This window comes from Sanguibacter sp. A247 (genome assembly GCF_052324925.1).
GTDB lineage: Bacteria > Actinomycetota > Actinomycetes > Actinomycetales > Cellulomonadaceae > Flavimobilis.
Genome location: NZ_JBQPRE010000001.1, coordinates 57,672 through 113,542 on the forward strand (window position 1 = coordinate 57,672; position 55,871 = coordinate 113,542).

The following is a 55,871-nucleotide window of genomic DNA, read 5'->3' on the forward strand; positions in this document are numbered from 1 at the left end:
GGCGTGAGCGCCAGGAGACGCGCGGCGTCGCTAGAGGAGCGGGACGACGTGGTCGCGCAGGAGCGGCGCCAGATCGGTGCGACCCGACGCAGATGCGGGGTCGAGCCACGCGAGCTCGGCGATCTCCCCCGCTGCGGCAGGGGCGCGGCCCGAGGGCAGAGGTGCCGTGTAGACGGTCGACGCGATCCGCGTATTCGTCTCGTTCGCGGCTTCGGAGTCAAAGACACCGAGCAAGGTGAGGTCGCCCGTCGTCAGCGAGAGGCCGACCTCTTCGGCAACCTCGCGCACAGCAGCCGCATCGGGCGCTTCGCCCGGCTCAAGCTTGCCCCCGACGAGCATGAACTTGCTCGTCCCCTGCTTGCGCACGGTGAGGATCCGGCCGTCCGGGTCGCGGAAGCAGACGGCGGCAATCGTGAGGACGGTGGTGTGGGGCACGGGTCCAGGCTACGTCGCCGCACTCAGGCGCAACGTCGCCCCCAGGCAACATCGCCTCGACGCACTGTGCAGCGTCGCGTTCCGACAGCGCAGCGACGCGTTCCCGCTCCGTGGCGACGCGTTCCGGCTGCGACGACCCGTTCCGATTACCTCGTCACGTTCCGGCCGGACACGCAGACGCCCGGCCGGGCGCTGACCGGCCGGGCTGGTCACTGCGTCGGCACAGGTCAGCCAGCGTCGAAGCGCTCGCCGTCGTCGCCGTCGTCGGCCTGACCCGTGTTGTGGAGGTCCGACTCGTCGGGGCCAGCGCCTGTCGTCCCGGGCGGCGCTGCGATGTCGCTGTCCGTCTGAGCGGGATCCTTGGTCGGCCGCGCGCCCTGCCCGGGCGTGGCGTCCTCGGTGTTGCGGTGCATGTGCGCTCCTGTCGACGTGACCCGCGTGGGGTCGAGCTGCGGGGTGGCACGGCCCCGCCGGTGGACGGCGGGGCCGTGCCGAGGGTCAGTCGCGGCGGAACGCGTCCTTGACCTTCTCGCCGGCCTGCTTGAGGTCGGAGACGATCTGGTCCTTCTTGCCCTCGGCCTCAAGGCCTTCGTCGTCCGTGGCGCGGCCTGCGGCGACCTTGAAGTCACCTTCGATTCCCTGCGCAGCGTTCTTGATCTTGTCGTCGGCTCCCATGGTTCCTCCTTGATCGGTGGTGCGTCTGGGCCCCGCCACCGTAAGCACGTGTGCCGGGCTGCCGCATCCGGGCCACGAGGCGGTGGGCGCCGTCGTGGCGGGGTTGCAAACTCCCGGAACATGACCCGATCACGACGTGACGTGACTCACTCCGCGCCAGGGCTTGACCTTTTCTTTACATGGGAGCACTCTTGTTCCCATGCTCACCACGACGGCCTCAGCAGCGCGCACGACGGACCGGGTCCGCACGACCGCCCAGGCTCGTCGTCCCGCGCCCAGCCCGCTCCGCGTCGCCCTCGCGACGGTGCACGTCCTCGACGGCGGCGCGCCCCACGGGGCGCTCACCGGCCTGGCACGCCACGCACTCGAGCAGCACGCGGGCCTCACGTCTGCGCAGCGCCTCGACCTCTGCTTCCCGACGGCGCTCCCACGCATCTACACGCAGGCTCACGCCCGTCGTCTCGCCGCCGCGCTCACTGAGGCCGGCGCGACGGTCGCCCTCGTCGACACGACGTCGGCCGTCTGACCGGCTGCTGCCCAGCCGCCGGCCACGTCAGCGCACGAGGCGGACATCGAGGATGTCGTCCCACCGTTCGATGCGCTTGCTCACTCCATCCCGCCGGAACCCGTGGCGCGCATAGAACGCAAGCGCACGGTGGTTGAGGTCGGCCGTCCACAGGAACGCCGGACGGTCTCCCAGCGCCGCTTCAAGGAGCAGGTCCGCGAGACCACTGCCCTTGACCTCGTCGAGCAGGTAGAGCATGCCGAGCTCGACGTCCCGCGGCGCGTCGTCCTCGTGCGGCGTGCACGCCAGCGCAAACCCGACGATCGTGCCGTCGGCGCGCTCAGCGACGTGCGCACCCGGCGCGTCAGCCCCGCCGAGGATCGCCGTCCACAGGCGCTCGTGCGCCGGCACGGACAGGCTCGCGAGGAGCTCGTCGGACAGCAGGCCCGGGTACGTCTCACGCCACGCGCGGACGTGGACGTCCGCGATCGCGTCCGCGTCCTGAGGACGCGCGCGCCGCACCGTCCCAGGGACGTCGCTCACGCGTCGGGCGTCGCGCCGGACACGTCGTCGACCGACGCCCCCGCACCGCTCGAGCCCGACACCCCCGCGCCGCCCGAGCCCGGCGCACCCGCAGGCCCGGCGGCCCCGGCAACCCCGGCATCCCCCGCGGCCCCAGCAGCCCCGGCAGCCCCGGCAGCCCCCGCATCTCCGGCGGACGCGTCCTCCTCACGCAGGAGCGGCTCCGTGCGCAGCTCGGGGCGTACCCCGTGCTTGTCCGCGTAGAACCCGCGCACGACGTCCATGTCCGCGCGCACGTCGCCCGTCGGCCGGAACGTCAGACCCAGACCGACCGTCCGCGTCGGACCGTCCACGTACCCGAGCGTCACCGGGACGCCCGTCGACGTCGCGATCCGCAAGAACCCCGACTTCCAGTAGCGACCCTTGCTCCGCGTGCCCTCGGGCGTCACCACGAGGTAGAACTTCTCGCCCGCAGCGATCCGCTCGACGACCGCGTCGACGAGACCCGCCGGGTTCGACCGGTCGACGGGGATCCCGCCGAGCGCCCGCATGACCCACCCGAACGGGCCCGTGAACAGCGACTTCTTGCCGAAGTACTTGACGGGGATGCCCAGGTCCCACGCGAGCGCGAGCATGAAGATGAAGTCCCAGTTGGACGTGTGGGGCGCGCCGACGAGCACGCCGATCCCGTCGGTGGGACGGGCCGTCGAGCGGTGCTCATAGCGGCTGATCGTGAAGATGGCGCGGGCCAGCGCTCGACGGAACCTCATGGTCGCCGATGCTAACGCGTCGCGATCGCTCACCGGCAACCGGTCACGGGCCCTTGAGCGAGACGTCGGCGAGCTGCAGGTTGTGGTCAGAGCCGCGGAACCGCTCGTCGAAGCGGCCGTCGGCCGTGAGCACGACCTGGTTGACGTAGCGCGCGATCCCCCCGCCGTTGCGGACGAGGATGTGGTCGATGCGCATCCCGGCGTGGGGGCTCACGGTCGGGCGTGCCGGGTAGCCGGAGGCGGCCGACGTCGCCGAGGGGATGCCGATGTTGGTGCGATGCGCTGCCGCTGCGCCCGAGACGTAGCCGGCAGCGACGAGCCGCTCCTGAGGTCCGTGCGGGTGCCGGCCGTTGTCGGAGTTGAGGTCCGCGAGGATGATGAGCGGCGCGCTCGGACGCCCCTGGGACCGGGCGAGGTTGCGCAGGAACAGGTCGAGCCCGCCGGCCGCCGACGTGCGCTGCACGTAGACCGCGGCCGTCTCGCCGCTCTTGAGGTGGGCGGAGGCCGCGTAGAAGACCCGGCCCGAGTCGATGTCGCGGAAAAGTGCCCAGGTCGCGTAGCGGTCGCCGTCGGGCGCGCCTGCGTCATCAACCCACCGCGCCTTCGCGTCGTAGCGGGCTGCGGCGGCCTTGAGCGAGACGAGACCGGAGTCGAGCAGCTCCGTCGTCGCGGTGCGGTAGATGAGGTGGGCGCCGAGCGAACGGTTCTTCACCGTCCGGTGGATCGCGTCGATCTCCGCGGAGGTCGTCGCCCACGCGTAGCCGTGGGGTGCGACGAGCTGCTCGACGTCCTTGTACTGCCGCACCCCGGGCGCGACGTACGGGATGTCAGCCTCTTGGAGGCCGACGACGTCGGGGCGGTTCTTGACGATCGTGCGGACGACGGCCTCGCGGCGGTCCTCCCAGCGTCGGCCACGGAGGTTCTCGGTGATCGCGGGCAGCTGCACGTTGTACGTGGCAACCCTTGTGAGGTCCTTGGCGGATCCGCGCACGACCGGCGACCCGGCGAACCCGGAGACCGTCGGGGACGTCGCACGGGCGCTGCCGTTGTGGACGACGACGCGCGCGAAGACGGGATGACCGCTCGTCGAGCCGATGCGTGAGCGGAGGGAGGCGGGGACCTTGACGACGGTCGTCGTCGTCCACGGGGACAGGCCGCTCTTCGTGCTCCGGGCTGACCCGGCGCTGAGCTCGGCGGAGGTTGGCGCGATCGTCACGCTCACGGCCGTCGCCCGGACGGGCTTGTTCCACGTGATGCGGACTGCGTCCTGCCCTGCGGGCGTCACCTTGGCGGTGACGCGGGCCGGTGCGGCCGAGGAGGTCTTCGTCGTGATCGTGCGTGAGGGCCGGGTACGGGTGCCGCGGTCGGCTGTGACGCGCACCTTGTAGGCGGTGGACTTGCGCAGCCCCGTCACGCGGATCGTCGTGCTCCGGGTCGTGAGCTTGCGCGTCGTCTTCTTGGTGAACGTCCGGCCCGACGTCAGCTCGATGAGGTAGCGCTTGGCTCCCTTGGTCGCCTTCCATCGGAGCGTCGTCGTCGTCCGGCCCGGGATTGCCTTGACGACGGGTCCGGCGGGCTTCTTCTTCGCGGCGCCCACGAGCGTGCCCGACGCGGCGCTGCCGTGCGTGCCCGACGCGGCGCTGCCGTGCGTGCCCGACGCGGCGCTGCCGACGGGCGTGGCGGTCGCCGCGACCGGGAGGGAAAGTGTGAGCGTGACCGCGAGCGCGAGCGCTGCGGTGAGTCGCCGCGACTGCGACGAACGGGATGCGAGACGACCGATCACGGCGTTCTCGCAGGTGTCGCGACGCATGTGCGTGCGGGTGAATCGCATCCGGTGCCCCCTGGTGTCTCGGTACGCCGGATCATTGTGCGATGGTCGCGCGCGGCGGGTCCAGATCGAGGGGTAGGTGGTTGGTCACAGTGGGCTCGGGTGTCGACACGCGTGCGCCGATGTGCCCGCGCATTCCCTATTCTTACAACGCTGTAAGCATGTGCACTAGCCTGGGCGAGACGATCAAGCCCGCCCTCCGACGACGAAGGACACGCCGTGACCGAGCACCTCCCCTACCAGGACCCGACGCTCCCCACAGCCTCGCGAGTCACCGACCTCATCGCGCGCATGACGCTCGACGAGAAGGTCGGACAGATGCTCCAGCTCACGGCCCAGTCCGGCGTCCAGCACCTCATCGAGGACTTCCACGTCGGCTCGATCCTCCACACCTCCCCCGAGCGCGTCCTCGAGGCTCACGACCACACCGAACGCACCCGCCTGCGCATCCCCCTGCTCATCGCCGAGGACTGCATCCACGGCCACTCGTTCTGGGAAGGCGCGACAATCTTCCCCACCCAGCTCGGCATGGCCGCCTCCTGGGACCCCGAGCTCGTCGAGCAGACCGCCCGCGTCACCGCGATCGAGGCCGCCGCAACCGGCATCCACTGGACCTTCTCCCCCGTCCTCTGCATCGCCCGCGACCTGCGCTGGGGCCGCGTGAGCGAGACCTTCGGCGAGGACCCCTTCCTCATCGGCGAGCTCGCCTCGGCGATGGTCCGCGGCTACCAGGGTGAGGGCCTCGCCGACGACACCGCGATCCTTGCGACCGCCAAGCACTTCGCTGCCTACTCCGAGACGCAAGGTGGACGCGACGCGACCGAGGCCGACGTCTCCCGCCGCAAGATGCGCTCGTGGTTCCTGCCACCCTTCGAGCGCGTCGCGCGCGAGGGCTGCCGCACCTTCATGCTCGGCTACCAGTCGACCGACGGCGTCCCCATCACGATCAACAACTGGCTCCTCACCGAGGTCCTGCGCGGCGAGTGGGGCTACACCGGAACCCTCGTCACCGACTGGGACAACGTCGGCCGCATGGTGTGGGAGCAGCACATCATGCCCGACTACACCGCGGCCGCCGCGGCCGCCGTTAAGGCTGGCAACGACATGATCATGACGACGCCCAAGTTCTACGAGGGCGCGCTCGAGGCCGTGGCGAACGGCACGCTCGACGAAGCCGACATCGACGCGGCCGTCGCCCGCATCCTCACCCTGAAGTTCGACCTGGGACTCTTCGAGAACCCGCGTCGGCCTTCCGTCGAGCGGCAGCAGGCCGTCATCGGGACCGACGCGCACACCGCGCTCAACCTCGACATGGCCCGCCGCTCCATCGTGCTCCTCGAGAACGACGGCACGCTCCCGCTCGCGGGCGGGCACGGCGCTGGCCTCGACGGACGCGTCGACGGGACCGACGGCAGCGTGCGACGCGTCGCCGTCGTCGGCCCCCTCGCGGACGACGCCCAGACGCAGCTCGGCGACTGGGCCGGGTCGTCCGGGCAGGCCGAGTGGCTGCCCGACGGTCACCCGCGCCACCTCATCACGACCGTCCTCGACGGCCTGCGCAACCACGCACCCGCCGACTGGGAGATCACGCACGCGCGCGGCGCCGACATCCTCACCCTCGGCGCCGACCCCGCCGGCGAGTACTTCCCCGACGGGCAGCCACGCCCCCAGATCGTCGTCCCCTGCGACCCCGACGAAGCACTCCTCGACGAGGCCACCGCAGTCGCCACGGCGGCCGACCACGTCGTCGTCGTCGTGGGTGACCGCATCGAGCTCATCGGCGAAGGACGCTCGACCGCGACGCTCGAGCTCATCGGCGCGCAGAACGCGCTGCTCGACGCGCTCGCCGACGCGGGCACGCCGTTCACGATCGTGCTCATGGCGTCGAAGCCGCTCGTCCTGCCGTCGTCGGCCGCGATGGCCTCCGCGATCCTCTGGGTGGCCAACCCGGGCATGCAGGGCGGCCGCGCCATCGCCGAGGTTCTGCTCGGCATCACCGAGCCCGCGGGGCGTCTGCCGATCTCGTTCGCACGGCACGTCGGCCAGCAGCCGACGTTCTACAACCAGCTGCCTGGCCAGCACGGAACCCGGTATGCCGACCTCACCCAGGACCCGGCGTGGGCCTTCGGCGACGGGCTCTCGTACACGACCGTCGAGTACTCCGACCTGCGGCTCGATCGTGCGGAGGCAACGCGCGACGACTTCGTGCGCGCAACCATCACCCTGACGAACACGGGGACGCGCCCCGCGCACGAGGTCGTCCAGCTCTACGTCAACGACGTCGTCACCTCAGTCTCGTGGGCGATCGCCGAGCTCAAGGCGTACCGCCGCGTCGAGGTCGCCCCCGGTGAGAGCCGCGAGGTGACGATCGACCTGCCCGTCGCGGACTGCACGCTCGTCACGGCCGACGGCAAGCGCGTCGTCGAGGACGGCGAGTTCGAGGTGCGCGTCGGTCCGTCCTCGCGTCAGGAGACGCACGAGACGGCGCGGTTCACGGTTGCCTCACCGCTCTCCACGGTGGGCTGACGGCTTCACGGTGGGCTGACGGCTTCCCTCGTGTGAAGGGGGAAGCCGTCAGCTCGTCGGCGACGGGAGTCCCACCGCGGTCTCGCGGGCGAGGCGGCGGGCAAGGATCGCGCACACCGTGAGCTGCAGCTGGTGGTAGGCGATGACGGGCAGCGCGAGGCTCGCCGCCATCGCGGGGGCGAACAGCACCGCCGCCATCGGCAGGCCGGTCGCCGCAGACTTCTTCGACCCGCACATGAGCAGCGCGATCCGCTCACCGCGACCGAGGCCGAGCCTCCCGCCGCCCCACCACGTGAGTGCGAGCATGAGCGTGAGGACGACCCCGCACACGGCCAGCAGCGCGGCGAGGACGAGCGGAGTGACGGCGTCCCACGCGCCCGACGTCGAGGCCTCGCTCACCGACGTGTAGACGACGAGGAGGATCGTCGCGCGATCCGTCACGCGCGTGAGGCGCGGATGCAACCGCAGCCAGCGGCCGACGAGCGGCTGCAGCAGCTGCCCGACGATGAACGGCGCGAGCAGCATCGCCAGAGCGGGCAGGAGGACGGACCCGGCGCCACCGGTGCCGCCGGCGCCGAGGAGCGCGATCGCGAGCAGAGGCGTGACGATGACGCCGACGACGTTCGACACGGTCGCGCCCGTGAGTGCCGTCGGCACGTCACCCCGGGCCTCGCCCGTGAGGACGACGGACGACTGCACGGTCGACGGCAAGATCGACAGGTAGAGGAGCCCGCGACGCACGTCGTGCGGCAGGACCGCGTCGGGCACGAACTGGATCGCGAGGCCGAGCAGCGGGAAGACGAGGAACGTCGCGGCAAGCATCGAGCCCTGCACCCGGACGCGCCGGGCGGCGCGGAGCAGCTCGCGGGACGGCATGCGCGCGCCGTAGAGCAGGAAGAGCAGGACGACAGCACCGTCGCGGACGCCGTCGAGCGCTGCTGCGACGCCACCACGCGCGGGCAGCAGCAGGCCGAGGGCGAGCAGGGAGAGGATCGATGCGGTGAGCGGGTCGATCCACCGCGGCCACGCGCGGGGTCGGGGGGTGGCACTCACACGCCGACCCTATCGCCGCGAGACCTTGCCGCTCCTCGCGTCGGCGTACCGAGAGCATCGAGGTGACCGCGACGTGCCACGGGGGGTCGACGCTGACCACCGGGGTGGGCTCGGGGTGAGAAGCCTCCCGACGGGTGACGCCCCCACCCGGCCCATCCCTACGCTCGAGATCACGCACGAAACAGCCGGGGGAAGGCACCACCATGAGCAAGGTCGTCATTGTCGGGCAGGGCTACGTCGGCCTGCCTGTCGCTATGCGCGCAGTCACACAGGGGTACGACGTCGTGGGCCTCGACGTCGACGCGCTGCGCATCGAACGGCTCGCCGCGGGCCTGTCGTACGTCGACGACGTCACCGACGACGACCTCGCGGCGGCGCTCGCCTCCGGTCGCTATCTTCCGACCCGTCGCTACGAGGACGCTGCAGGGTTCGACGTCGCCGTCATCACGGTGCCCACCCCCCTGCGCGAGACCCTGCCCGACCTCACCTTCATCGAGCAGGCCGGCGCGGCGCTCGCGCCCTACGTGACGCGCGGCGCGACCGTCGTCCTCGAGTCGACGACGTACCCGGGCACGACCGAAGAGCTTCTCGTCGGGATCCTCGAGGCCGGGTCGGGGCTCACGGCCGGCCCGGACTTTCACGTCGGCTACTCGCCCGAGCGCATCGACCCGGGCAACGCCACGTACACGTTCGTCTCGACCCCCAAGGTCGTCTCCGGGATCGACGCTGCGTCGCTCGCCCGCGTCGAGGAGTTCTACGGTTCGCTCGTCGACCGGACGGTCCCCGTCTCAGGGACCCGTGAGGCCGAGCTCGCCAAGCTGCTCGAGAACACGTTCCGGCACGTCAACATCGCACTCGTCAACGAGCTCGCGGTCTTTGCGCACGACCTCGGGATCGACGTGTGGGAGTCGATCGACGCCGCATCCTCGAAGCCGTTCGGCTTCATGCGGTTCACGCCCGGGCCTGGCGTCGGAGGCCACTGCCTTCCCGTCGACCCGAGCTACCTGTCATGGCAGGTGCGTCGCACGCTCGGGCGCTCGTTCCGCTTCGTCGAGCTCGCGAACGACGTCAACGACCACATGCCCGACCACGTCGTCACGCGCACGATCACGATGCTCAACGATCTGGGCCGCGCGGTGCGCGGTTCGCGCATCCTCCTGCTCGGCCTGGCGTACAAGCGTGACTCGCGCGATGCCCGGGAGTCTCCCGCCCTGCGCGTCGTCCACCTTCTTGCGGGGCTGGGGGCACAGCTGTCAGCGGTCGACGGACTCGTCGACCCGCGCTGGTGGCCGGTCGGCGTCGAACGCGTCGAGCTGGACGACGCGACCGTCGCCGCCTCGGACATGGCACTCCTGCTCACGCCGCACACGGGGCCCGACTACGACCTGCTCATCCGGGCGGGCCTGCCCGTCCTCGACACGCAGCACGTGCTCAAGGGCCCCGAGGTCCGAGCTCTCTAACCCGCACGGCGACCCGTCCGGCGGCGGTCGCCGGGCCGCGCACCCGCAAGTTTGTGCGCTACCCGCACGTCCAGACCCGCGGGTAGCGCACAAACCTGCGGGTAGCCGGCCCGCGCCAGGCCGCTCGGGCCGGGCCGCTCGGGCCTGGCTGCCCGTGTCACGCCTCCGGGGCGAGGACGTCGCGCAGCTCCGCCCGTGTCGGCGGGTTGGCGCCCGCACGCGAGACGGTGACGGACGCGGCAGCCGCCGCGGCTCGTGCCGCGGTGAGCACCGCCTCGTCGGAGAGTCCGCGCAGGCGTCGACCTCCTGCGGCGCCGACGACACCGCCCGTCGCGAGCGCGTCGAGGAGCGCCCCCATGAATGTGTCGCCGGCACCGACCGTGTCGACGACGTCGACGCGTCGGCCAGGCACCTCGAGCAGGCGTCCGTCGTGGCGCAGGAGCCACGCGCCGTCGCCGCCGCGCGTGACGACGACGAGCCCCGCACCCCACGCCGACCAGCGCCGCGCAACGTTGAGCGGGTCGACGCCGGGCGCGAACCAGGCGAGATCCTCGTCGGACACCTTGACGACGTCCGCGAGCGCGACGATCTCCTCGACGCGGGCGCGCACGGAGTCGGCGTCCGCGATGAGCGCGGGCCGGATGTTGGGGTCGACCCCGACGACCGCGCGCCCTCGGGCGCGCCGCACGGCATCGCGGACCGCGGTTCCGCCGGGCTCGAGGAACGTCGCGATCGAGCCGACGTGCACGACGTCCGCCGAACTCACGTCGACATCACCGAGCTCCCAGGCGATGTCGAATTCGTACGACGCAACGCCGTCGGCGTCGAGCGTCACCGCGGCCGACGACGTCCGGCCCGTCGAGGGCACGTGCGCGGCGACGGTGACGGATGACGCCTCGAGCCACTCGCGCACGAGCCGCCCTCGCTCGTCGTCGGCGAGAGCCGTCACGAGCGTGACGTCGCGCCCGAGCCGACCCAGCGTGAGGGCAACGTTCGCGAGCGAGCCGCCCGGCAGGTCGCGCGGACCGTCGGGCCCGGGAACGACGTCGACGAGCGCCTCGCCGACGACGAGGAACCGGGTCACGACGCCACCTGCCCGTCGGCGACGGCCCGCGCGATCGAGGGGCCGAGCGGGAGGCGCGGCAGGAGCGCCGACTGGACCGCGTGGTAAAGGTCGGGCTTGCCCGGCCACACGGTGCCAGCGGGCTCGAGCGTCGGCGAGAGCTCGTGGTGCCACGAGCCGCGCTCGTGGTCGATGACGTGCGTGACGATGTGGTCCCACCAGCGCGCGTAGAGCTCGGCGTAGCGGCCCTCCCCCGTGCGGCGATGGAGCGCGTCGGCGGCTGCGGCCGCCTCGGCAGCGACCCAGTGCATGCGGTCGCGCACGACGGGCGCGCCATCCCAGCCGGTCGTGTAGACGAAGCCTTCGGCGCCGTCCGCGTCCCAGCCGTCGGCAGCAGCACGCTCGAAGAGCGTGACGGCCGCGGGCAGGAGCGTGCTCGGAGCGTCCGCACCGAGCGCTCCCTCGACGTGGACAAGGAGCCGCGCCCACTCGAACCCATGCCCGACGGTCGCGCCGTACGGCTTGAACTGGTCGCCCGGGCGGTCAGCGTTGAGCTCGAGGTCTGCGACCCATGAGGCGTCGAAGTGCTCGGGAAGACGCCCGTCGTGCGCGCGTGACAGGTCGACGACGAACGACGCGATCCGTGCTGCACGCTCGCGCCACGCTGGGTCCCCCGTCGCGTCGGCGACCGCGAGGAGCGCCTCGACGGAGTGCATGTTCGCGTTGATGCCGCGGTAGTTGTCGAGCTCCGTGAACATCACGTCCCACGTGTCGACGGCCCGGCCGGCTTCGTCGTCCCAGAACCGCTCGAGGTAGACCGCACACGCCTCGTCGAGCAGCTCGCTCGCTCCCGGAAGGCCGGCGAGCGTCGCGGTGGAGGCCGCGAGCAGCACGAACGCGTGGTCGTAGCAGGACTTGCCCGAGGCGACGTCGGGGGCGCCCGACGCGTCGAGCGCGTGGAACCAGCCGCCGTGCTCGGCGTCTCGCAGCGGGCCGGTGAGGCCCGCGAGCGCGCCCGCAGCGACGGGTGCCGAGCCCGGGATCCCCAGCATGGCGCCGAGCGCATACACGTGGACGGTGCGGCACGTGATCCACGTCTGCACGCCGCGGTCAGCCCACGGCAGGCCGTCGTCACCGAGGTAGGCGGCGCCGCCGCCGGGAGCGACGACGTGCGCGCGGCCGAACCCGAGCAGGTCGCGAACGTGCTGGTCGAGCCACGTGCGGTGGCTGGGCAGTGCGGTCCAGGGAAGCATGGCGATCCTCTTCGTCTCGGGCTGCGGGCGGGCGTCGGCCCAGGGCTGCGGTGTCGTGCGGGCGGTGGCGGCACTCGCGGGTGCCGCCACCGCCCCGGGTCAGGAGCGGACGAGCTGGCCCGCGTGCTTGAGCACGCGTGGGTCCGTGAGCTCCTCGACACCGACGGCGTGCGGTCCGGTCACCCGGAACGTCGCGGTCTCCCCCGGCAGGAGCGTGACGAGCATGTCGTCGACGCGCGCGTCCGGGTGGATCTTGTCGACGAGCAGGGCGAGGTCGTGCACGACCGTGTCGGGCGTGATCGTCACGGTCGTGACGACGCCGCCGCCGTCGGCATCGGCTGACGACGCCTCGACCGTGAGTCCGGGCCGGGCGCTCAGACGCGAGTCGCGCGGCTCAGCGAAGAACCGCACACCGCGTGCGTCGCCGAGTGTCGCTGTGACGAGCTCGACGGCAGCGTCGGCGGGCGTCGCGACGTCAGCCGGAACAGGCACGACGACGATGCCGCGCGCCTCGACGTCGACGGCCACCGCCGACTCCGCGAGCACCTCTCCCGCCAACGACACGCGACGCAGCACGAGGTCGCCCGACCACGCCACCGCGTGATCGTTGTGCACCGCGGCGACGAGGCCGTCCTCGCGGGGCTGCACCGTGACGAGACGGTCGGCGTGCTGGTGGGTGAGCTCGTAGGCGAGCGGCTTGGGCCGCCCGTCGCCGTCGACCGCAGCCCACGACGTCACAGGCCAGCAGTCATTGATCTGCCACACGACCGACCCCATGCACACCGGGGCGTGCGAGCGCAGGTGGCCGATCCCCGTGCGCAGCGCACGCGCCTGGTTGAGCTGCATCGCCCAGTGCCACGCGTCCATGTCGCCCGGGAGCTCGAAGTGCGGCAGCAATCCGTACCAGAGCTTGTTGTTGCCGTCGGCTGCCTTCTGGTGCGTCACCATGCCGGGCGACTCGGGCGTCATCGGCTCGTCGTGGATCGAGCGGGTGAGCGTCGCCCACGTCGGCGGCGCCTGCCACCCGTACTCCGCCATGAAACGCGGCACGTCCGCGAGATAGGCGGTCATGGGTTGGCGGTTCCACGCCTCCCACGAGTGCATCGAGCCGTGGCTCACCTCGTTGGGGTGGCGGTCGAGGGTCCCCGACCACGGCGAGGACGGCGTGTAGTCCGTGCCGGGCGAGAGCTCGGCGACGATCGCGGGCAGGAGCTCGGTGTAGTAGCCCAGGCCCCAGCTCGCGCCAGCGAGGCGCGGCTGCCACGCCCAGTCGTGGAAGCCCCAGATGTTCTCGTTCGAGCCGTTCCACAGGGCGAGGCTCGCGCGGTGCGCGAGCCGGGCGACGTTCTCACGTGCCTCAGCCTCGACCTCGGAGCGCAGCGGCTCCTCCTCGGGGTAGGCCGCGCACGCGAAGGGGAAGTCCTGCCAGACGAGCAGACCCTGCGCGTCGCACGCGTCGTAGAAGTCCTCGGTCTCGTAGAGCCCGCCGCCCCAGATGCGCAGCAGGTTCATGTTCATCCCGGCGGCCTGGGCGACGCGGGCCGCGTAGCGTTCGCGCGTCACGCGGTGCGGGAAGGCGTCGTCGGGGATCCAGTTGGCTCCGCGGATCCACACGGGTTCACCGTTGACGACGAACGTGAAGCTCGTGCCGTGCTCGTCCGGGTCCATCGCGAGGCGGATCGTGCGGAAGCCGACGCGGCGCGTCGCGATGTCGCAGGCCGGGGGCACGTCGTCGGGCTCGTCGGCGCCATTCGCGGCGGGGCCGTTCGCGGCGGCGAGCGTCACCGTGACGTCGTAGAGCGGCTGCGCACCGTGCGTCCGGGGCCACCACAGGTCGACGGACGCCAGCTCGACATCAGCGGTCACGCTCGTCACGCCGGCCGCGACCTCGACGGTCGTCCCTGCGCCGCCCACGCCGACGGTGAGGGCGAGCGGTTCGTCGCTCACGCGCTCGACGTCGACACTCACACGCACGACGCCGCGCGCGCCCTCGGTCGCGCCGTCGGGCAGGAGCGCCTCGGTGCGGACGTGCGCGAGGCGTGCCGCCGACCAGGACTCGAGGCGCACAGGCTTCCACAGGCCGCTCGTCGCGGTCGCGATCCCCCAGTCCCAGCCGAAGCTGCACGCCATCTTCCGCATCGCGTAGAACGGGTGCGCATTGCCCGCCTGCGGACGGATGCCGAGGGCGAGCGACTGCTGGTTCGCGTACGTGACGGGCGAGGTGAAGGCGACGACGAGCTCGTTGTCACCCTCGCGCAGCGCGGCCGCGACGTCGAAGCGATAGGAGCGGTGCATGTTGGCGGTCCGGCCGACCTCGACGCCGTTGACCGTCACGGTGGCGACCGTGTCGACGCCGTCGAGCACGAGGTCGTGGCGGTCGTGACCGCCCGGGCTCCACGCGAACGTCGTGCGGTACTCCCAGTCGCACGCCCCGATCCACGCGAGCACGCCCTCGTTCGAGTCGAGGTAGGGGTCGCAGATGAGGTCCGCCGCCAGGAGGTCGGTGTGCACGGAGCCGGGCACGGTCGCCGGCACAGCGTCGAGGATGAGGCCGGAGGGCACGGGGCCGCGCGTCGGTCGGACGCTCCAGCCCTCATTGAGGTCCCGCGTCGTGGTGAGGACCAGGGGGTTGTTCACTTCGTGGCTCCAGAGGTCAGACCTGAATAGATGTGTCGCTGGAGAGCGAGGAACGCCACCAACGTCGGCACGATCACGATGATCGTACAAGCCGCGATGAGCTCCCAGTCGGATCCCTGAGGCCCCTTGAAGCGGTACAGCGCGGTCGAAAGAACACCGAGATTCTCACCTGGCATATAGAGGAAAGGCATGTAGAACTCGTTGTAGATCGCAATGCCCTTGATGATGACGACGGTCGCGATCGCGGGCTTGAGAAGTGGCAGGATCACTGACCTGTAGATGCGGAAGCGGTTGGCGCCGTCGAGCATCGCGGCCTCGTCGAGCGAGCGCGAGATCGAGCTCATGAACTGGATGAAAATCTGGATCGCGATGATGTCAGTTCCGAGAAAAAGCAGGATGACCGACCATCGAGTGTTAAACACGCCAAGCACGTTGATGATCTTGAATGTCGCAACCTGGGTCGTCACCGCAGGGACGAGCGCGGCCGCAAGAAAGAGCGACATGACGACCCCGCGACCGCGGAAGCCGAAACGGTCGATCGCATACGCGGTCATGGTGCCGAGGAAGATCGTCCCGACAAGCGCCACACCAAGGATGACGGCGGTGTTGAAGAACGCCATGAGCAGCTCGCCCTTGACGATGACCGTCGCGTAGTTCGAGAAATTCAGCCAGTTGGCGGGCGGGTCGAGCGGACCCGTCGCGGCGAACTCAGCCTTCGTCTTGAGCGAGGCGAAGAACAGGGTGACGAGCGGGACGACCGCGATAACCGACGCGGCCACGAGCGTCACGTACTTGAGCATCGCGGCGACCGGCCCCGTCACGTGGCCGGTCCGCGCGCGGTGCGCGGCGACAGCGCCACGCCACCTGTCCGCGAACGTCAGGCGCCTGCGCCCGCGTTCGTCGGACGCCACTGCGGTCGGAGCTGAGACGCTCATGCGAGGTCTCCCTTCTCGGCGGGGAAGAGCTTCTTCTGAGCGATCGTGATGATGATGACGAGCCCGAGCAGGACGATCCCCATCGCTGAGCCGAGCCCGAGCTTGCGGTACTCGAAAGCGAGCTCCATGGTCCGGATGACAAAGGTCTGCGTTCCGTTCGCGCCGCCGGTCATGATGTACGGGATCTCGAAGACGGAGAGCGCACCCGAGATCGCAAGGATCGCGGTGAGGCCGATGATCTGGCTGATGCCCGGCACGATGATGAACCGCACCTTGTGCCATGTCGTCGCGCCGTCGAGATCCGCCGCCTCGTAGATCTCCTCCGGGATCGACTGGATCGCGCCGAGGAACAGGACGAAGTTCAGGCCCATGTAGCGCCACACCGACGTGAACGCGAGCGAGACGTTGGCGATGGATGGATCACCGAGCCACGTCGGCGGCTCCGTCACGCCGACGACCGCAAGGAGCGCGTCCAGCGTCCCGCCGGGGCGGAAGAAGAAGAGGAACGCGATGCCGATCGCCACACCGTTGACGAGATAGGGGAAGAAGATGATGCCCTTGAAGAGGTTCTTCAGGCGCGTCGTGAAGCTGAGGATCACCGCGAAGTACAGCGCGAGAAGGAGCTGGAGCGACGCCCCCACGAGGTAGTAGGCGCTCACGAAGAAGATTCGCAGGATGTCGGGGTCGGTGAAGATCCGCTCGTAGTTCTTCCACCCGACCAGAGCCTTCTCGGGCTTCAGCCCGTCCCAGCTCGTGAAGCTCCACCAGACCATGTTCGCGACCGGCAGGTACGTGAACGTCAGCAGGAGCGCGAGGGGGACGAGGAGGAAGAGCCACGGCGTGATGCGCCAGCCGCGGCGGGTCCGCGGCGGCGCGGCGGCCGTGCGCGTGCGGTTCGTTGCCAGGAGGGCCATTGCCAGACGCTCTTCTCGTACGAGGGCCGAAGGGGTGGTGACGCCGGGTGCGGGGCCGTCGCGGCCCCGCACCCGGGCGCGGTCAGTCGATGATGTTCGCGCGAGCCTTGGCCCACTTCTCGTTGAGGCCCGCGAAGTACGACGCCTTGTCGCCCTTCTGCGCGCCCCGCGCGATGTCGACGAGCGTGCGGCGGTAGCTGTCGCCCCACAGGTCGATCTCGGCCTCGTTGTAGAGGTCGGAGTCGAGGGACTCCTCACCGGCCGGGCTCGGGTTGAGGTCGACGAGCTTCGTCCCGACGTCGCCGAACGCCTTGAGCGTGTCCGGGGTCTTGCCGTCGAGGCGCGGCGAGACGCCACCCTCGTCGAAGGAGTAGCCAGACTTGTCGACGAACCAGTAGAGCCAGGCGCGCGCAGCGTCCTTGTTCTTCGAGTGCTTGTTGATCGCGATCTTGTAGTCGCCCGAGACGACGGAGTGGAGCGCACCGTCGGTCGTGAACGGCATGGGCCAGTAGGCGATGTCGTCCGCGGAGCCGCCGTTCTGCTCAGCGGCTTCCTTCATCTGGGTCACGGCCCAGCTGCCGAGCACCATCGCTGAGATCTCGCCCTTGGCGAGCTTGACCTTCGACTCCTCCCAGTTGGTCGTGGTGGGGTCGCTCTCGGAGAGGCCCTGGTTGACGATGTCGAACAGGAGCGAGTCGAGCGCGTACTGCTCGTTGCCTTCGGTCCACGGAGCGTCCTGAGAGTCACGGATCGTCACGGTGTCGGGGCCGGCGATGATGCCCTGGTTGCCCTGCCACTGCGAGAGCGGCCAGCCATCCTTGTAGTTCGTGTAGTAGCCGGCTCCGGTCGCGTCCTTGACGGCCTTGAGCGCGGCAAGGAACTCCTCGGGGGTCGTGGGGGGCGACGTCACTCCGCCTTCCGCCATGACCTTGGTGTTGACGACGTAGCCGGAGGCGTTACCCGTGATCGCGATCCCGTAGAGGGTGTCGTCGAGCGACGCTTCGGTCTTGACGAAGCGGTAGGTCGAGGCGGCCTCCTCGACCGAGCCGAGGGGCTCGAAGAAGTTCGAGAGCTGGTCCTTGGTGATCTTGTTGGGGATGAGGAGCACGTCGCCGTACTGCTCGGTTCCCATGCGGATCGTCACTTCACCCTCGTAGTCGGTGTGCGACTCGAACGTCACGTCGACGCCCGGGTACTCCTCCTTGAACTCCTCGACGTATCCGGGGAAGACCGTCTTGGCGAGGTCGGTGCGGTTGGTGAGGACGGTGATCGAGCCTGTGACGTCACCCGTCGGGGCTCCGGTTGCTGTCGGCGCGGTGGCGGCGTCTTCGCCGCCGCCGCAGGCGCTGAGGGAGAGTGCGGCGATCGCCGCGAGCGCAGCGATTGTGTGCATCTTTGCCATCGTGCTTCCCATCTGTCGTCATTGACGTGCGCGGGTGCGATCCGTGCACGATCAGAAGTGAAGCGCTTAAGTTGTGTTAAGTCAAAGGTTCCGTGTCACGGCTTCATCTCCGCCCCCACAGCCTCGCGGCGATGACTGATTCGCTTAAGCGGGCAGACGGCCGACGTGGGCCGGTCCGGCCCGCCTTATGGACGCACGCCCTGGCGGGCCGGAGCGTCGGCCACCCCGCCAGCGGGCACGGTGAGACCTCGCTCGCGCGGGCTCAGTCCCGCGGGCGCCGCGCCGTCGTGCCTCGCGGGCGCAACGTGGGCGTCGAGTCGAGGAACGCGCCCGGCTCAGCCCCCTCCATGCGCGCGAACAGCCGCCGCGCGGTGTGTGCGCCATAGCGCGTCACGTCATGGCTCAACGCGGTGAGGCGCGGGAATGTCGCCTCGCACAACGGCGAGTCGTCCCACGCGATGAGGGAGACGTCGTCCGGCACGACGACGCCCATCTCACGTGCGACACCCATGCCAGCGAGCGCCATCACGTCGTTGTCATAGACGATCGCGGTGGGTCTCTCGTGCGTGAGCAGGAGCGCCCGCGACGCGGTCGCGCCCTGCGCGGGCGTGTAGTCGGTCTCGGCGGTCAGGCCGTCCACCCCGAGCAGCGCGCACTCCTCCTGGAAGGAGGCGTCGCGGATCGTCGTGTGACCGAAGTGCGGCAGCCCGCCCACACGCGCGATCCTGCGGTGTCCCATCGCATGGAGATACCGCACGCACTCGCGCATCGCAGCGCCGTCGTCCGTCCAGATGCTCGTGAGCGGACCCGCGAGCGAGGGGTCACCGACGACGACCGCGGGAAGCTGCTCAGGCTCCGAGAGCAGGGCGACGCGGGGGTCGTCGGGCCGCGGGTCCACCATGATGACGCCGTCGACCCGACGCGCGGCACGCCAGCTGCGATACGTGCGCATCTCCGTCTCGGCGTCAGGGACGACCTGGAGCATGAGCGCGTAGCCGCGCTGCGAGAGGACCGACTCGATCCCGGCGATGAACTGCATGTAGAAGGACTCGACGCCGAGGGTCGAGGGATCGCGCGCGAGGACCAGCCCGATCGTTTCGGTGCGCGCCCCCGACAGGGAGCGCGCCGCGGCGCTCGGCGCCCAGCCCATGTCGCTCGCGACCCGCAGGATCCGGGCGCGCGTCTCGTCCGAGACGCCGGGCCGGTTGTTGAGCGCGTATGACACCGCTCCGGTCGACACCCCGGCCGTTCGTGCGATGTCGGCGATCGTCACCCGAGCCACGGCGGGCCCCCTCTCTGCTGCCCTGAGACATTACCGCCCCGTACGCCGAGGCTGAGACGCGCCCGGGCTGTGGCCCGTCGGCCGGGTGACGCGTCAGACGCAGGTCAGGTCGGAGGACGGTGGCAGATGAGGCCGCGGTGCCGTGGACGGCGACTCCGCGAGCTCATCTGCCACCACTCCCCCGGGCGGCGACGGCCGCCCCGATGATCGGGGCTTCCGTGCCGAGTGCGGCCGCGACGACAGGGGTGTCGCGGACCGCCGGCATGAGGTCCTCGCGCAGCGCCGTGGCGACGCGCCCGAGGTAGGGAGGGCCGATCTGGGCGACCCCGCCGCCGACGATGACGACGTCGGGATCGAGGACGCTCACGGCTGTGGCGAGGGCGCGTCCCAGGGCGCGGGCGCCGTCGGCGAGCACGGTCTGGGCGTGCGCGTCGCCGTTCGTCGCGCGCACGGCGACCTGCTGCAGGCTGACGCGTTCCCCGCTGCGGGCGGCGTAGCGGCGCTCGAGCGCAGGCCCGCTGGCGATGGCTTCGGCGTGGCCGTCGACGCCGCACGAGCACACGTGTCCGACGGCTTCGGGGATGACGACGTGCCCGACGGATCCGGCGATGCCGGTCCGTCCAGCGACGACTCGGCCATGGCGGACGACGCCGCCGCCGATCCCTGTCCCGACGGCGGTGAGCAGAACGGTCGCGCGGCCGCGACCTGCGCCGACGGTCGCCTCGCCGAGCGCGGCGGCGTGCACGTCGTTGAGCGTGACGACGGGGAGCCCGGTCGCCGACGCGATCCGGTGCGTCACGGGCGTGCCTGCCCAGCCGGGCAGGAGGTCGGTTGCGCTCGCGACGCAGCCGTCGTCGTCGATGACGCCTGCTGCGGCGATCCCGATCGCGTCGAGGCGGAGGTGGGCGAGGCGCAGGGTCGCGACGACGTCGAGGATCGCGGCGAGGATGGCCTCGGCGCCGTCCTGCGCGGGTGTGGCAACGCGGATGACGTCGCCGATGAGGGCGCCGTCGCGGCTGACGAGCCCGCCCGCGATCTTGGTGCCGCCGAGGTCGATGCCGATCGTCAGGGTCGTCATGAGATTCCCCCGGCACGTGCGGTTGCGGCGGCTGGGGTCGCGGCGGCCGGGGTCGCGGCGGCGAAGCGCCGGGCCGTGAGGAGGGGGTCGGTGATGGCGCCGCCGACGACGACGGCGCTCGCGCCGGCCGCGAACGCGGCTGCGACGTCGTCGGGCGTGCGGATGCGTCCCTCGGCGATGACGGTGAGCCCGCGTTCGGCGAGCGCGGCCACGAGCTCGAGGTCGGGGCCCTCGGGCGCCGGGCGGGACGCGGGTGTGTAGCCCGAGAGGGTCGTCCCGATGAAGGCTGCGCCGAGATCGGCGGCGCGCAGGCCTTCGTCGAGCGTCGAGACGTCGGCCATGACCGGGACGTCGACGGCGCTGACGATGGCGCGGAAGCCGGTGAGGTCGGCACCGTGGACCTCGGCGGTGGCGTCGGCTGCGACGACGTCGGCGCCTGCCGCGACGAGCCCCCGGGCGAGCGCGGGGGTCGGGGTGATGAAGGGGCGGGGGCTGCCCTCGACCTTGTGGAGGCCGATGATGGGGACGTCGGTGAGGTCGCGGACGGCGACGATGTCGTCCGGGCCGTTGACCCGGAGGCCGACGGCACCGCCGAGGAGCACGGCGCGGGCGATGACGGCGGTGATGGCGGGGTCGCGCAGCGGGCTTCCGGCGGGTGCTTGGCAGGACACGACGAGGCCGCCGCGCAGGCGGGTCGCGATCTGCTCCCGGTTCATGGACCGCTACCTCTCTGCCCCCGCGGGCCGTCGAATAGGTACTATCCAATGTAGGCCCTCTGGGTGCATGATGGCTACCAGTCAGGACAAAGTCGCCCCACCAGATGCGAAAGAGGTTCGGACCATCCTCGGCCACGACATCGCTCCCTCCTCAGCGAACGACCCCACGCCCCCCGGGGCTCGCGCGGCCGCCAGCCTTCCGCGCCGCACGACGAAGACCGACATGGTCCGCGCCCACCTCGAGACCCTCCTCACCGAGGCCGAGCCGCACACCCGGCTGCCCACCGAGCGTGACCTCGCCGCAGAGCTCGACGTCTCCCGGCCCACCGTCCGACAGGCGCTCGCGCACCTCGAGGTCGACGGCCTCGTCTACCGCGTCCAGGGCGCCGGCACGTTCGTCGCCGACCCCCGCATCACGAAGTCGATCGAGCTGACGTCGTTCTCGGAAGACATGCGGTCACGCGGCCTCGTCCCCGGCTCCCGCATGATCGTCGGGCAGACGCTCGACGCGGGTCCCCGCGTCGGCCCCGCACTCGGCATCTCCCCCGCCTCCGACGTCATCCACCTCGAGCGCGTCCGCACGGCCGACGGCTCCCCCGTCTGCCACGAGGACGTCTGGCTGCCCGGTTGGTTGGGCGCCGAGCTCGTCGAGGAGGTCATGGGCGCCTCGCTCTACGAGGCGCTCCTGCGCCGCGGCGTCAGCGTCGTTCGCGCCGAGCAGACGATCGCCGCAACCGTGCTCGACCCGCGCACCGCCGAGCTGCTCGACGCCCCGCCGCACTCCGCCGCGCTCCACGTCACGCGGACGTCGTACGACGTGCGCGGACGCGCCGTCGAGCACGCCGTGACGACCTACCGCGGCGACCGCTACGACTACAGCCTCACCATCCACCGCACCCCCCGTCAGGAGACTCAACGATGAGCCCCCGCCCGTCGATCGTCCTCGTCCCCCTCGACGAGCGCCCCGTCAACACCGGGCTCGTCGCCGACGTCGCCTCGGTCGCCGGCCACCGGCTCGAGCTCCCACCCGCGGGCGCACGCGCCTCCTACCGCGAGGCCGCCAACACGGACATGCTCGCGGCCTGGCTCCGCGTGCGCGCGGCCGACCCCGACGTGGGTGCGATCGTCGTCTCGATCGACATGCTCGTCCACGGCGGCCTCATCCCCGCCCGCACCACGCACGAGGACACCGCAACGGTCCTGCGACGTCTCGACGTGCTGCGCGACATCAAGCGCGAGCGCCCCGACCTGCCGATCCTCGCGGTCACGCTCGTCACGCGCGCCTCGGACCACGACTCCGCGATCGAGGAGCCCGACTACTGGGCGACGTACGGCCGCCGGATGCACGCGCTCGGCCGCGAGTCCCACCAGGCGTGGGAGGCAGGTGAGCAGGCGCCCACCGCTGACGTGCCGGCCGACGTCCGCCGCGACTTCGCGCGTCGCCGCCTGCGCAACCACATCGTCAACCTCTCGGCGATCGACCTGCGCGCCGACAACGTCCTGCACCACCTCGTCGTCACGGCTGACGACACCGCGCGCTTCTCGGCCGGGTCGGTCGAGCAGGCGTGGCTCGCCTACTGGGGCGTGCTCGACCCCGCGATGAACGTGCCGATCTACCCGGGCGCCGACGAGACGGGCGCGGTCCTCGTGGCCCGCGCGATCACGCTGCTCGCGGGCGTCACGCCGCGCGTCCGGCACGTGACCGCCGACCCGGACGGCATGGAGCGCATCCCGCCGTACGAGAACGCGCCCCTCGCGACGTCGGTCCCGCGTCAGATCGCGGCGGCGGGCGGGCTCGTCGTCGACGAGGACCCCGAGCTCGTCCTCGTCGTCCACACCTCAGACCCTGCGCGCGGCGACCAGGGCGGGCCGCACCGGGCCGCCGACGATCCCGCCGCCGCGGCGGCGCCCGTTGCGCTCGTCAGCGAGCACGTCGCGTCGGGCGTCATGGTGGCGGTCGCCGACCTCCGGTACGCGAACGGCTCGGACCCGACGCTCGTCGAGGGGCTGCGCGCGGCGGGGCTGCTCGACGAGATCGTCGCGTACGGCGGGTGGAATACCGCGGGCAACGCCCTCGGCTCGACGGTCGCGCTCGGCATCGCGGCCGTCGTTGCCGACCGCACGGGCCTGCCCGCGCGCGAGCTTGCGCGCCCGGCGCGCGTGCGACGGCTGCTCGACGACCACGCCTACCAGTCGATCGTGCGCAAGCGCGCGTGGGAGGCCGTGTTCCACGCGGACTACACGCCGCTCCCCGACGCCGAGGTTCCGGACGCCGAGGCATGGGTCACCACGCAGCTTCGGCGCGAGCATGAGAACATTTTCCCAGGTGATGCGCTTCACCTCGACAGGGTTTCTCTCCCCTGGAAACGCGCATTCGAAGTCGACATCATGTTCACTGGGGAGACCCGCTAGAACTTCGGTCGTGGCCGAACGGATCCTGGACAGGTACACGTCCGGTCACGACCGATGACCCGTGGTTCGCCGCGGGTGTGCAGGCCGGTCGGGAACGACGCCGTGGAGGGCGTCCCCGGCCGGCCTGTGCGCGTCAGAAGTAGCAGGCGACGGGCCCGTGGGGCCCCGCGACGACACTCACGGGCGTATCGAAGATCCGCGAGAGCACGTCGTCGCGCATGATCTCGTCGGGGCTGCCCTGCTCGATGACGAGACCGTCCTTCATGGCGACGACGTGGTCGGCGTAGCGGGCTGCGAAGTTCACGTCGTGCAGGACGACGACGACGGTGCGCCCGAGCGTGTCTGCTGCGCGGCGCAGGTGCTGCATCATGGCGACCGCGTGGCGCATGTCGAGGTTGTTGAGCGGCTCGTCGAGCAGCACGTACGGCGTGTCCTGCGCGAGAACCATCGCGACGTACGCGCGCTGGCGCTGACCGCCCGAGAGCTCGTCGAGGTGCCGACCCTCGAGGTCGCTCAGACCGAGGAAGTCGATCGCCTCGCTCACGTGCCGCTCGTCGTCGGCCGTGAGCCGACCCTTGGAGTGCGGGAAGCGTCCGAGCCCGACGAGCTGGCGCACCGTGAGCCGCGTGACGAAGTGGTTCTCCTGGCGCAGGACCGAGACGATGCGCGCGAGCTCCTTCGACGGGGTGCGCGTGATGTCGTGGCCCCCGATCGTCACGGTGCCGGCATCGAGGCCGAGCAGGCGACCCACCATGGTGAGCAGGGTCGACTTGCCTGCGCCGTTGGGGCCGACGAGCGCGGTCACGCCGCATGCGGGCAGCGTGACGTCGAGAGGGCCGATGCAGACGTCGGTCGCGTAGTCCTTGCGGACGTTCTCGAGGGTGATCACAGACGGCCCTTTCGGAGCAGGACGGCGAGGAACACGGTGCCGCCGACGAGCTCGACGACGATCGACACCATGCCCTGCGCGTAGAAGACGTGCTTGAGCGTCACATAGGCGCCGCACAGCACGACGAAGGCGGTGAGGACGGCCAAGGGGAGAACGTGCCGGTGGCTGAACGTTCCCGCGATCTGGTACGCGATCGTGGCGGCGAGGAACCCGAGGAAGGTCATGGGTCCGACGAGGGCCGTCGAGACGGCGACGAGAACAGCCACGAGGGTGAGGGCGATGCGGGTCTCGCGGCGGTGTTCGACGCCGAGGCCCGTCGCGGCGGCCGAGCCGAGCGCGAGCACGTCGAGGCGCCGGGAGCGCAGCAGGATCGCGCCACCCGCGAGAGCCGCGAGCGGTACGACGACGGGCAGGTAGGAGGGGTCGGCGTTCGACACCGAACCGAACATGCGGGCGGTGAGGACGTCGAACTCCGACGGAGTCAACAGGCGCTGCATGAAGCTCGACACCGAGCGCAGGCCGGTTCCGAGCACGACACCGACGAGAAGCATGACGTGGAGATTCGCGAAGCGACCCGAGAGCAGCCACCCGAAGAGCGCGACGGCGAGTGCCACCATGACGCCGATCTGCATGAGGAGCTGCGGCACGCCGGTGAGCGCCGTGAGGCCGGCGACCCCGAGCACGTACACGCCCGCGGTCTGGACGGTCACGTAGAGCGCTTCGAAGCCGAGGATCGCGGGCGTGACGATCCGGTTGCCCGTGACGGTCTGGAACGCGACGGTCGCGAGCCCCTGGCAGAACGCGACGACGGCGATGACGGCGATGCTTGTGGCGCGCCGCTGGGCGACGAGCCAGTAGCCCGCGCTGCCGGGGCGTCCGGGGTTGTCGAGCAGCAGGTAGGCGGCGGTGAGGCCGAGAGCGACGACGACGAGCGCGAGGACGAGGATGGTGTAGCGGCGCGCCGCGCGCTTCGTCGCGAAGGGGCCGGAGCGTCGCGCGGGCGCGGGCGCGGGCGCGTTGGGCGCGGTCGGGTGGGGTACGTCGGGCGGCGCGACCGGTGGCGCGGCCGGCGGCGCGGCCGGCGGCGCGGCCGGGGCCGCGACGGACGTTTCTGAGCTGGTCGCAGCGGTGTCGACCGCGGCCGTGGTGAGGATGTCAGCCACGACGCCTCCCTCGGACGAGCATGGTGATGAACACGATGGATCCGACGACGCCGAGGACGAGCGACACCGGGACCTCGAACGGCGCGATGATGATGCGGCCGATGAGGTCGCAGGCGGCGACGAGCCCGATGCCGAGGACGACGACCCACGGCAGGTTGGAGCGCAGGTCGTCCCCGCGGCGCAGGGCGACGACGTTGGGGACGACGAGGCCGACGAACGGCAGGTTGCCGATGACGACGGCGACGACGCCGGTCGCGACGGCGACGAGGCCTGCGCCGAGCATGATGACGCGGTCGTGGTTGAGCCCGACGTTGGTCGCGACGTCACGGCCGAGTCCCGCGACGGTGAAGCGATCGGCCGCGACAACGATCGCGACAAGGACGAGCAAGACGATCCACAGCGGCTCGTACTGGCCGCGGAACACCGAGGTGAAGGACCCCGCGAACCACACGGAGACGTACTGCAGGGAGTCGGTCGCGAGCGCGATGTAGCTCGAGACTGCGCCGACGACGGCGCCGAGCATGATTCCGACGACGGGGACGACGAGCGAGCTCGACAGTGAGATGCGGCGCAGGACGAGGAAGAAGATCATCGTGCCGATGAACGAGGCGACGATCGCGACGCTCATGCGGGTCATGAGGTGGGCGGTCGGGGCGATGATCGTCACGGCGAGCAGGCCGAGGCCGGCCCATTCGGTGGTGCCGGTCGTCGTCGGTTCGACGAAGCGATTCTGCGTGAGCATCTGCATGACGAGGCCCGAGACGGCCATCGCCGCGCCCGCGAGGACGAGTGCGACGGTGCGCGGGACCCGGGTCACGGCGAACATCCAGGCGCCGTCCTCGGCTCCGAGGATGTCGTACTGGCCCGTGAACAGGGAGGCGACGAGCAGCGCGAGGACTCCGAGGATCGCCAGGAGGAGCCAGGGCGCGCGGCGACGCCGGCGCGCGCGTGGCGCGTCGGCGTCGTGCGTGCCCGCGGTGCGGGCGGTGGTGATGCTCATCGGTGCTCCGAGCGGTGCGCGGCGGTGGGTGCCGCGCACCTGGGTCTCAGGCTGCGGCCTCGAGGGCGTCGGCGAGGGTGTTGAGGAACTCGGTGTACGTCTGGATGCCCTCGTTCGTGTAGGTGTCGGTGGGCATGAAGACGAGCTGCTTCTTCGTGACGGCGGAGACCTTGGACAGCGGCTCAGCGCTTGCGAGGACGTTGGCTGCGGGCGTGTAGGCGGGGTCGTCGGCTGCGACGGCCGCGTCGCGGTCCATGACGAGGATCCAGTCGGGGTTGGAGTCGGCGATCGCCTCGACGGAGATGTCGTCACCCTGGTGGTCGTCGGACGCGCCCTCGATCGTCAGGGCCGGCGTGAGGCCGAGCAGGTCGAAGAGCGGGCCGAGCGTGCGGCCGACGCTCGGTGCGATGTAGCCGATCTCGCCGCCCGACGTGGTCACGGCCATGACCTTCTGCGACGGGTCGTAGGCGGCCTTGACGCGAGCGACCGCCGCGTCGAGGTCGGCGCCAAGCTTCGCGGCCTCGGTCTGCTTGCCGAAGACCTCGCCGAGGACCGTCGCCTGGCGCTTGAGCTCGGCGTCGAGGGGCTGGTCTTCGCGCGGGTCGAGGTTGATGATCGTCGCCTGGGGGGCGAGCTTCGCGATCGCGGCCTCGTGCTGTGTGAAGCGCTGGCCGTTGATGATGAGCTGCGGCTCGACGGCGACGAGGGCCTCGAGGTCGGGCTCGGCGTGGCTGCCGAGGTCGATGATGTCCTCGTTGGTCTTGTAGCCGATCGTCTTCGGCATGAGGGTGCGGGCCGCTGCGGTGAGCGTGACGTCCCACGCCTCGAGGGTCTCGAAGGTGCGGTTGTCGGTTGCGACGACCGAGGTGAGCGGAGCCGTGATCGACTTCGAGCCGGTGTTGTCCTCGACCGTGATGGTGGTGGACGCGCTTCCCGCGGCAGGTGCGGGGGCTGCGTCGCCATCGGCGGCGCAGGCCGTGAGGGCGAGCGCGGCGGCTGCGGCGAGTGCGACGAGCGCGGCGGGTCGAACACGGGTCATGGGTGGTCTCCAGGGTCGGTGCAGGGCTGGGTGCGTGCGCTGCGACGGGACCACCCTCTCAGGTTAGCCTCACCTCACCGCAATTACGTGATGGAAGAGTAACCAAATTCACTTCAGGTCCGCTACTCGGATGACGCGATGTCACCAAACGAGATGCTCCGGGCTCGTCGATAGCGGATCCGCACGTCACACGCGTGCGGATCCGCTATCGGCGGCGGACGGGGCGTACGGTCAGGGACACCCGTGTCAAAGGAGATCACCGTGTCCGCACCCGTCCGTCTCGCGATCGTCGGCTCCGGCTGGCGTGCGGAGTTCTTCGCTCGCCTCGCCCGGGCGCTGCCCGAGCAGTTCGAGCTCGTCGGTGTGACGAGCGGCCGGCCCGAGAGCACGGCGCGCGCCGCCGAGGCGTGGGGCACGCGACCGTACGCGAGCGTCGGCGAGCTGCTTCACGGCGCGACTCCGCAGGTGACGGTCATCTCGACACCCTGGCCGGTCACACCTGTCGCGACCGCAGAGGTCGCTCGCGCCGGAGGGGTCGTCCTCGCGGAGACGCCACCCGCGCCCGACCTTGCGGGTCTTCACGCCCTGTGGGCCGAGGTCGGGTCGACGGGTCGCGTCCATGTCGCTGAGCAGTACCTCGCGCTGCCCATGCACGCGGCCCGGCTTGCGGTGGTCGAGCGGGGGCTCGTGGGCGAGCCGCAGTCCGTCCACGTGTCGTCGACGCACGGCTACCACGCTGTGTCGATGATCCGGGGTCTGCTCGGCGCGGCGGACGACCACGGTCCAGTGACTGTGCGCGCCCACCGGTTTGCAGGGCAGATCGTCCAGCCGCTCTCGCGTGACGGCTGGACCGACGACCCTGCCACGCACGAGGCGGGCACGGTCCTCGCGACCCTCGACCTCGACGGGCGGCACGGTCTCTACGACTTCACGGACAACCAGTGGCACAACCAGCTGCGCTCGCGCCGGATCCTCGTGCGCGGCACCCACGGGGAGATCTCGAACGACGAGGTGCTGCGCCTCGCGGGCCCGCGCCAGGTGACGACGACGACGCTGCGCCGCCGTCAGCTCGGCTACGACCTTGACCTTGACGGGTTCGACACGGACCACGTCTCTCTCGGTGGCGAGGTGCTGTGGAGCAACCCCTTCGTCGGCAAGCGGTGGATGGACGAGGAGATCGCGATCGCGACGCTCATGCTCGGCGCTGCTGATCTCGCTCGCGACGAGGGGCCGGGCCCGTACCCGCTCGCGCGGGCGTGCCACGATCACGCCGTGTCGCTCGCGATCGACGAGTCGGTCGCGTCGGGCCTCCCTGTGACCGTCGACCGCCAGCCCTGGTCGTGACCGCCGACGCTCAGCCTTGGCGCGCGACCATCTCTGGGACCCACAGCGGCACGTAGGGGCTCACGCAGCCACGGGGCGTCGGGTAGTCCTTGAGGACCTCGAGCCGCTCACCGATCGCGAGCACCCGCTCGCGGAGCGCCGGGTGGTGAATGCCGATCGTGCCGAGGCACCAGTTCATGGCCCACTGGAGGCGCTCGGGGGCGTCCTTCATGCGGACGCTGATCTCGTCGAGCAGCCCCGGCAGGTCGAGCCCGTCGGCGGCCTTGGGCACGCGATCGCTCGTGAGCGCCCAGCCGGCCGACTCCACCCACGGGTCGGCGGCGGCCTTCCAGCGCAGGCGCAGCGCCTCGACGTGCGGAGACTTCTTGACGACGTACCCGACGAGCCAGTCCTGCTGCTTGGGCGTGCGGGCCTCGCGGAGCATCTCGTCGAGATCGTCGACGGTGAGGTCCTTGGGAGACAGGACGAGCAGCGCGAGCAGCCGGGCGTCGCCGTCACCCGTCATCCACAGCTCGCGTGCGAGCGCCGTCTGACGTGTGCCGACGCGCTTGGCGAGCGCTCGCAACGTGGTGAGGTTGACCGTGTGATCGTCGCCGTGTCGCGCGTTGACCGCTTGCACCTTGGGGTCGCCAATCGCAGCGAGCTCCGCAAGGACCTCGTCGCGCGTCATCGTCTCAGCCATGGGGGACCTCCGTCGTTCTCAGGTCTTCGCAGCGTACGACGAGGCTCTGACAACCCGCCGCCCCTCGCTCGTCACATTGACGAACCGCCGGGCGACTGGTCCATGCATGTGGACGACGCACCCGGTGCGACCGGACCCCACACGGTCGACGGCGCGTCGGCGTCGGTGCCGACTCGCTTCAGGCAAGGCCAGGAAGGCCCGCGACTCCTCACACCCCGTCAGACGGGGCTTCCTCCGGCTCGGCGTCGTCGTGCTTGCGTGCGGGACGACCGACGACGGGCGGGCCCCACTCGGACACGAGCCCGTCAACGATCTCCAGGCGTGCGAGCACCTCGGAGGAGATGGCCTCGGCGTCGGACCTGCGGTTGAGCACGCGTCCGGCGGCGAGCCCGACGAGGAAGGCCGTGAGCGGTGCGCCGGGACGCACGGCGTTGTGCGCGACGTCCCGCACCATGTCGAGGATCGGTCCCGTGACGCGGTCAAGCACCTCCTGCTCGATGTCGAGGGCTGGCCCGGCCTGCTCGAGCCAACGATCAAGATCGCTCATATCGTCCTCCACGCGTTGTCTGGACGGTCCGCACGTCCTATCCCCTCAGTCTTCCACCTTGTCGACGCGCCCGTCGGCGAGGGTCACGATCTGTGTGCCGAGCGCTGCGGCCTCGGCGGCGTCGTGCGTGACGAGGACGACGGGCGTCCCGGCCGCGGCGACCCCGCGCACGACGTCGTGCAGGAGCGGCCGCGAGGCTGCGTCGAGCGCAGCGAAGGGTTCGTCGAGCAGCAGCATCCGCGGCTGCACGACGAGGGCGCGCGCGAGCGCGACGCGCTGCGACTGCCCGCCGGAGAGCCGGTCGGCACGCTCGTGCGCGTGGTCGATCAGCCCGACGCGACCGAGGGCCTCTGCCGCGAGGCCGCGCGCGTCGCGGGCGCGCATGCGGCGCGCGCGGAGCCCGAAGGCGACGTTCTCGAGCGCGGAGAGGTGGTCGAAGAGCACGTGGGTCTGTGGCACGAGGCCGAGGTGACGCGCGGCTGCGGGGACGTGGGTGCGTGCGGCGACGTCGTCGAGCACTGTGCCGCCGAGCGTGACGTGCCCGCCCACAAGCGGGACGAGTCCCGCGAGCGCCCACAGGAGCGTCGACTTGCCCGAGCCGTTCGGCCCGACGACGCAGACCACCTCCCCCGGCCCGGCCTCGAGCATCACGTCGAGCTGCAGGCGGCCACGCTGCGCGACGACGTGCGCGCGGAGACCGTCGGGCACCGTCGCCCCGGCACCGCCGACCTGGACCACACGAGCGTCGCTCATCGCGTCCCCACCATGTCGACGCCACGCGTCGCAAGCCCCGCCAGGCCGCCGAGCCACCGCGAACGCAACGCGACGAGCACGACGAGCGACACCGCGACGAGCACGAGGGACAGCGCCACGGCCGTCGTCCGGTCACTCTCGAGCGCGAGGTAGATCGCGACGGGCATGGTCCGTGTGACGCCAGGAAAGTTGCCCGCAAACGTGATGGTGGCACCGAACTCGCCGAGAGCCCGCGCGAAGGCCAGGACCGCGCCCGCAACGATCCCGGGGGCGACGACGGGCAGCGTCACGCGACGGAAGACGTACCACCGCGACCCACCGAGCGTCGCCGCGACCTGCGCGAGGCGCCCGTCGACGGCCCGCAACGACGCGTCGACGGAGATGACGAGGAAGGGCAGCGCGACGAAGGTCTGCGCCAGGACGACGGCGGCCGTCGTGAACGGCAGCTGCACGCCCCACCACGCGTCGAGCGTCGACCCGAGCAGCCCGCGCCGCCCCAGCAGCGCGAGGAGCGCCACGCCACCGACGACGGGTGGCAGCACCATCGGCATCGTGACGAGCGCGCGCACCAGCCCGGGCAGCGGCAGCGCGTCGTGCGCGAGCAGCCATGCGAGCGGGACCCCCAGCACGACGCACAGCGCGGCGGAGACCCCGGCGGTCCGCAGGCTCAGACCGAGCGCCTCGAGCGCGGGCCCGTCGGTGAGCACGCGTGTCATCTCGTCCCAGGGTGCCGACGCGACGAGCGCGACGAACGGGGCGACGAGGAGCACGAGCGCGAGCACGCCCGGGATCGCGAGCGCGAGCGGCGCCCGGGTGCGGTGCCTGGACGGGTGGTCGCTCACGGGAGGAGGAACCCGGCGTCCGCGAGCGCGGCGGATCCGCGGTCGGAGGTGAGGAGCGCACGGAAGGCAGCGGCGGCTGCCGGGTTGGGGGCCTCCGCGGCGGTCGCGACGAGGTAGTCGTTGACGACATCCGCCGCCTCGGGGATGACGACCGTCGCGACGTCGGAGCCTGCGTCCTTGGCGTCGGTCGTGTAGACGAGGGCGGCGTCGACCTCGCCCGTGCGGGCGAGGGTGAGCGCGGCGGTGGCGTTCGGGGCGTACGTGTCGGGGGTGAGGGTGAGCCCGGCGTCTGCGACGACGCGTGCGGCGGCCGCGCCGCACGGGACCTCGACGGCGCACAGCGCGAGGCGCAGGTCGCGGTTCTCGAGGTCGGCGAGGGTGGTGATGCGGCCCGGGTTGTCCGGCGGTGTGACGATGACGAGCGTGTTGCCGGCGAGGACGGCAGGATCCGTCACGTCGGGCCCCGCCTTCGCCATGGTCGCGGACGACGCGGTGAGGAGGAGGTCGGCGGGTGCCCCGGCGGCGATCTGCTCGGCGAGTGCCGAGCTCGCGGCGAACGAGAGGTCGACCTTGAGGTCTGGGTGCGCGGCCTCGAGCTCAGCGCTGAGCGGTGCGAGGACGGGCTCGAGGGACGAGGCCGCGAGGACGACGAGGTGCCCGGTGAGGTGGGCGGGCGTCGGCCCTGGGGCGGCGGGGCTCGGGGCGGCGGCGTCAACGGCTGGCGGTGTCGCGCTCGGCGCTGCGGGGCCCCCCGTCGGCGCGGCGGCGTCCGCGCATGCCGAGGCGCCCGCGGCGAGGATCGTCGCGCCCGCGACGAACGCGAGCGTGCGCCGGACGGCGGAGCGCGGCGTGCGGCTCACCGGCCGGGCTCGAGGCTGTCGATCATGACGGACGTCGCCTTGACGCGTGCGGAGACGAGGGAGCCGGGTGCGAGCGCGAGCTCGTCGGCTGCTTCGCGGCTCACGAGCGAGACGATGCGGAAGGGGCCGGCCTGGACCTCGACCTGCGCCATGACGGTGTCGCGGACGACTCGGGTGACGATGCCGTCGAGGCGGTTGCGGGCTGAGACGGTTCCGTCGCCGCCGTCAGGGGCGTCGGCGAGGTCGCGGGCGAAGGTCGCGAGGTCGGCGCCGTCGACCGTCCACCGGCCGGTCTCGGAGCGCTGGGCGGGGAGGCGGCCTGCGTCGATCCAGCGGCGGACGGTGTCGTCGCTCACGCCGAGCAGACGCGCGGCTTCGCTCGTTCTCAGGACGCTCATGCGGCAACTCTAGCGGTGGCCCGCCGCAGGTGCGGCGTGAGGCCGCGTCGGGTGAGCGGATCGCTCACCCGCGTCCACGGCGGCGCCCTCGCTCGCCCTCGATCGCGCGCGCCGCCGCGAGATCGTCGGGCGTATCGACGTCGAACACCTCCAGGTCCGTCACCGGAACCTCGACCACCGCGAGCCCTTCGGCGAGCGCACGCGCGGGCAGCCCGTGGGCGCCACCCGCCAGCACGGCCGTCACCGCAGCGATCCGGTAGGCGGCGAGCAGCGGCTGCCTGCGCCCCGACCCTCCGACCGCGAGCGCAGCCTCGGCCTCGGGAGCGGCGTGGAGCGCCGCGAGCAGCCGCGGCACGACGTCCCCGGCCCACGGCTGGTCCCCCGCGAGCGCGACGAGCACGCGGGCGTCGGGCGCCGCGGCGACGCCGGCCGCGAGCGCTGCCGCGGGTCCGCCGCCGGGCGGGTCCTCCCGCACCCAGCGCACACCCGGATGCCGCGCGTGCACGGCAGGTCCGGGGTCGTCGGCGACGACGACGCACGGCCATGCGGTGGTCGCGTCGAGCACGCGTTCAAGGATCGAGCGTCCGCCCACGTCGAGCGCGGTCTTGTCGCCGCCACCCAGGCGCCGCGCGGTTCCGCCCGCGGGCACGACGATGACGACGTCCTGCCTGCGCACCCCGCTCATGCCGGGTCCCCGCTCCCACGCACGTACGCTGAAGGCGTGACCCACCCCGCAACCTCCGCCCCGCGCGACAGCTCGCGGCTCGTGCCCCCACGCCGCGCCGTCGTGCGCGTCGCTGTGACGACCGACCCGCTCGACGTCGACGAGCACGCGCGGCTGGTCGACGACGCGGCCGCGGGTGCGGTCGTGACGTTCGCGGGTGTCGTGCGTGACCACGACGGCGGGCGCGGGGTGACGGGCATCGAGTACGTGGGCCACCCCGACGCGGCTGCGGTGCTCGAGCGCGTCATCACGGAGGCGGTCGCGACGCTCGACGTCGACGCGGTCGCGGTGACGCACAGGCTCGGCCCGCTTGCGGTCGGCGAGTGCGCGCTCGCTCTCGCGGTGAGCTCGGCGCACCGTCGCGAGGCCTTCGAGGCTGCGGCGCTGCTCGTCGACGTGGTCAAGGAGCATCTGCCCGTGTGGAAGCGGCAGGACCTGGCGGCCGGCGGCGAGGAGTGGGTCGGCTCGGCCTGAGCCGCGCTCACGGTCAGCCCCCGGCGAAGGGCGGCAGGACGTCGACCGTCGCGGCGCCGCCGAGCGTCGCCTCAGGGTCGCGCAGCAGGCGTCCGTCGGCGAGCACGCTGCAGAGCGCGAGCAGGGCGTCGATGCCCGGGTGCGCGCGCAGGACCGCTGAGGTCACGTGCCCGACGGTCACGTCCGTGCCCTCGGGGACGTCCAGCGCGAGGATCTCCTCCTCGCAGCCCGCGGCGGCCGCGGCCGCCGCGAAGTACCGCACGGTCACCGTCGTGGTGAGGTCGGTCGTCGTCATGCTCATCCCCCGATCGCGCTCATGAGCCGTTGCGGCTGCAGGAAGTTCTCGTCGTCGATGCCGTGGCCGGCCTTCTTGCCCCACATGGCGGTGCGCCACGCCTGCGCGAGCTCGTCGTCGGACGCGCCGCCGCGCAGGAGCCCACGCAGGTCGGTCTCCTCGCGGGCGAAGAGGCACGTGCGGATGTTGCCGTCCGACGTGAGGCGCGTGCGGTCGCACGCACCGCAGAAGGGTCGCGTCACGGTTCCGATGACGCCCACGCGCCCGACGACCTCGCCGCCACGCAGCACGCGCCACGTCTCGGCGGGTGCGCCCCCGCGCACGTCGGCCCCCTCGGGCTCGAGCGTGTGCGCGGCCGTGAGCGACGCGAGGATCTCGTCGGCCGTCACCATGTCCTTGCGTACCCACGTGCCGTGCGGGCCGAGCGGCATCTGCTCGATGAACCGCAGCTCGAAGCCGCGGTCCAGCGCCCAGTCGAGCAGACGCGGGGCCTCGTCATCGTTGACGCCGCGGACGAGGACCGCGTTGACCTTGATCGGGGCGAAGCCCACGGCCTCGGCCGCGTCGAGGCCCGCGAGGACGTCGTGGAGGCGGTCGCGGCGCGTGAGCTGTGCGAAGCGTGCGGGGTCGAGGGAGTCGACGGAGACGTTGACGCGGGTGAGGCCTGCGTCCGCGAGGCCGCGGGCGCGACGGTCGAGGCCGAGCCCGTTGGTCGTGAGGGACGTCGGAATGCGTGCGCCGTCGGGCGTGCGTAGCTCGGCGGTCGCCGCGACGATGCGTTCGAGGCCGCGCCGCAGGAGCGGCTCGCCTCCCGTGAACCGCACCTCGGTGACGCCCAGGTGGTCGACCGCGATGCGGACGAGGCGCGAGATCTCCTCGTCGTCGAGCATCTGCTCGGTGGGCGTCCAGTCGAGGCCCTCAGCCGGCATGCAGTACGTGCACCGCAGGTTGCAGCGGTCGGTGAGGGAGACGCGGAGGTCCTTCGCGCGGCGTCCGAAGCGGTCGATGAGACCCGGGTGGTCGGGGCGCGTGCCCTCGCTCGGGCTCACCCCGGTGCGCGTGCCGTGAGGCGCCTGCGCGGGGTGGTCGGGAGTTCGAGGGTCCGCCACGTCGCCAGTCTAGGAGGGGGTCCGGACTTCTGCCCTCGCCATCCCGTGGAAAAACCCGGCGGACCCGCGTCGCGACGCCCGCGGTGGCCGGTAGGTTGACGGCGTGACGACTTCTGAGGGAGCCTCCCGACCCGTCCGCCTCGACGCCCCGCGCCCGACGCGCACGGCCGCGGAGCACGCGGCTGCGGTGCTCGCACTGGGTGCGCCGCTCGCGTCTGAGAGCGTGCGCGCGGAGGTGACGGCGCTCGGGCGGGTCCTTGCCGCCGACGTCACCTCGCTCGTGGACCTGCCGCCGTGGGATAACTCGGCGATGGACGGGTACGCGCTGCGTCACGGCGACCTCGCGGGCGTTCCCGTGCCCGTCGTCGACGTCGTGGCGGCCGGCGATGCGCGTGCCCTCACGCTCGCGCCGGGCTCGGCCGTGCGCATCATGACGGGCGCGCCCGTGCCCGCCGGTGCGGACACCGTCGTTCAGGTCGAGCGCACGGACGCGGGCCAGGATGCGGTGAGGGTCCTCGAGCCCGTGCCCCAGGGAGCGAACATCCGGCGCCGTGGCGAGGATGTCGCGGCGGGCGCGGTCGTGCTGCGCGCGGGCGAGGTGCTGACGGCGGCGCGGCTGGGGCTTGCGTCCGCGACGGGGCACGCGACGCTGCGCGTCCACGTGCGCCCGCGGGTTCTCATCGTCTCGACCGGTTCGGAGCTGGTGGCACCGGGGTCGCTCGCACCCGGTGAGGCGCTCGCGCACGGCGCGATCTTCGAGTCGAACTCCGTCCAGCTCGCGGCGCTCGCGCAGGCCGCGGGCGCTCAGGTGCGGGTCCAGACGCTGCCCGACGACGTCGCCGCGCTGCGCGCACTGCTCACCGACCCGGATCTCGAGGCGGACGTCGTCGTGACGAGCGGTGGGGTGTCCGTCGGCGAGTTCGACGTCGTCCGCGACGCCCTCGCCGAGCACCTTGAGCTCGTCCACGCGCGCATGCAGCCCGGGCGGCCACAGGCCGTCGGGCGTCTGCCGAGTGGAGCGATCGTCGTCGGGCTGCCCGGCAACCCCGTGAGCTCGTACGTGTCGTTCGAGGTTTTCGTGCGGCCGCTGCTGCGGCGCCTCGCGGGCGCCGCCGTCGTCGGGCGCCGCCGCGTGCGGGCCCGCCTCACGTCGCCGCTGACGTCGCCGTCGGGCCGCGAGCAGTACGTGCGGGTCGCGCTCACGTGGCCCGGTGGTCTGCCCGAGGCGACCCCGGTCGGCGGACGCGGCTCGCACCTGCTCGGCGCGCTCGCCGGGTCCGACGGGCTCGCGGTCGTGCCTGCCGACGTGACAGACCTCGCGGTGGGGTCGATGGTCGACGTCCTCGACCTGCGGGAGGATGGAGCATGACCTCGACGCAGCCTGCCGCGACACCGCCCACCGACTCCCCGGCGCCGGTCGCGCCGGCCGCCCCGCGGGGCCTCACGCACGTCGATGCGAGCGGCGCCGCTCGCATGGTCGATGTCGCCGAGAAGCCCGTGACCGTGCGGACGGCGACGGCGACGGGGCGCGTGCTCGTCTCGGCGGAGGTCGTGCGCCTGCTGCGCGGCGAGGGCGTCCCCAAGGGTGATGCTCTCGCGGTCGCGCGGATCGCGGGCATCGCGGCGGCCAAGCGCACGCCGGACCTGGTGCCGCTGTGCCACCCCATCGCGATCCACGGCGTCAAGGTCGACCTCGTCGTCGAGGACGACGCCGTCGCGATCAGCGCAACGGTGCGGACCGCAGACCGGACGGGTGTCGAGATGGAGGCGCTCACGTGCGTGTCGGTCGCGGGGCTCGCCCTCGTCGACATGGTCAAGGCCGTCGACAAGCTCGCGACGATCACCGACGTGCGGGTCGAGGCGAAGAGCGGCGGCCGCTCGGGCGACTGGACGCGCTGAGATGCCGCACAGCGCGTCTGGCCACGACGTCGCGGCAGGCTCGACGCCGCCTGCCGGCGTCGACGAGCGTCACGGCGCTGCACGCGTCATCACGGTGAGCGACCGCGCGTCGGCAGGCATCTACGAGGACCGCTCCGGTCCCGTGCTCGTCGCGGGTCTGCGGGCGTTGGGTCTCGAGGTCCCGGACGCGACGGTCGTGCCCGACGGCGACGCGGTGCGTGACGCGCTGTTCGACGCGGTGGGGGCGGGTGTCGACGTCGTCCTTACGACGGGCGGCACGGGGCTGGGCCCGCGCGATCTCACGCCGGACGTCACGGCGAGCGTCGTCGAGCGGCCCGTGCCGGGCCTCGCTGAGCTGCTGCGCGCCGACGGCCTCGCGCGCGGCGTGCCCGCGGCGGTCCTGTCCCGGGGGATCGCGGGCGTGGCCGGGCGCACGCTCGTCGTCAACGTCGCGGGCTCACCGGGTGCGGCGCGCGACGCCGTGCGCGTGCTCTCGCCCGTCCTCCCCCACGCGCTCGACCAGCTCGCGGGCCGTACCCACTGAGGTCAGTCGCGGCGCGTCCTCCTCACCCGCGCCACGCTCATTGCGTGCCGACGACGTCGCGCCCCGTCGCGTGCCACGCGACGACGCCGCCCGCGACCGACCGCACGTCAGCCACGCCGGCCTCGCGCGCGAGCGCCGCGGCGTGCAGCGCACGCGCGTCGAGCTCGCACAGGACGACGAGCGGAGCCTGCACGGCCCCCGGTCCGACGAACGCCGTCCCGTCCTCGAACTTCTCCAGCGGCACAGACCGCACGCCGGCGATCCCGTACGCGGTGAACTCCTCGCGCGAACGCACGTCGACGACGTCGCACGTCCCGGCGGCCAGCACGTCCGCGAGCGCGTCGACGTCGATGACGCCAGTCCCAGCGGCGGCGGCACCGGGTGTGGCGCCGGCAGCGTCGGGCGCCACCCCACCCACCCCTTCGGGCTTGTGCACGACGGTCGCCCCGCCCGCGTCGGCCCCGTTCGCCGCACCCGACGGAACGCCGCACGCCTCCACAGCGGCGGCGAGATCCCGCCCGAGCGGTCGCCCGCCGGGCGTCCCGCGCACCGGCAGCTCGCGCCACGTCGCACCCCAGGCGTCGAGCACGAGCAGCCGTCCCAGAAGGGTGCGGGCCCCGCACACGAGCCGCACCACCTCGAGCGTGAGCATCGAGCCGACCGCTGCGCACACGGCGCCGAGCACGCCGGCCGTCGAGCAGCTTGCCACCGACCCGGGAGCGGGTGGCGTCGGGAAGACGTCGCGGTACTCGACGCCATCACCGCCGGGCGGCGCGGCCCAGAACGTCGAGACCTGCCCGTGCCCACCGAGCACGGCACCCCACACGCACGGCAGGCCGAGCTCGGCGCACGCGTCGCCCACGAGGTAGCGCGTGGCAAAGTTGTCGGCGCCGTCGACGACGAGGTCGTACCCCGACAGGATCGACAGCGCGTTCTCGGGTCCGAGTCGCACGTCGTGCGTGACGACGGTGACGTCGGGGTTGAGGGCGCGGACGGCGTCGGCGGCAGACTCGACCTTGCTCCGGCCGACGTCCGCGGTCGTGTGGATGACCTGCCGCTGGAGGTTCGACACGTCGACGACGTCGTCATCGACGATCCCGAGCGTGCCGACGCCCGCGGCCGCGAGGTAGAGGAGCACGGGCGAGCCGAGGCCGCCCGCGCCCACGACGAGCACGCGCGCGGCGAGAAGCCGCCGCTGTCCCTCTGCCCCGACCTCGGGCAGCGCGAGGTGCCGTGCGTACCGTGCGGCCTGGGCCCCGCTGAGCGCGGGGCCGGGCTCGACGAGCGGAGCGAACCGGCGCGGGCTCGCAGCCCGCGCCGGTTCGCTCACGTCGACGTCCGTCATGCCGCCCAGCGTCTCACCGTCTGCGCGTCCGTGTCTCGACCGGGTCCCAGCCGGGACGCGTCGCACGCATCCCCTGCTTGCGACCGCGGGAGCGGTAGACGATGTACGGCCGCACGAGGTACCCGACGGGCGCTGACCACACGTGCACGAGCCGCGTGAACGGCCACAGAGCGATGAGCAGCAGGCCGGAGATCACGTGGAGCGCGAACAGCACAGGGATGCCGTCCATGAGCGCGACGTCAGGCTGGAAGTACATGGTCGAGCGGATCCAGGGCGAGATCGTGCCGCGGTAGTCGTACCCGCCGCCGATGATCTGCTCGACGACGGTTGCGGCCGTCCCGAAGCCGATCGCGCCGCCGAGCATGACGAACATGAGCTTGTCCATGCGGGTCGTCGCGAGGAACACCGACCGCGTGCGGCGCCTGCGGAAGATGAGGATCGCGAGGCCCGCGACCGTGAGCACGGCCGCGAACGTCCCCAGCCACGTCGCACCCAGGTGGTACATGTGCTCGTTGATGCCGATCGCGTAGAGCCAGCCGCGCGGGATGAGGAGCCCGACGACGTGCCCACCCGCCACCATGAGCACACCCACGTGGAACATGGGCGATCCCCAGCGCAGCAGCTTCTTCTCGTAGACCTCGCTCGACCGCGTCGTCCATCCGAACTGGTCGTAGCGGTAGCGCCACGCGTGCCCGACGATGAACACGGCGATGACGACGTAGGGCAGGACGCCCCACAGGAGGATGTCGGTCGCGCTCATGGTGTCGCCTCCGGACGGACGGACGGGAAGGGAAGGAGAGTTCCGCCGATTCCGACCATCTCCTGGGGCGGTCCGGCGGCAAGCAGGTCGACGAAGCGTGCGGCGGCCGCGTCATCGACGTGCGGCAGGGTGCGGCACAGTGCGTCGAGCACGAAGCGGTAGGGGCTGCGCACGTGGTGGAGAGCCGAGCGCAGCAGCTCGATGCCCTCGCGGTGCGTCGCGAGGAGCATGTCGACGACGGGACCGCCGTCGCGCGCCGAGAGCTCGAGGACGGTGGGCAGGAAGTCGGGCAGGTCGTCGTCGCCGAGCTCCCAGCCGCACGCGGCGAACGCCTCCGTGAACGTCACGAGCGCCATGCCGCGGCGGCGCGTGTCTCCCGAGGAGTAGTACGTGAGGTGAAGGGCGCAGCGACGCTTCTGGTCGAACGTCTCGACGTAGTACTCCTGGGTGCGGTCGATGCCCCACTCGCGGATCGTCTGGATGTGGGCGCGCAGGTCGTCGCCGATGATCGCGGGCAGCGACTCCGCGGTTATCTCGACCGCGTCGAGACGCGCGTCGTGGTCGGGCCCGGGGTAGTCGAGCAGCAACGACGCCGCCATGTGCGTCGCGCGCCGCAGCGCGTCCGGCATCGTGACGGGCTCGAGGAACGGCAGCGGCTCGGTGCGTCCCCCGCGCCGGGGCGCGGTCGACGCCGCGGGCACGGCCGTCATGGGCGCGGCGGGACCGGCCGGGAGCGGCGCCCGGCCGGTGACGCGCTGCCAGAGGGTGGGGGCGCTCGCCGTCACAGCCGCGGCCCTCCCTCGGGAAGCGACGACGGCCCGGGGTCGGGCCCGACGTCAGTGCCCTGGTCGGGCTCGGGGCCGGCCGGCGGGGTGAGACCGTCAGGGTCGGGCGCGCCGGGTGCGTCCTCGTGTGCGTGCTCGTGCGGGGCGTCCTCACGCTCGGGGAAGAGCCCCGGCGGGGTTCCGTTGCCGTCCCACGTGAGCAGGTTGACGCGCGAGCGCGGCTCGTCGATCGCGTCGGCGGTCTGGCGCTCCTTGAGGACGTGGAAGTTCTCGACGGTCGCGCGCAGCGGGGTTCCGCTCGACGAACCGAAGCGAGGACCGCCCATGCCGGGGCCGCCGTCATGGTCGAGCGAGCAGCCCGAGTCGAGCTCGTCGAGGCCGAGCATCTCGAGCTCGCGCGCCGTTTCGGCGTGCGCGGTCGGGATGACGTAGCGGTCCTCGTACTTGGCGATCGCGAGCAGCTCGTACATCGCCTCGATCGTCGGACCGTCCATGCCGACGGCCTCCGCGATGCGCGGGTCTTGGTCGACGCCGAGGTTGACGTTGCGCATGTGCGACCGCATGGCCGCGAGTCGCTGCAGCGAGGAGACGACGGGTGCGGGGTCGCCCGCGCTGAACAGTCCGGCGAGGTACTCGATCGGGATGCGCAGCTTGTCGATCGCGTGGAAGAGCGTCGGGGCGTCCTCGCCGTCGTTTCCGGAGTCGGTGACGACGTCGACGACGGGCGACAGCGGCGGGACGTACCAGACCATCGGCATCGTGCGGTACTCGGGGTGCAGCGGGAGGGCGACCTCGTAGCGTGCGATGAGGTCCCAACACGGCGAGTTCTGCGCCGCCTCGATCCAGTCCTCCGCGATGCCGTCGCGGCGGGCGGCCTCGATGACCTCGGGGTCGTGGGGGTCGAGGAAGACGGAGCGCTGCGCCTCGAGCAGGTCCTTCTCGTCGGGCGTCGCGGCGGCTTCGAGGACCTTGTCCGCGTCGTACAGGACGAGCCCGATGTACCGCAGGCGCCCGACGCACGTCTCGGAGCACACGGTCGGCTGACCGACCTCGAGGCGCGGATAGCACATCGTACACTTCTCGGCCTTGCCGGTCTTGTGGTTGAAGTACACCTTCTTGTACGGGCATCCGGTGACGCACATGCGCCAGCCGCGGCACTGGTCCTGGTCGACGAGGACGATGCCGTCCTCTTCACGCTTGTACATCGCGCCCGACGGGCACGACGCGACGCACGACGGGTTGAGGCAGTGCTCGCAGATGCGCGGCAGGTAGAACATGAACGACTGCGAGAACTCCGCCTCGACGCGCTTCTCCATCGTCGCGAGGATCGGGTCCTGCTGCATCGTCTCCCCGGCACCACCGAGGTTGTCGTCCCAGTTCGCCGACCACTTGATCTGCATGTCGTCACCGGTGAGGAGCGACATGGGCCGGGCGACGGGCGTGTGCTCGCCCTGCGGGGCGGAGATGAGCGTGTCGTAGTCGTACGTCCACGGCTCGTAGTAGTCCGAGATCTCGGGCAGGACGGGGTTGGAGAAGATGCTCGCCAGCTTCGTCAGGCGACCGCCGGCGCGCAGCTTGAGACGGCCGCGTCGGGTCAGCTGCCAGCCGCCCTTCCACCGGTCCTGGTCCTCGTACGTGCGCGGGTAGCCGATCCCGGGCCGCGTCTCGACGTTGTTGAACCACACGTACTCCATGCCGGACCGGTTGGTCCACGCCTGCTTGCACGTGACCGAGCACGTGTGACAGCCGATGCACTTGTCGAGGTTCATCACCATCGTCATCTGAGCCATGACTCGCATCAGTACTGCACCTCCTGGGAGCGACGACGAATGGTCGTCACCTCGTCGCGCTGGTTGCCCGTCGGGCCGAGATAGTTGAACGCGAACGAGAGTTGCGCGTACCCGCCCACGAGGTGGCTCGGCTTGAGCAGCACCCGCGTGAGGGAGTTGTGGATACCGCCGCGCAGGCCCGAGGTCTCCGACCGCGGCACATCCACGGTGCGGTCCTTCGCGTGGTACATGTACACCGTTCCCTCCGGCATGCGGTGGGAGACGATCGCACGGGCCACGACCACGCCATTGCGGTTGTAGGACTCGATCCAGTCGTTGTCCGTCACGCCGATCTTCCCCGCGTCCTGCGGTGACATCCAGATCGTGGGCCCGCCACGCGAGAGCGCGAGCATGAACAGGTTGTCCTGGTACTCGGAGTGGATCGACCACTTCGAGTGCGGCGTGAGGTACCGCACCGCCACCTCGGCATGACCGTCGGAGCCCTTCACCCCCGTCGCGTCGGTCGAGCCCACGCGCACGTCACCGAAGAGGCGGTGCATGTCGAGCGGCGGCCGGTAGACCGGAAGCGACTCCCCGAGCTCGCTCATCCAGTCGTGGTCGAGGTAGAAGTGCTGGCGTCCCGTCAGCGTGTGCCAGGGGCGGGAGTGCTCGACGTTGATCGCGAACGCCGTGTAGCGGCGCCCGCCGTGCTCCGAGCCCGACCACTCGGGCGAGGTGAGCACCGCGACGGGCTGCGCCTGCGTCTGCGCGAACGTGATGCGCTGCCCCTCGTTGTCCTCGGCGAGCTGCGCGAGACGCGTACCCGTCCGACGCTCGATGTCACGGAAGCCCTGCACCGCGAGGCGTCCGTTCGTCGTGCCCGAGAGCGCGAGGATCATCTCGCACACCTGCTGTGCCTTGTCGAGGCGCGGGCGACCGGCCGCCACCCCGGTGCCACCGACGAGGCCGTTACGCACACCGAGCTCCGCAACCTCCGGGGTCGGGTCGAACGCCACCTGCTTCGTCACCATGCCGAGCCGGTCCGTGAGCGGGCCGAGAGCCGCCCACTTCTCACCGATCTTCGTGTAGTCACGCTCGACGACGACGAGCTTGGGCATCGTCGCACCCGGGATGAGCTCGGCCTGCGCCGGAACCTCACCGCGCGGGTAAGCCAGCTCGTCGGGCGTGTCGTGCATGAGCGGGACTGCGACGAGGTCCGAGCGAGCCTCGAGGTGCCCGACGGCGAGCCGCGAGACCTCCTGCGAGAGCGTCGCGTAGATGTCGAAGTCCGTCCGCGTCTGCCACGGCGGGTTGATTGCCGGGTTGAACGAGTGGACGAACGGGTGCATGTCCGTCGACGAGAGGTCGTACTTCTCGTACCAGGTCGCGGCCGGCAGGACGACGTCCGAGAAGAGTGTCGTCGACGTCATCCGGAAGTCGCTCGTGACGAGCAGGTCGAGCTTGCCCTGAGGGGCCTCCTCGCGCCACGTCATCGTCGTGGGCCGACGCTCCGGACCCGCCTCTTCCGCGAGGACCGCGGAGTCGGTCCCCAGCAGGTGCTTGAGGAAGTACTCGTTGCCCTTGCCCGACGAGCCGAGGATGTTCGCTCGCCACACGTTGAGCACGCGCGGGAAGTTCGCGGGGTCGTCGGGGTCCTCGCACGCATACCGCAAGGAGCCGTCGTTGAGGGAGTCGACGACGTGCTGCGCGGGCTCCTTGCCCGCCGCACGCGCCTCGTCGACGAGGTCGAGCGGGTTGCGCGAGAACGTCGGGTAGCTCGGCATCCAGCCCCGCTGAGCCGACTCGACGAGGCAGTCGGCCGTCGTGCGGTCGGCGAACGTGCCCTCAGCGAGGGGCGACGCGAGGGCGTCGGCGGGGAGCCCGTCGTAGCGCCACTGGTCCGTCGCGAGGTACCAGTAGGCCGTGCCGATCATGTTGCGCGGGGGACGCTGCCAGTCGAGCGCGTTGGCGTACTGGTTGTAGCCCGTGAGAGGACGCACCTTCTCCTGGCCGACGTAGTGCGCCCAGCCACCGCCGTTGACGCCCTGGCAGCCCGTCATCGCGGTGAGCGCAAGGAACGTGCGGTAGATCGTGTCGGAGTGGAACCAGTGGTTGGTTCCCGCGCCCATGAGGATCATCGAGCGGCCGCCCGAGTCCTCGGCGTTCTGTGCGAACTCGCGGCCGATCCGCGCGGCGAGCTCGGCCGGGACCGAGGTGATCTCTTCCTGCCAGGCGGGGGTTCCCGGGGTCGTCGGGTCGTCGTAGCCGGTCGGCCACGTGCCGGGGATGCCCTCACGACCGACGCCGTACTGCGCGAGCATGAGGTCGTAGACCGTCGTGACGAGCTCGTCGCCCACGGCGACGACCGGCACGCCGCGCCGGACGGCGCCCGCGCCACCCGTGTGCCGTCCCTGCTCGGTCGTGCCAGGCACGGCCCCGTCCTTCTCGGGGTCGCCAGGGGCGACGTCGAAGCGCGGCAGGTCGAGCTCGACCGCCTGCCCGTCCCACGTGGCCAGGTCCATGACGGACAGCCGCGGGTCGAGGTCGCCGAGCTCGAGGTTCCAGGTCCCTGCCTTGGCGGGGTCGAAGCGGTGGCCGAGCGAACCACCGGGGATCTTCACGGCGCCGTCAGCGTCGAGGACGACGGTCTGGAACGCCGCGTCGCGGTCGCTCGACGGTGCCGGGAGGTCCGCCCCCGTGAGGAACTTGCCGGGCACCCACGCGTCACCGCGGCGACGCAGCCGCACGAGGTTGGGGGCGTCGGTGAAGCGGCGCATGTAGTCGACGAACCGCTCCGTGCGGCGCGCCACGTGGAATTCCGTGAGGATGACGTGGCCCATCGCCATCGCGAGGGCGCCGTCCGTCCCCGGGTGCGGAGCCATCCAGTCGTCGGCGAACTTCGTGTTGTCCGCGTAGTCGGGCGAGACCGTGACGACTTTCTGGCCGCGGTAGCGCGCCTCGGTCATGAAGTGGGCGTCGGGCGTGCGCGTCACAGGGACGTTCGAGCCCCACATCATGAGGTACGACGCGTTCCACCAGTCCGCGGACTCGGGAACGTCCGTCTGGTCACCGAAGACCTGGGGTGAGGCGACCGGGAGGTCCGCGTACCAGTCGTAGAACGAGAGCATCGTGCCGCCGAGCAGGTGCACGAAGCGTGCGCCCGCACCGTGCGACACCATCGACATCGCCGGGATCGGGCTGAACCCCGCGATGCGGTCGGGGCCGAACTCCTTGGCCGTGTGGACGTGCGCGGCCGCGACGATCTCGGCCGCCTCCTGCCACGTCGCACGGACCAGGCCACCCTTGCCGCGCGCCGCCTTGTACGCACGCGCCGTCTCAGGGTCGCCCGTCACCTCCGCCCACGCGAGGACGGGATCGCCCGTGCGAGACTTCGCGGCCCGGTACGCGTGCAGCAGCGCACCACGCACGTACGGGTAGCGCACGCGCGTGGGCGAGTACGTGTACCAGGAGAAGGCGGCGCCTCGCGGGCAGCCGCGCGGCTCGTACTCGGGTGAACCCGGTCCCACGGACGGGTAGTCCGTCTGCTGCGTCTCCCACGTGATGATGCCGTTCTTCACGTAGACCTTCCACGAGCACGAGCCCGTGCAGTTGACGCCGTGCGTCGAGCGAACGATCTTGTCGTGCGACCACCGATCACGGTAGAACGCGTCGCCCTCCCGGCCCCCTTCGAGGAAGACCGACCGCAGGTCCTCGGAGACCGTGCCCTTGTGCAGTCGCGAACCGACGCGCACCAGCGCGTCAACGAGAGGGTTGTCGAGTCCCGCCGTGCGGGTGGGTGCGTCGGTCATGCTCATCCCTCGTTCTCTCGGCCGGGCGATCCGGTCGGTCGTACTCCCATGGGCGCCGACAGTCCGGCGCCCATGATCAGCTCGGGTGGGGTGCGCCGCGGCGCACGTAGTTGCTCCAGGTCAGCCACGTGCAGAAGGCGAAGTACACCGCCGCGCCGATGAAGAACGCACGCGGTGAGAAGAACGACAGGCCCATGCCCACGATGAAAGGCCCGAAGGCCGCGATCGCGGACGTGAAGCCGATGACGCCGCCTGCGCGACGCTTGTCGAAGATCATGGGCATCTGCTTGAACGTCCCGGCGTTGCCGATCCCAGCGAACGTGAAGATCGCCAGCATGCCGCCGAGGAACCATGCGAACTGCGACACGTCGGTGGGGTCGAGGAAGAAGATCGTGAACACCGTCGAGATCGTCATGCCGATGCCCGCGACGAACGTCCAGATCGCGCCGCCGAAACGGTCGCACAGCGGTCCCCACAGAGCCCGTGTCGCCGAGCCCAGGAGCGGACCGATGAACGCGAACTTCAGCGGATCGGGCGCGTCGGCGAAGCTGCCGAACTCGGCGATCGTGATGAGACCGAGCTGCGCGGCGAAGCCCGCGAACGCGCCGAACGTCATGAGGTAGACCGCGGTCATCACCCAGGTCTGCTTGAGCCGGAAGATGTCGAGCTGGTCGCGGAAGCTCGCCCGGATCGGCACCCGCCGCAGGAAGATCGCGGCGAGGACGATGCCGAGGATCACCCAGGGCACGACGACGAACGGCACGTTGTGCAGCCACAGGTCTCCGCCGCCCGTCGTCTTCTGGGGCGTGAGAACGGCGGTCCCGAAGAGACCGAACCCGACGACCCACGGTGCGATGAGCTGGACGAGGCTCACGCCGAAGTTCCCGATGCCGGCCTGCAGGCCGAGAGCCGTGCCCGACATGCGTTTGGGGAAGAAGTAGCTCGTCGAGGGCATGAAGCCCGCGAACGCACCACCGCCGATCCCGGTCATGAACGAGAGCATGAGGAGCGTCGAGTACGTCGTCGACGAGTCCCGCACGGCGAACGTCCAGCCCAGGATCGGCAGAAGCAGGAGCGTCGTCGCCCCGCCCACGAGCGTGCGTGTGCCCACGACCGGGGGCAGGAACATGAAGATGAGGCGCAGGCTGCCGCCTGCGAGCCCCGGGATCGCCGCGAGCCAGTACAGCTGGCTCGACGAGAGGTCGAAGCCGATGCTGTTGAGGCGCGGAGCGATGGCCGAGACGAGGTACCACACCATGAACGCGAGGGTGAGGTTGTACGTCGTCACCCACAGGGTGCGCCACGCGAGGGACTTGTCCCACGTGCTCTCGTCTTCGGGGTTCCAGTTGGACAGGTCAGCTGCAAGCGCGGAGCCGCGTGTCGTCGCCATGTGCACTCCCGGGTGGGATCAGTCGTTCGGCTGGTCGTCGCCGTGCATCGATCCTGCACCGCGCCACGCGCGCTGCGTCGTCATCGACGCCGTGCTTAATCCACCGTAGCCCCGCACGAGCGCTCTGTCTGCTCGTACGCGCCCGCGACCTGCGCGTCCGCTGGGCCAGCCGGCGAGCAGGTCGACGCCGCCCGAGGCTCTGCTGGCGCCGTTTCGGCGCCTCCCGGCGCGGCCGCCGGGCGCGGCTGGAGCGAGAGCGTGCAGTGGTCGGGGCCGACGAACGGCTGCAGCCGCACGACGTCGTGCTCGCCGCCAGCGGCGTCGAGCGTGCGCTGCGCGAGGCCTTCATGGAGCCGGCAGACGACCTCCGGGAGCGCACGAGCCAGTTCGACGAAGGGGCAGCGCCACAGGTGGAACGTCGCCTCGGACGCCTCGTAGACCGGGTCAAAACCGACGCGGTCGAGGTGCGCCTCGAGCGCCAGGACGTCCCGCCCGGGAGTCGCGCTCCCGGCAGCCTCGTCGGGCACTGCTGCGTCGTTCCACGCGTGCGCCACGACCGCCGCGGCACGTCGCGCCTGCTCGATGCTGTCGTCCAGCCGACGACTCGCCTCCGGGTCGTCCGCCACATCCTGTGCGCTCGTCGCCCGGTAGACCATACGAGGCCGTCCCCGCACCGTGCGCACCTCGGGCTCCCGCCGCACGAGGTCGACCTCGCACAGAACGGCGAGATGCCCGCGGACAGTGTTCGAGTGCAGGCCAGTCGTCGCGACGAGGTCCTCAAGGTGCAACGGACCTGACGTCTGCAGCAGGTGCAGCAGCTCGACGCGGCTCCCCGCAGCCAAGGCCCTGCCGAGGGCGGTGGTGGCGCTCGACACGACGTGATCCTCCTCTGCCACGCGTCCCAGATCAGACTCCATCATGATCCCAGATCCGCTCACTGACTACGCTCGAGGCACGCCCCTGCAAGGAGTTCGCATGTCAACGTCACACCCCCGTCGGGACCGCCCACGACGCCTGCTCGACCTCGTCGGGCGGCGTGAGCGCGCGGACGAGCCGAACCAGCCCTCGACGTTGCGGACGACACACCTGCGCGACGGCGAGGTCGTCGACTCGCGCACCGTTGGTCTCGACGCCTCCGACACGGCAGCCGACACCGCTCTCAGCTACGCGAAGGCGCACCCGGACGGGCTCGTCGTCCTCGGCTACGACATGCCGACGGTCGAGCAGATCGCGCACCTCGGGAGCGTATGGACGTTGCACCCGCTGCTCGTCGAAGACCTCCTTAAGGCGGGCCAGCGACCCAAGCTCGAGCGGTACGGCGACGTGCTCTTCGTCGTTGCCCGGCTCGCCACCTACGACGACCCGACAGAAGACGTGCAGGTCACCGAGTTCCACCTGCTCGTGCGCAGGAACGTCGTCGCCATCATGTGCCAGGCCCGCGGCGGGCAGGCCGTCGGTGACGTCCATCGGATCGCGCGCGACCCCGAGGTCCTGCGGCTCGGCCCGGAAGCGATCGTGCACTCGTTCCTCGACGTCGCGGTCGACGGCTACGCGCACGTCATCGCCGATCTCGAGATCGACCGCGAGGAGATCGAACGGCAGGTCTTTGACGGCGACGAGAAGGCCGCGGAGCGCATCTACCGGCTCTCGCGCGAGATCATCGACCTGCAGCATGCGGCGGTTCCGCTCGTCGCAGTCGTCGAAGCCCTGCGCGCGGGCTTCGACCAGTACGAGATCGACCCCGGACTGCGCGCCTACCTGCAAGACGTCGCCGACCACCTCACGCGCGTCACGGTGTCCGTCGCCGAGCTGCGCGACGCGCTGGCGCAGATCCTCAACGTCAATGCGACCCTCGTCAACCAGCGCCAGAACGAGAACATGAAGAAGATCTCGGGCTGGGCGGCAATCCTCTTCGCGCCCACGCTCGTCGGTGCGATCTACGGCATGAACTTTGACGACATGCCCGAGCTCCACTGGCGGTTCGGCTACCCGATGTCGATCCTGCTCATGCTCGGGGTCGGCGCTGGGCTGTGGCTGCTCTTCCGACGCAACCGCTGGATGTAGCGCGCGGACCGCCCGACTGTCGTCAGTGCGCCCGGCTGTCGTCAGTGCGCCGCGGATCGCAGGCCGTGCGCGGAGGTCACGGCGTTGCTCGCGACGATGAGACCGATCCCGACCCACTCGTTGACGGCGAGCGCCTCGCTAAGCACGAGCCAGCCCATGAGGGCCGCCCAGACCGGGCTGAGACTCGCGAACGTCCCGAAGGCGGGTGCGCTCACGCGCCGCAGCGCAAGCACGTCGACAACGTATGGAACGAGCGACGCGAGGACCGCGCAGCCGGCCGCGAGGGCGAACGCGTGCCAAGTGAGCGCGTGGTGCGCGAACCACCATGCGGCGATCGGCAGCCAGAGCAGCGCGGTGACGCCGCTCGCGAGCGCTGGCCCCTCCAGACCCGCAAACCGCTGTCCGATGGCACGGTTGAGGAGGATGTAGGCCCCCCACGCCGCTGCGGCGGTGAGTGCAAGGGCGAGGCCGACGACGTCCGTCGTCGGGCCAGGCATGGTCAGCACGACGACGCCGACGCCGGCGAGCACCGCGCACGCGAGATCGAGGCGCTTGCGGGAGCCGAAGATCGCGACCGCGAGCGGGCCGAGAAACTCGATCGTCACCGCGAGCCCAAGACCAAGGCGCTCGACCGCGAGGTAGAGCGTGAGGTTCATGACGCTGAAGACCAGGACGAGCCCGAGGACCGTGAGCCACTGCGCACGGTTGCGGCCGCGTACACGGGGTCGGACAGCGGGGACGAGGATCGCCGCCGTGACGAGCTGGCGCAACGCGACGACCCCGACGGGGCCGATGAGCGGGAACGCCTTGGCTCCGAGCGCGGCGCCCGTCTGGCCCGTCGCGGTCCCGACGAGCATGAGCCCGATGCCGATCGCGCGATCACGCGAGCTCGGCACGGACGCGGGAAGGACCTCGATCGTGCTCGGCCCGGCCTGGGGCGCGGGGCGTGCGGGCGCCAGGGAGGCACCGGGGGCCGTGGGCACGGCGGGTGCGCCGGCGCCTGTGGGCACGGCGGGTGCGCCGGCGCCTGTGGGCACGGCGGGGCGGGCGGGTGCGGCGGGTCGCGCCGCGAGGAGGCTCATGGGGGTGACGCTAAGCGCCCCCGCGAACTTCACCTAGTGCAGTTTGCATGGCTGCCATAGCCTGAGGGTATGAATTGGACGCTGCGCGAGCTCGAGGTCTTCGTCGTCGCGGTTGACGCGGGCTCTCTCACCGACGCGGCCCTGCAGCTGCACGTGTCGCAGGCGACGGTCTCGCGTTCGATCGCGGCTCTCGAACGCGCACTCGGCGAGAGGATCCTGCGGCGGGTCCCGCGCGGCTGTGAGCCCACCGCGCTCGGTGTGCAGCTGCTGCCCCACGCGCGCCGCGTGCTTGCTGAGGCGGGTCGCTTCAGCGAGTTCGTCCGCTCCCGGCACGGCCTCATCCGGCTGGGCTACGCGTGGTCGGCGCTCGGTCGCCACACTGCGCCGCTGCAGCGACGCTGGGCCAAGGAGCACGACGACATCGGGCTCGAGCTCGTCCGGTTCAACTCCTCGACGTCGGGTCTTGCCGAGGGGGTGTGCGACGTCGCGATCGTGCGTCGTCCCGTCGACGACAGGCGCTACGGGTCGTTCGTCGTCGGTCTTGAGCGCAGGCTCGTCGCGTTCGCGTCCGACGACGTGCTGTGGTCACGCCGACGGCGGGTGACGATGGCCGAGATCGCGGGCCGGACCGTCGTCATCGATCCCCGCACGGGCACGACGGGCTCGGACCTGTGGCAGGGCGCAGCGACGCTGCCGACGTTCGTCGAGTCGACGGACGTCGAGTCGTGGCTCGACACGATCGCGGCCGGGCGCGGTGTGGGGACGACGGCGCAGGCGACGGCCGACCATCATCCCCGGCCGGGGGTCATCTACCGGCCGATCAAGGACGGTCCACGCATCGCGGTCCGCCTCGTCTGGTTGCGCGATGCCCGCCCACCGGGCCTCGACGAGCTCGTCCACACGGTGACGGAGCTCTACGCAGCGGCCTAGGAGCCTCCCCCCACCAGCCCCGCCCGCCCCGCCCGATAGCCGATCGACACACCTCACATGGACCGATCGACTATCGACGCCCTGGGTCCGGGCCCGGGGCACCGGGGCACCAGGCCACCCGGGGATAGCCGATCGACACACCTCACATGGACCAATCGACAATCGACGCCCTGAGTCCGGGCCTAGGGCACCGGGGATAGTCGATCGGCACACCTCACGTGGACCAATCGACTATCGACGCCCTGGGACCGGGCCCGGGGCACCGGGGCACCGGGGCACCGGGGCACCCGGGGATAGCCGATCGGCACACCTCACATGGACCAATCGACTATCGACGCCCTGGGACCGGGCCTAGGGCACCCGGGGATAGCCGAAGGCGGTGACGAGCGGCAACGATCCGTCGCGCAGACCGTCGAGGATGAATCGCTCGTAGTGCGGCACCGGCTCGGGCAGCGCGTCGAGGGCAGACCACTCGAGACCGTCACACTTGTGCGGCTCCATGATCTGCGGTTCGCCCGTCCATGTGTCGACGGCCCAGAACCACTCGATGCGCTGCTCGATCGGAGCGTCGGATCCGTCGGTCCGCTGAAGAACCGTGAGCAGCGTGAGGTCGGCCACGTCGACCTCGACGCCAAGCTCTTCGGCAACTTCACGCACGGCGGCCTGGGCGGCGGTCTCTCCTGGCTCGACATGCCCGGCCGCACCTGCGACCCAGTGCCCGTCCATGTACCCCGTGCCTGCGCGGTGCTGCAGGAGCACCTCGTCGCCGCGGCGCAAGAAGACGTATGACGCGGGGATGAGCGCGTAGTGAGGTCGAGGCGTAGCAGTCGTCATGGTCGTCACGCCTGCATGTCGACGAAGCGCGAGTAGTGACCTTGGAACGCGACCGTGATCGTGTCAGTGGGGCCGTTACGGTGCTTGGCGACGATGAGGTCAGCCTCCCCCGCGCGCGGCGACTCCTTCTCGTAGGCGTCCTCGCGGTGCAGCAGGATCACCATGTCGGCGTCCTGCTCGATCGAGCCGGACTCACGCAGGTCGCTCATCGCCGGCCGCTTGTCGGTGCGCTGCTCAGGGCCACGGTTGAGCTGAGAGAGCGCAATAACGGGTACCTCGAGCTCCTTCGCGAGGAGCTTGAGCGCACGCGAGAACTCCGAGACCTCCTGCTGACGCGACTCGACGCGCTTGCCGGACGTCATGAGCTGGAGATAGTCGATGACGACAAGCTTGAGGTCGTGACGCTGCTTGAGCCGCCGACACTTGGCGCGGATCTCCATGAGCGACATGTTCGGGGAGTCGTCGATGAACAGCGGCGCCTCGGAGATGCGGCCCATCGTGCCCGCGAGCTTCTGCCAGTCGTCGTCGCTCATCGACCCGTTGCGCAGCTTCTGCAGATGCACGCGCGCCTCGGCCGCGAGCAGTCGCATCGTGATCTCGGTCTTGCTCATCTCGAGGCTGAAGACGACGGCGGCCTGGTTGCTCTTGATCGCGGCGGACCGGACGAAGTCGATCGCGAGCGTCGACTTGCCGATGGCCGGACGAGCGGCGATGACGATCATCTGCCCCGGGTGCAGGCCGTTGGTGAGCTTGTCGAGGTCGGCGAAGCCGGTGGGCACGCCCACCATGCCCTCGCCGCGGCTGCCCGCGGCCTCGATCTCGTCGACGGTCGCGCCGAGAACCTCGCCGAGGATGACGTAGTCCTCGCTCGCGCGAGTCTCGGTGACCGCGTAGACCTCGGCCTGCGCGTTGTTGACGATCTCGTCGACGTCGCCGCCGTCGGCTGCGTAGCCGAGCTGGACGATGCGCGTCCCGGCTTCGACAAGACGCCGAAGGATGGCGCGCTCGCGCACGATGCGGGCGTAGTAGCCGGCGTTCGCGGCGGTCGGGACCATCGCGATGAGCTCGTGGATGTAGGGGGCGCCGCCGATGCGGCCGACCTCGCCACGCTTGGTCAGCTCAGCAAGGACCGTGATGGCGTCCGCGGGTTCGCCGCGGCCGTAGAGGTCCATGATCGCGTCATAGATGAGCTCGTGGGCCGGCCGGTAGAAGTCGTTCCCCTTGAGCTCCTCGACGACGTCGGCGATGGCGTCCTTCGAGATGAGCATGCCGCCGAGGACGGACTGCTCGGCGGCGACGTCCTGGGGTGGCGTGCGGTCGAACGCGCGCCCCCCGGAGCTGCCGTAGTCCTCGTCGTGCTCCGCCGACATGTGCCCTGCCTCTCGTGCGACCCTGTGGTCGCTCACCGCATCCTGCCTCGAGCGTCGGACATCGACGCGCGCGGAGCCGGCCGGGCTGCGGGGTCCGGGCCACCCGCACCATACGGCTCCGGGGACCCGACAACCAGCGGCGTCGTGCACCGAGTTATCCACAGGGTGCTCCACGGGTGTGGAAACCGCCGGTCAATGAACCCACAGCCTGTGGACGATCCCGGGGATAACATGAGAGCGCGCCGTCACACCACGCCAAGATCCGCACGATTCCGCCGTTCACGCCTGTGGACAGAAAGTTGTCCCCCATGCGTCCATCAGGTGAACGATCGCGTGATCGCGCGCTGGACAGGTCGATCCTCGCGCTCGCCGTCCCCGCCCTCGGTGCCCTCGTCGCCGAGCCGCTCTTCGTCCTCGTCGACTCCGCGGTCGTCGGGCACCTCGGGACCGCCGAGCTCGCAGGGCTCTCGCTCGCAAGCACGATCCTCATGACCGTCGTCGGGCTCTGCGTCTTCCTCGCCTACGCAACCACCGCTGCGGTCTCGCGCCGCACCGGGGCGGGCCGACGCGCCGAGGCGCTCCAGGCGGGGATCGACGGCCTGTGGCTCGCCCTCGCTCTCGGCCTCGTTCTCGCGGCGGGGCTCTGGGTCGCAACGCCAGCACTCATCGACCTGCTGGGCGCCGACGCCGACGTGGCCCGCCACGCAGGCTCCTACCTGCGCTCGTCTGTCCCGGGCCTGCCCGGGATGCTCCTCGTGCTGGCCTCGACCGGCGTGCTGCGCGGCATGCTCGACACTCGCACGCCCCTCGTGGTCGCCGTGGGTGGCGCGGTCCTCAACACGGTCCTCAGCGTCACTCTGGTCTGGGGTCTCGGATTCGGGGTGGCTGGGTCCGGCGCCGGCACGGCGATCGCGCAGCTGACGATGGGGGCCGTGCTCGTCGCCGTCGTCGTTCGCTTCGCACGCCGCGAGCAGGTGAGCCTCCGGCCGCAGCGGGGCGGCGTCTGGGCCTCCGCGCGCGACGGGATGCCGCTCGTCGTGCGCACCCTGTCGCTGCGCGCAGCGATCCTCGCGACCGTGTGGGTCGCGACCGGTCTCGGCGCCGTGACGCTCGCCTCTCACCAGGTCATCAACAGTGTCTGGGGCCTCACGGCATTCGCGCTCGACGCGCTCGCGATCGCGGCGCAGGCGCTCGTCGGGCACAGCCTCGGTGCGGGCGACACGAACAGGGTCCGCACCGTCCTGCGCCGCACGCTCCAGTGGGGAGTCGGGGCCGGCATCGGGCTGGGCATTCTTGTCGCCCTCGCCTCGCCTGTGCTCGCGCCTCTGTTCACGCCGGATCCGGACGTGAGGCGGGCTGTCGTCGCGGGGCTCATCACGACGGCCGTGCTGCTGCCGATCGCGGGGTGGGTGTTCGTGCTCGACGGCATTCTCATCGGAGCTGGTGACGGTCGCTATCTCGCGTGGGCGGGTCTCGCGACCCTCGTCGTCTACCTGCCGTGCGCGCTCGCCGTGCGCGCGTGGGCTCCCGCGGGCACGTGGGGCGTCGTGTGGTTGTGGCTCGCGTTCGGGGGCGTGTTCATGTGTGCGCGGGCGCTGACGACGGGCCTGCGCGCACGGTCCGCGCGCTGGATGGTCACGGGCTCCTGACGCCGCCGGGCGTACCTCACGTCGGCGGATCCGCGATCGAGCCACCTGGGGGCGCG

52 protein-coding genes are annotated in these 55,871 nt (G+C 71.3%); 13 read left to right on the top strand and 39 right to left on the bottom strand.

Features of this window, described 5'->3' with window-relative positions; all coding sequences use genetic code 11:
* Nucleotides 1-30: 30 nt before the first annotated feature.
* The 3 genes from ACTVCO_RS00250 to ACTVCO_RS00260 form a co-directional block, all read right to left on the bottom strand.
* Nucleotides 31-435, bottom strand: coding sequence for an NUDIX hydrolase (locus ACTVCO_RS00250; protein ID WP_443726379.1), 405 nt, complete (start codon nucleotides 433-435; stop codon nucleotides 31-33).
* 227 nt (nucleotides 436-662) lie between these two features.
* Nucleotides 663-848 carry a hypothetical protein gene (locus ACTVCO_RS00255; RefSeq protein WP_443726380.1) on the bottom strand — a complete coding sequence of 62 codons (186 nt, stop codon included), beginning with the start codon at nucleotides 846-848 and terminating at the stop codon, nucleotides 663-665.
* An 85-nt stretch (nucleotides 849-933) separates the two neighbouring features.
* Entirely contained in the window at nucleotides 934-1,110 is a 177-nt protein-coding gene (locus tag ACTVCO_RS00260) for a CsbD family protein (RefSeq protein ID WP_443726381.1), read from the bottom strand.
* A gap of 199 nt (nucleotides 1,111-1,309) precedes the next feature.
* Here ACTVCO_RS00260 and ACTVCO_RS00265 point away from each other — a divergent pair, with 199 nt between their 5' ends.
* Complete coding sequence (locus ACTVCO_RS00265) at nucleotides 1,310-1,636, top strand: hypothetical protein (RefSeq protein WP_443726382.1); 327 nt, start codon at nucleotides 1,310-1,312, stop codon at nucleotides 1,634-1,636.
* Nucleotides 1,637-1,663: 27 nt separating this feature from the next.
* Here the strand turns inward: ACTVCO_RS00265 and ACTVCO_RS00270 are convergent, their stop codons facing one another.
* The 3 genes from ACTVCO_RS00270 to ACTVCO_RS00280 are packed head-to-tail and all read right to left on the bottom strand — an operon-like array spanning nucleotide 1,664 to nucleotide 4,738.
* Complete coding sequence (locus ACTVCO_RS00270; RefSeq protein WP_443726383.1) at nucleotides 1,664-2,158, bottom strand: GNAT family N-acetyltransferase; 495 nt, start codon at nucleotides 2,156-2,158, stop codon at nucleotides 1,664-1,666.
* Entirely contained in the window at nucleotides 2,155-2,907 is a 753-nt protein-coding gene (locus tag ACTVCO_RS00275) for a 1-acyl-sn-glycerol-3-phosphate acyltransferase (RefSeq protein WP_443726384.1), read from the bottom strand. Before ACTVCO_RS00275 ends, ACTVCO_RS00270 begins: the two co-directional genes overlap by 4 nt.
* Nucleotides 2,908-2,950: 43 nt before the next feature.
* The gene (locus tag ACTVCO_RS00280; protein ID WP_443726385.1) at nucleotides 2,951-4,738 is read right to left on the bottom strand and encodes an endonuclease/exonuclease/phosphatase family protein; all 1,788 of its coding nucleotides are present in this window, start codon (nucleotides 4,736-4,738) and stop codon (nucleotides 2,951-2,953) included.
* 216 nt (nucleotides 4,739-4,954) lie between these two features.
* Between ACTVCO_RS00280 and ACTVCO_RS00285 the strand changes: the two genes are divergently transcribed.
* Entirely contained in the window at nucleotides 4,955-7,261 is a 2,307-nt protein-coding gene (locus tag ACTVCO_RS00285) for an exo-beta-d-1,3/1,6-glucosidase (RefSeq protein WP_443726386.1), read from the top strand.
* 48 nt (nucleotides 7,262-7,309) lie between these two features.
* Here the strand turns inward: ACTVCO_RS00285 and ACTVCO_RS00290 are convergent, their stop codons facing one another.
* Nucleotides 7,310-8,314 carry a bile acid:sodium symporter family protein gene (locus ACTVCO_RS00290; protein ID WP_443726387.1) on the bottom strand — a complete coding sequence of 335 codons (1,005 nt, stop codon included), beginning with the start codon at nucleotides 8,312-8,314 and terminating at the stop codon, nucleotides 7,310-7,312.
* Between the two features lie 203 nt (nucleotides 8,315-8,517).
* Between ACTVCO_RS00290 and ACTVCO_RS00295 the strand changes: the two genes are divergently transcribed.
* The gene (locus ACTVCO_RS00295; protein ID WP_443726388.1) at nucleotides 8,518-9,774 is read left to right on the top strand and encodes a nucleotide sugar dehydrogenase; all 1,257 of its coding nucleotides are present in this window, start codon (nucleotides 8,518-8,520) and stop codon (nucleotides 9,772-9,774) included.
* Between the two features lie 157 nt (nucleotides 9,775-9,931).
* Here ACTVCO_RS00295 and ACTVCO_RS00300 read toward each other — a convergent pair whose 3' ends face one another.
* From ACTVCO_RS00300 to ACTVCO_RS00340, 9 genes are all read right to left on the bottom strand, one after another.
* Nucleotides 9,932-10,858 (bottom strand): carbohydrate kinase family protein, encoded by a 927-nt coding sequence (locus tag ACTVCO_RS00300; protein WP_443726389.1) that lies wholly within the window; start codon nucleotides 10,856-10,858, stop codon nucleotides 9,932-9,934.
* Nucleotides 10,855-12,090, bottom strand: coding sequence for an AGE family epimerase/isomerase (locus ACTVCO_RS00305; protein WP_443726390.1), 1,236 nt, complete (start codon nucleotides 12,088-12,090; stop codon nucleotides 10,855-10,857). The genes ACTVCO_RS00300 and ACTVCO_RS00305 overlap by 4 nt, the downstream gene beginning before the upstream one ends.
* Before the next feature lie 99 nt (nucleotides 12,091-12,189).
* A complete protein-coding gene (locus ACTVCO_RS00310) occupies nucleotides 12,190-14,727 on the bottom strand; it encodes a glycoside hydrolase family 2 protein (protein WP_443726391.1) in 2,538 nt (845 codons plus the stop codon).
* Complete coding sequence (locus ACTVCO_RS00315) at nucleotides 14,724-15,662, bottom strand: carbohydrate ABC transporter permease (RefSeq protein WP_443726392.1); 939 nt, start codon at nucleotides 15,660-15,662, stop codon at nucleotides 14,724-14,726. The genes ACTVCO_RS00310 and ACTVCO_RS00315 overlap by 4 nt, the downstream gene beginning before the upstream one ends.
* Nucleotides 15,659-16,576: a carbohydrate ABC transporter permease gene (locus ACTVCO_RS00320; RefSeq protein WP_443726393.1), complete on the bottom strand. Its 918-nt coding sequence runs from the start codon at nucleotides 16,574-16,576 to the stop codon at nucleotides 15,659-15,661. Before ACTVCO_RS00320 ends, ACTVCO_RS00315 begins: the two co-directional genes overlap by 4 nt.
* Nucleotides 16,577-16,658: 82 nt before the next feature.
* Nucleotides 16,659-17,969, bottom strand: coding sequence for an ABC transporter substrate-binding protein (locus ACTVCO_RS00325; protein ID WP_443726394.1), 1,311 nt, complete (start codon nucleotides 17,967-17,969; stop codon nucleotides 16,659-16,661).
* A gap of 271 nt (nucleotides 17,970-18,240) precedes the next feature.
* The gene (locus ACTVCO_RS00330) at nucleotides 18,241-19,260 is read right to left on the bottom strand and encodes a LacI family DNA-binding transcriptional regulator (protein ID WP_443726395.1); all 1,020 of its coding nucleotides are present in this window, start codon (nucleotides 19,258-19,260) and stop codon (nucleotides 18,241-18,243) included.
* 163 nt (nucleotides 19,261-19,423) lie between these two features.
* Nucleotides 19,424-20,338 carry an ROK family protein gene (locus tag ACTVCO_RS00335; RefSeq protein WP_443726396.1) on the bottom strand — a complete coding sequence of 305 codons (915 nt, stop codon included), beginning with the start codon at nucleotides 20,336-20,338 and terminating at the stop codon, nucleotides 19,424-19,426.
* A complete protein-coding gene (locus ACTVCO_RS00340; protein ID WP_443726397.1) occupies nucleotides 20,335-21,054 on the bottom strand; it encodes an N-acetylmannosamine-6-phosphate 2-epimerase in 720 nt (239 codons plus the stop codon). Before ACTVCO_RS00340 ends, ACTVCO_RS00335 begins: the two co-directional genes overlap by 4 nt.
* Nucleotides 21,055-21,277: 223 nt before the next feature.
* On the opposite strand from ACTVCO_RS00340, the gene ACTVCO_RS00345 reads away from it, so the two are divergent.
* Both ACTVCO_RS00345 and ACTVCO_RS00350 read left to right on the top strand, forming a co-directional pair.
* Nucleotides 21,278-21,976: a GntR family transcriptional regulator gene (locus tag ACTVCO_RS00345; protein WP_443726398.1), complete on the top strand. Its 699-nt coding sequence runs from the start codon at nucleotides 21,278-21,280 to the stop codon at nucleotides 21,974-21,976.
* On the top strand, nucleotides 21,973-23,466 hold the full coding sequence (locus ACTVCO_RS00350; RefSeq protein ID WP_443726399.1) for a DUF4127 family protein: 1,494 nt from the start codon (nucleotides 21,973-21,975) through the stop codon (nucleotides 23,464-23,466). Before ACTVCO_RS00345 ends, ACTVCO_RS00350 begins: the two co-directional genes overlap by 4 nt.
* A gap of 133 nt (nucleotides 23,467-23,599) precedes the next feature.
* On the opposite strand, the gene ACTVCO_RS00355 is transcribed toward ACTVCO_RS00350, so the two are convergent.
* From ACTVCO_RS00355 to ACTVCO_RS00370, 4 genes are read right to left on the bottom strand one after another with little or no spacing between them, the layout of a single operon-like run.
* The gene (locus ACTVCO_RS00355) at nucleotides 23,600-24,355 is read right to left on the bottom strand and encodes an iron ABC transporter ATP-binding protein (RefSeq protein ID WP_443726400.1); all 756 of its coding nucleotides are present in this window, start codon (nucleotides 24,353-24,355) and stop codon (nucleotides 23,600-23,602) included.
* Entirely contained in the window at nucleotides 24,352-25,518 is a 1,167-nt protein-coding gene (locus tag ACTVCO_RS00360) for an iron chelate uptake ABC transporter family permease subunit (protein WP_443726401.1), read from the bottom strand. Before ACTVCO_RS00360 ends, ACTVCO_RS00355 begins: the two co-directional genes overlap by 4 nt.
* Nucleotides 25,511-26,518, bottom strand: a complete 1,008-nt coding sequence (locus ACTVCO_RS00365; RefSeq protein WP_443726402.1) for an ABC transporter permease — start codon at nucleotides 26,516-26,518, stop codon at nucleotides 25,511-25,513. The genes ACTVCO_RS00360 and ACTVCO_RS00365 overlap by 8 nt, the downstream gene beginning before the upstream one ends.
* A 46-nt stretch (nucleotides 26,519-26,564) precedes the next feature.
* A complete protein-coding gene (locus tag ACTVCO_RS00370; RefSeq protein WP_443726403.1) occupies nucleotides 26,565-27,557 on the bottom strand; it encodes a siderophore ABC transporter substrate-binding protein in 993 nt (330 codons plus the stop codon).
* 261 nt (nucleotides 27,558-27,818) lie between these two features.
* Between ACTVCO_RS00370 and ACTVCO_RS00375 the strand changes: the two genes are divergently transcribed.
* Nucleotides 27,819-28,901: a Gfo/Idh/MocA family protein gene (locus ACTVCO_RS00375; RefSeq protein WP_443726404.1), complete on the top strand. Its 1,083-nt coding sequence runs from the start codon at nucleotides 27,819-27,821 to the stop codon at nucleotides 28,899-28,901.
* Between the two features lie 10 nt (nucleotides 28,902-28,911).
* On the opposite strand, the gene ACTVCO_RS00380 is transcribed toward ACTVCO_RS00375, so the two are convergent.
* The 7 genes from ACTVCO_RS00380 to mobA form a co-directional block, all read right to left on the bottom strand.
* On the bottom strand, nucleotides 28,912-29,583 hold the full coding sequence (locus ACTVCO_RS00380; RefSeq protein ID WP_443726405.1) for a DNA alkylation repair protein: 672 nt from the start codon (nucleotides 29,581-29,583) through the stop codon (nucleotides 28,912-28,914).
* A gap of 208 nt (nucleotides 29,584-29,791) precedes the next feature.
* The gene (locus tag ACTVCO_RS00385) at nucleotides 29,792-30,130 is read right to left on the bottom strand and encodes a DUF6457 domain-containing protein (RefSeq protein ID WP_443726406.1); all 339 of its coding nucleotides are present in this window, start codon (nucleotides 30,128-30,130) and stop codon (nucleotides 29,792-29,794) included.
* A gap of 45 nt (nucleotides 30,131-30,175) precedes the next feature.
* Nucleotides 30,176-30,883 carry an ABC transporter ATP-binding protein gene (locus ACTVCO_RS00390; RefSeq protein ID WP_443726407.1) on the bottom strand — a complete coding sequence of 236 codons (708 nt, stop codon included), beginning with the start codon at nucleotides 30,881-30,883 and terminating at the stop codon, nucleotides 30,176-30,178.
* Nucleotides 30,880-31,725 carry an ABC transporter permease gene (locus tag ACTVCO_RS00395; protein WP_443726408.1) on the bottom strand — a complete coding sequence of 282 codons (846 nt, stop codon included), beginning with the start codon at nucleotides 31,723-31,725 and terminating at the stop codon, nucleotides 30,880-30,882. Before ACTVCO_RS00395 ends, ACTVCO_RS00390 begins: the two co-directional genes overlap by 4 nt.
* On the bottom strand, nucleotides 31,722-32,585 hold the full coding sequence (modA, locus tag ACTVCO_RS00400; RefSeq protein WP_443726409.1) for a molybdate ABC transporter substrate-binding protein: 864 nt from the start codon (nucleotides 32,583-32,585) through the stop codon (nucleotides 31,722-31,724). Before modA ends, ACTVCO_RS00395 begins: the two co-directional genes overlap by 4 nt.
* Nucleotides 32,582-32,983, bottom strand: a complete 402-nt coding sequence (locus ACTVCO_RS00405; protein WP_443726410.1) for a TOBE domain-containing protein — start codon at nucleotides 32,981-32,983, stop codon at nucleotides 32,582-32,584. The genes modA and ACTVCO_RS00405 overlap by 4 nt, the downstream gene beginning before the upstream one ends.
* A 64-nt stretch (nucleotides 32,984-33,047) precedes the next feature.
* Entirely contained in the window at nucleotides 33,048-33,668 is a 621-nt protein-coding gene (gene mobA / locus ACTVCO_RS00410; RefSeq protein ID WP_443726411.1) for a molybdenum cofactor guanylyltransferase, read from the bottom strand.
* 36 nt (nucleotides 33,669-33,704) lie between these two features.
* On the opposite strand from mobA, the gene ACTVCO_RS00415 reads away from it, so the two are divergent.
* The gene (locus ACTVCO_RS00415) at nucleotides 33,705-34,181 is read left to right on the top strand and encodes a molybdenum cofactor biosynthesis protein MoaE (RefSeq protein WP_443726413.1); all 477 of its coding nucleotides are present in this window, start codon (nucleotides 33,705-33,707) and stop codon (nucleotides 34,179-34,181) included.
* A 13-nt stretch (nucleotides 34,182-34,194) separates the two neighbouring features.
* Here the strand turns inward: ACTVCO_RS00415 and ACTVCO_RS00420 are convergent, their stop codons facing one another.
* Together ACTVCO_RS00420 and moaA are read right to left on the bottom strand one after the other, a co-directional pair.
* Nucleotides 34,195-34,476 (bottom strand): MoaD/ThiS family protein, encoded by a 282-nt coding sequence (locus ACTVCO_RS00420; RefSeq protein ID WP_443726414.1) that lies wholly within the window; start codon nucleotides 34,474-34,476, stop codon nucleotides 34,195-34,197.
* A 2-nt stretch (nucleotides 34,477-34,478) separates the two neighbouring features.
* Nucleotides 34,479-35,585 carry a GTP 3',8-cyclase MoaA gene (gene moaA / locus ACTVCO_RS00425; protein ID WP_443726415.1) on the bottom strand — a complete coding sequence of 369 codons (1,107 nt, stop codon included), beginning with the start codon at nucleotides 35,583-35,585 and terminating at the stop codon, nucleotides 34,479-34,481.
* A 103-nt stretch (nucleotides 35,586-35,688) separates the two neighbouring features.
* On the opposite strand from moaA, the gene ACTVCO_RS00430 reads away from it, so the two are divergent.
* The 3 genes from ACTVCO_RS00430 to ACTVCO_RS00440 all read left to right on the top strand — a co-directional run bounded on the left by ACTVCO_RS00430 (nucleotide 35,689) and on the right by ACTVCO_RS00440 (nucleotide 38,028).
* Nucleotides 35,689-36,954 carry a molybdopterin molybdotransferase MoeA gene (locus ACTVCO_RS00430; RefSeq protein ID WP_443726416.1) on the top strand — a complete coding sequence of 422 codons (1,266 nt, stop codon included), beginning with the start codon at nucleotides 35,689-35,691 and terminating at the stop codon, nucleotides 36,952-36,954.
* Between the two features lie 104 nt (nucleotides 36,955-37,058).
* Nucleotides 37,059-37,484 carry a cyclic pyranopterin monophosphate synthase MoaC gene (moaC, locus tag ACTVCO_RS00435; protein ID WP_443727126.1) on the top strand — a complete coding sequence of 142 codons (426 nt, stop codon included), beginning with the start codon at nucleotides 37,059-37,061 and terminating at the stop codon, nucleotides 37,482-37,484.
* A 1-nt stretch (nucleotide 37,485) separates the two neighbouring features.
* Nucleotides 37,486-38,028 (top strand): MogA/MoaB family molybdenum cofactor biosynthesis protein, encoded by a 543-nt coding sequence (locus ACTVCO_RS00440; protein WP_443726417.1) that lies wholly within the window; start codon nucleotides 37,486-37,488, stop codon nucleotides 38,026-38,028.
* Nucleotides 38,029-38,065: 37 nt separating this feature from the next.
* On the opposite strand, the gene ACTVCO_RS00445 is transcribed toward ACTVCO_RS00440, so the two are convergent.
* From ACTVCO_RS00445 to ACTVCO_RS00475, 7 genes are all read right to left on the bottom strand, one after another.
* Nucleotides 38,066-39,373, bottom strand: coding sequence for a ThiF family adenylyltransferase (locus tag ACTVCO_RS00445; RefSeq protein WP_443726418.1), 1,308 nt, complete (start codon nucleotides 39,371-39,373; stop codon nucleotides 38,066-38,068).
* Nucleotides 39,374-39,386: 13 nt separating this feature from the next.
* A complete protein-coding gene (gene narI / locus ACTVCO_RS00450; protein WP_443726419.1) occupies nucleotides 39,387-40,133 on the bottom strand; it encodes a respiratory nitrate reductase subunit gamma in 747 nt (248 codons plus the stop codon).
* The gene (narJ, locus tag ACTVCO_RS00455; RefSeq protein ID WP_443726420.1) at nucleotides 40,130-40,918 is read right to left on the bottom strand and encodes a nitrate reductase molybdenum cofactor assembly chaperone; all 789 of its coding nucleotides are present in this window, start codon (nucleotides 40,916-40,918) and stop codon (nucleotides 40,130-40,132) included. The genes narI and narJ overlap by 4 nt, the downstream gene beginning before the upstream one ends.
* Nucleotides 40,915-42,717: a nitrate reductase subunit beta gene (narH, locus tag ACTVCO_RS00460; RefSeq protein WP_443726421.1), complete on the bottom strand. Its 1,803-nt coding sequence runs from the start codon at nucleotides 42,715-42,717 to the stop codon at nucleotides 40,915-40,917. Before narH ends, narJ begins: the two co-directional genes overlap by 4 nt.
* Nucleotides 42,717-46,496 carry a nitrate reductase subunit alpha gene (locus tag ACTVCO_RS00465; protein ID WP_443726422.1) on the bottom strand — a complete coding sequence of 1,260 codons (3,780 nt, stop codon included), beginning with the start codon at nucleotides 46,494-46,496 and terminating at the stop codon, nucleotides 42,717-42,719. Before ACTVCO_RS00465 ends, narH begins: the two co-directional genes overlap by 1 nt.
* Nucleotides 46,497-46,572: 76 nt before the next feature.
* A complete protein-coding gene (locus ACTVCO_RS00470; RefSeq protein ID WP_443726423.1) occupies nucleotides 46,573-47,886 on the bottom strand; it encodes an MFS transporter in 1,314 nt (437 codons plus the stop codon).
* A gap of 95 nt (nucleotides 47,887-47,981) precedes the next feature.
* Nucleotides 47,982-48,761, bottom strand: a complete 780-nt coding sequence (locus ACTVCO_RS00475; RefSeq protein WP_443726424.1) for a helix-turn-helix transcriptional regulator — start codon at nucleotides 48,759-48,761, stop codon at nucleotides 47,982-47,984.
* A 100-nt stretch (nucleotides 48,762-48,861) separates the two neighbouring features.
* Between ACTVCO_RS00475 and ACTVCO_RS00480 the strand changes: the two genes are divergently transcribed.
* Nucleotides 48,862-49,950, top strand: a complete 1,089-nt coding sequence (locus ACTVCO_RS00480) for a magnesium and cobalt transport protein CorA (RefSeq protein WP_443726425.1) — start codon at nucleotides 48,862-48,864, stop codon at nucleotides 49,948-49,950.
* Nucleotides 49,951-49,991: 41 nt separating this feature from the next.
* Here ACTVCO_RS00480 and ACTVCO_RS00485 read toward each other — a convergent pair whose 3' ends face one another.
* On the bottom strand, nucleotides 49,992-51,032 hold the full coding sequence (locus ACTVCO_RS00485) for an EamA family transporter (RefSeq protein WP_443726427.1): 1,041 nt from the start codon (nucleotides 51,030-51,032) through the stop codon (nucleotides 49,992-49,994).
* 69 nt (nucleotides 51,033-51,101) lie between these two features.
* On the opposite strand from ACTVCO_RS00485, the gene ACTVCO_RS00490 reads away from it, so the two are divergent.
* Nucleotides 51,102-51,962 carry a LysR family transcriptional regulator gene (locus ACTVCO_RS00490; protein WP_443726428.1) on the top strand — a complete coding sequence of 287 codons (861 nt, stop codon included), beginning with the start codon at nucleotides 51,102-51,104 and terminating at the stop codon, nucleotides 51,960-51,962.
* Nucleotides 51,963-52,313: 351 nt separating this feature from the next.
* Here the strand turns inward: ACTVCO_RS00490 and ACTVCO_RS00495 are convergent, their stop codons facing one another.
* Both ACTVCO_RS00495 and dnaB read right to left on the bottom strand, forming a co-directional pair.
* The gene (locus ACTVCO_RS00495; RefSeq protein WP_443726429.1) at nucleotides 52,314-52,796 is read right to left on the bottom strand and encodes an NUDIX hydrolase; all 483 of its coding nucleotides are present in this window, start codon (nucleotides 52,794-52,796) and stop codon (nucleotides 52,314-52,316) included.
* 5 nt (nucleotides 52,797-52,801) lie between these two features.
* Entirely contained in the window at nucleotides 52,802-54,166 is a 1,365-nt protein-coding gene (dnaB, locus tag ACTVCO_RS00500) for a replicative DNA helicase (protein WP_443726430.1), read from the bottom strand.
* A gap of 308 nt (nucleotides 54,167-54,474) precedes the next feature.
* Between dnaB and ACTVCO_RS00505 the strand changes: the two genes are divergently transcribed.
* Complete coding sequence (locus ACTVCO_RS00505; protein WP_443726431.1) at nucleotides 54,475-55,815, top strand: MATE family efflux transporter; 1,341 nt, start codon at nucleotides 54,475-54,477, stop codon at nucleotides 55,813-55,815.
* Nucleotides 55,816-55,871: the final 56 nt, after the last annotated feature.

Bases quoted from the DNA above. Each gene is read 5' to 3' on its own strand.
- ACTVCO_RS00255 (WP_443726380.1), bottom strand. From the start codon at position 848: ATGCACCGCAACACCGAGGACGCCACGCCCGGGCAGGGCGCGCGGCCG.
- ACTVCO_RS00260 (WP_443726381.1), bottom strand. From the start codon at position 1,110: ATGGGAGCCGACGACAAGATCAAGAACGCTGCGCAGGGAATCGAAGGT.
- ACTVCO_RS00265 (WP_443726382.1), top strand. From the start codon at position 1,310: ATGCTCACCACGACGGCCTCAGCAGCGCGCACGACGGACCGGGTCCGC.
- ACTVCO_RS00275 (WP_443726384.1), bottom strand. From the start codon at position 2,907: ATGAGGTTCCGTCGAGCGCTGGCCCGCGCCATCTTCACGATCAGCCGC.
- ACTVCO_RS00280 (WP_443726385.1), bottom strand. From the start codon at position 4,738: ATGCGATTCACCCGCACGCACATGCGTCGCGACACCTGCGAGAACGCC.
- ACTVCO_RS00295 (WP_443726388.1), top strand. From the start codon at position 8,518: ATGAGCAAGGTCGTCATTGTCGGGCAGGGCTACGTCGGCCTGCCTGTC.
- ACTVCO_RS00305 (WP_443726390.1), bottom strand. From the start codon at position 12,090: ATGCTTCCCTGGACCGCACTGCCCAGCCACCGCACGTGGCTCGACCAG.
- ACTVCO_RS00315 (WP_443726392.1), bottom strand. From the start codon at position 15,662: ATGAGCGTCTCAGCTCCGACCGCAGTGGCGTCCGACGAACGCGGGCGC.
- ACTVCO_RS00320 (WP_443726393.1), bottom strand. From the start codon at position 16,576: ATGGCCCTCCTGGCAACGAACCGCACGCGCACGGCCGCCGCGCCGCCG.
- ACTVCO_RS00325 (WP_443726394.1), bottom strand. From the start codon at position 17,969: ATGCACACAATCGCTGCGCTCGCGGCGATCGCCGCACTCTCCCTCAGC.
- ACTVCO_RS00335 (WP_443726396.1), bottom strand. From the start codon at position 20,338: ATGACGACCCTGACGATCGGCATCGACCTCGGCGGCACCAAGATCGCG.
- ACTVCO_RS00340 (WP_443726397.1), bottom strand. From the start codon at position 21,054: ATGAACCGGGAGCAGATCGCGACCCGCCTGCGCGGCGGCCTCGTCGTG.
- ACTVCO_RS00345 (WP_443726398.1), top strand. From the start codon at position 21,278: ATGGTCCGCGCCCACCTCGAGACCCTCCTCACCGAGGCCGAGCCGCAC.
- ACTVCO_RS00350 (WP_443726399.1), top strand. From the start codon at position 21,973: ATGAGCCCCCGCCCGTCGATCGTCCTCGTCCCCCTCGACGAGCGCCCC.
- ACTVCO_RS00365 (WP_443726402.1), bottom strand. From the start codon at position 26,518: ATGAGCATCACCACCGCCCGCACCGCGGGCACGCACGACGCCGACGCG.
- ACTVCO_RS00370 (WP_443726403.1), bottom strand. From the start codon at position 27,557: ATGACCCGTGTTCGACCCGCCGCGCTCGTCGCACTCGCCGCAGCCGCC.
- ACTVCO_RS00380 (WP_443726405.1), bottom strand. From the start codon at position 29,583: ATGGCTGAGACGATGACGCGCGACGAGGTCCTTGCGGAGCTCGCTGCG.
- ACTVCO_RS00385 (WP_443726406.1), bottom strand. From the start codon at position 30,130: ATGAGCGATCTTGATCGTTGGCTCGAGCAGGCCGGGCCAGCCCTCGAC.
- ACTVCO_RS00390 (WP_443726407.1), bottom strand. From the start codon at position 30,883: ATGAGCGACGCTCGTGTGGTCCAGGTCGGCGGTGCCGGGGCGACGGTG.
- ACTVCO_RS00405 (WP_443726410.1), bottom strand. From the start codon at position 32,983: ATGAGCGTCCTGAGAACGAGCGAAGCCGCGCGTCTGCTCGGCGTGAGC.
- mobA (WP_443726411.1), bottom strand. From the start codon at position 33,668: ATGAGCGGGGTGCGCAGGCAGGACGTCGTCATCGTCGTGCCCGCGGGC.
- ACTVCO_RS00420 (WP_443726414.1), bottom strand. From the start codon at position 34,476: ATGACGACGACCGACCTCACCACGACGGTGACCGTGCGGTACTTCGCG.
- moaC (WP_443727126.1), top strand. From the start codon at position 37,059: ATGGTCGATGTCGCCGAGAAGCCCGTGACCGTGCGGACGGCGACGGCG.
- ACTVCO_RS00440 (WP_443726417.1), top strand. From the start codon at position 37,486: ATGCCGCACAGCGCGTCTGGCCACGACGTCGCGGCAGGCTCGACGCCG.
- ACTVCO_RS00445 (WP_443726418.1), bottom strand. From the start codon at position 39,373: ATGACGGACGTCGACGTGAGCGAACCGGCGCGGGCTGCGAGCCCGCGC.
- narI (WP_443726419.1), bottom strand. From the start codon at position 40,133: ATGAGCGCGACCGACATCCTCCTGTGGGGCGTCCTGCCCTACGTCGTC.
- narH (WP_443726421.1), bottom strand. From the start codon at position 42,717: ATGCGAGTCATGGCTCAGATGACGATGGTGATGAACCTCGACAAGTGC.
- ACTVCO_RS00465 (WP_443726422.1), bottom strand. From the start codon at position 46,496: ATGACCGACGCACCCACCCGCACGGCGGGACTCGACAACCCTCTCGTT.
- ACTVCO_RS00470 (WP_443726423.1), bottom strand. From the start codon at position 47,886: ATGGCGACGACACGCGGCTCCGCGCTTGCAGCTGACCTGTCCAACTGG.
- ACTVCO_RS00480 (WP_443726425.1), top strand. From the start codon at position 48,862: ATGTCAACGTCACACCCCCGTCGGGACCGCCCACGACGCCTGCTCGAC.
- ACTVCO_RS00485 (WP_443726427.1), bottom strand. From the start codon at position 51,032: ATGAGCCTCCTCGCGGCGCGACCCGCCGCACCCGCCCGCCCCGCCGTG.
- ACTVCO_RS00490 (WP_443726428.1), top strand. From the start codon at position 51,102: ATGAATTGGACGCTGCGCGAGCTCGAGGTCTTCGTCGTCGCGGTTGAC.
- ACTVCO_RS00495 (WP_443726429.1), bottom strand. From the start codon at position 52,796: ATGACGACTGCTACGCCTCGACCTCACTACGCGCTCATCCCCGCGTCA.
- dnaB (WP_443726430.1), bottom strand. From the start codon at position 54,166: ATGTCGGCGGAGCACGACGAGGACTACGGCAGCTCCGGGGGGCGCGCG.
- ACTVCO_RS00505 (WP_443726431.1), top strand. From the start codon at position 54,475: ATGCGTCCATCAGGTGAACGATCGCGTGATCGCGCGCTGGACAGGTCG.